At 69.5% G+C, this 56,011-nt stretch carries 56 protein-coding genes (2 of these 56 cut by a window edge); 21 read left to right on the top strand and 35 right to left on the bottom strand.

Translation table 11 applies throughout. The features are described from left to right. Nucleotides 1-1,220, top strand: partial view of a 3-hydroxyacyl-CoA dehydrogenase NAD-binding domain-containing protein gene (locus AC3B6C_RS05455; protein ID WP_488375286.1) — the 3' portion only. The gene continues 982 nt to the left of window position 1, outside the view; 1,220 of the gene's 2,202 nt are visible here — the last part of the coding sequence; the start codon falls outside the window, past its left edge; its stop codon occupies nt 1,218-1,220. 154 nt (nt 1,221-1,374) lie between these two features. On the opposite strand, the gene AC3B6C_RS05450 is transcribed toward AC3B6C_RS05455, so the two are convergent. Further along, entirely contained in the window at nt 1,375-2,049 is a 675-nt protein-coding gene (locus AC3B6C_RS05450) for a slipin family protein (protein ID WP_488375285.1), read from the bottom strand. A gap of 465 nt (nt 2,050-2,514) precedes the next feature. Here AC3B6C_RS05450 and AC3B6C_RS05445 point away from each other — a divergent pair, with 465 nt between their 5' ends. Continuing rightward, complete coding sequence (locus AC3B6C_RS05445) at nt 2,515-2,721, top strand: hypothetical protein (protein ID WP_488375284.1); 207 nt, start codon at nt 2,515-2,517, stop codon at nt 2,719-2,721. Nucleotides 2,722-2,795: 74 nt separating this feature from the next. Here the strand turns inward: AC3B6C_RS05445 and AC3B6C_RS05440 are convergent, their stop codons facing one another. From AC3B6C_RS05440 to AC3B6C_RS05355, 18 genes are all read right to left on the bottom strand, one after another. Next, nucleotides 2,796-4,121: an MFS transporter gene (locus AC3B6C_RS05440; RefSeq protein ID WP_488375283.1), complete on the bottom strand. Its 1,326-nt coding sequence runs from the start codon at nt 4,119-4,121 to the stop codon at nt 2,796-2,798. Nucleotides 4,122-4,172: 51 nt separating this feature from the next. Then, on the bottom strand, nt 4,173-4,577 hold the full coding sequence (locus tag AC3B6C_RS05435; RefSeq protein ID WP_010843277.1) for a RidA family protein: 405 nt from the start codon (nt 4,575-4,577) through the stop codon (nt 4,173-4,175). Beyond that, complete coding sequence (locus AC3B6C_RS05430) at nt 4,574-4,906, bottom strand: hypothetical protein (protein WP_010843278.1); 333 nt, start codon at nt 4,904-4,906, stop codon at nt 4,574-4,576. The genes AC3B6C_RS05435 and AC3B6C_RS05430 overlap by 4 nt, the downstream gene beginning before the upstream one ends. After that, complete coding sequence (locus tag AC3B6C_RS05425; RefSeq protein ID WP_488375282.1) at nt 4,903-6,012, bottom strand: Rieske 2Fe-2S domain-containing protein; 1,110 nt, start codon at nt 6,010-6,012, stop codon at nt 4,903-4,905. Before AC3B6C_RS05425 ends, AC3B6C_RS05430 begins: the two co-directional genes overlap by 4 nt. Before the next feature lies 1 nt (nt 6,013). After that, nucleotides 6,014-6,247 (bottom strand): recombinase-like helix-turn-helix domain-containing protein, encoded by a 234-nt coding sequence (locus AC3B6C_RS05420; RefSeq protein ID WP_488375280.1) that lies wholly within the window; start codon nt 6,245-6,247, stop codon nt 6,014-6,016. Continuing rightward, a complete protein-coding gene (locus AC3B6C_RS05415; RefSeq protein WP_488375279.1) occupies nt 6,244-6,702 on the bottom strand; it encodes an alpha/beta fold hydrolase in 459 nt (152 codons plus the stop codon). The genes AC3B6C_RS05420 and AC3B6C_RS05415 overlap by 4 nt, the downstream gene beginning before the upstream one ends. Further along, nucleotides 6,699-8,393 (bottom strand): thiamine pyrophosphate-binding protein, encoded by a 1,695-nt coding sequence (locus tag AC3B6C_RS05410; RefSeq protein WP_488375278.1) that lies wholly within the window; start codon nt 8,391-8,393, stop codon nt 6,699-6,701. Before AC3B6C_RS05410 ends, AC3B6C_RS05415 begins: the two co-directional genes overlap by 4 nt. Before the next feature lie 64 nt (nt 8,394-8,457). Then, complete coding sequence (locus tag AC3B6C_RS05405; protein ID WP_488375277.1) at nt 8,458-9,237, bottom strand: SDR family oxidoreductase; 780 nt, start codon at nt 9,235-9,237, stop codon at nt 8,458-8,460. A gap of 95 nt (nt 9,238-9,332) precedes the next feature. Then, nucleotides 9,333-10,076 carry an SDR family oxidoreductase gene (locus tag AC3B6C_RS05400; protein WP_488375276.1) on the bottom strand — a complete coding sequence of 248 codons (744 nt, stop codon included), beginning with the start codon at nt 10,074-10,076 and terminating at the stop codon, nt 9,333-9,335. After that, nucleotides 10,073-10,873, bottom strand: a complete 801-nt coding sequence (locus AC3B6C_RS05395; RefSeq protein WP_488375275.1) for an alpha/beta fold hydrolase — start codon at nt 10,871-10,873, stop codon at nt 10,073-10,075. Before AC3B6C_RS05395 ends, AC3B6C_RS05400 begins: the two co-directional genes overlap by 4 nt. Next, nucleotides 10,870-11,868, bottom strand: coding sequence for a VOC family protein (locus AC3B6C_RS05390; protein WP_010843286.1), 999 nt, complete (start codon nt 11,866-11,868; stop codon nt 10,870-10,872). The genes AC3B6C_RS05395 and AC3B6C_RS05390 overlap by 4 nt, the downstream gene beginning before the upstream one ends. Before the next feature lie 9 nt (nt 11,869-11,877). Further along, nucleotides 11,878-12,828, bottom strand: coding sequence for a PDR/VanB family oxidoreductase (locus AC3B6C_RS05385; protein WP_488375274.1), 951 nt, complete (start codon nt 12,826-12,828; stop codon nt 11,878-11,880). A 44-nt stretch (nt 12,829-12,872) separates the two neighbouring features. Beyond that, nucleotides 12,873-13,391 carry a cupin domain-containing protein gene (locus AC3B6C_RS05380; RefSeq protein ID WP_488375273.1) on the bottom strand — a complete coding sequence of 173 codons (519 nt, stop codon included), beginning with the start codon at nt 13,389-13,391 and terminating at the stop codon, nt 12,873-12,875. Nucleotides 13,392-13,436: 45 nt separating this feature from the next. Continuing rightward, nucleotides 13,437-13,835 carry a RidA family protein gene (locus tag AC3B6C_RS05375; RefSeq protein WP_488375272.1) on the bottom strand — a complete coding sequence of 133 codons (399 nt, stop codon included), beginning with the start codon at nt 13,833-13,835 and terminating at the stop codon, nt 13,437-13,439. Nucleotides 13,836-13,891: 56 nt separating this feature from the next. Beyond that, entirely contained in the window at nt 13,892-15,412 is a 1,521-nt protein-coding gene (locus AC3B6C_RS05370; protein ID WP_488375271.1) for an aldehyde dehydrogenase, read from the bottom strand. A 211-nt stretch (nt 15,413-15,623) separates the two neighbouring features. Continuing rightward, nucleotides 15,624-16,163 (bottom strand): MarR family winged helix-turn-helix transcriptional regulator, encoded by a 540-nt coding sequence (locus AC3B6C_RS05365; RefSeq protein WP_010843291.1) that lies wholly within the window; start codon nt 16,161-16,163, stop codon nt 15,624-15,626. Nucleotides 16,164-16,181: 18 nt separating this feature from the next. Further along, entirely contained in the window at nt 16,182-17,039 is an 858-nt protein-coding gene (locus tag AC3B6C_RS05360; RefSeq protein ID WP_014928770.1) for an alpha/beta fold hydrolase, read from the bottom strand. A gap of 22 nt (nt 17,040-17,061) precedes the next feature. Then, nucleotides 17,062-17,355 (bottom strand): helix-turn-helix domain-containing protein, encoded by a 294-nt coding sequence (locus AC3B6C_RS05355; RefSeq protein WP_044508236.1) that lies wholly within the window; start codon nt 17,353-17,355, stop codon nt 17,062-17,064. Between the two features lie 176 nt (nt 17,356-17,531). Between AC3B6C_RS05355 and AC3B6C_RS05350 the strand changes: the two genes are divergently transcribed. Genes AC3B6C_RS05350 through AC3B6C_RS05330 form a run of 5 tightly spaced genes read left to right on the top strand, consistent with a single transcriptional unit; the run spans nt 17,532 to nt 22,471 of the window. Next, nucleotides 17,532-19,157, top strand: a complete 1,626-nt coding sequence (locus tag AC3B6C_RS05350) for an ABC transporter substrate-binding protein (RefSeq protein ID WP_488376225.1) — start codon at nt 17,532-17,534, stop codon at nt 19,155-19,157. Then, on the top strand, nt 19,139-20,233 hold the full coding sequence (locus AC3B6C_RS05345) for an ABC transporter permease (protein ID WP_488375270.1): 1,095 nt from the start codon (nt 19,139-19,141) through the stop codon (nt 20,231-20,233). Before AC3B6C_RS05350 ends, AC3B6C_RS05345 begins: the two co-directional genes overlap by 19 nt. After that, nucleotides 20,230-21,099 (top strand): ABC transporter permease, encoded by an 870-nt coding sequence (locus AC3B6C_RS05340; protein WP_010843296.1) that lies wholly within the window; start codon nt 20,230-20,232, stop codon nt 21,097-21,099. Before AC3B6C_RS05345 ends, AC3B6C_RS05340 begins: the two co-directional genes overlap by 4 nt. Next, nucleotides 21,096-21,860: an ATP-binding cassette domain-containing protein gene (locus AC3B6C_RS05335; RefSeq protein WP_488375269.1), complete on the top strand. Its 765-nt coding sequence runs from the start codon at nt 21,096-21,098 to the stop codon at nt 21,858-21,860. The genes AC3B6C_RS05340 and AC3B6C_RS05335 overlap by 4 nt, the downstream gene beginning before the upstream one ends. Next, the gene (locus tag AC3B6C_RS05330; RefSeq protein ID WP_488375268.1) at nt 21,857-22,471 is read left to right on the top strand and encodes an ABC transporter ATP-binding protein; all 615 of its coding nucleotides are present in this window, start codon (nt 21,857-21,859) and stop codon (nt 22,469-22,471) included. The genes AC3B6C_RS05335 and AC3B6C_RS05330 overlap by 4 nt, the downstream gene beginning before the upstream one ends. 7 nt (nt 22,472-22,478) lie before the next feature. Here AC3B6C_RS05330 and AC3B6C_RS05325 read toward each other — a convergent pair whose 3' ends face one another. Continuing rightward, a complete protein-coding gene (locus AC3B6C_RS05325) occupies nt 22,479-23,435 on the bottom strand; it encodes a R2-like ligand-binding oxidase (RefSeq protein WP_010843299.1) in 957 nt (318 codons plus the stop codon). Between the two features lie 109 nt (nt 23,436-23,544). Here AC3B6C_RS05325 and AC3B6C_RS05320 point away from each other — a divergent pair, with 109 nt between their 5' ends. After that, nucleotides 23,545-23,775 (top strand): hypothetical protein, encoded by a 231-nt coding sequence (locus AC3B6C_RS05320; protein ID WP_488375267.1) that lies wholly within the window; start codon nt 23,545-23,547, stop codon nt 23,773-23,775. 106 nt (nt 23,776-23,881) lie between these two features. Then, nucleotides 23,882-25,009, top strand: a complete 1,128-nt coding sequence (locus tag AC3B6C_RS05315; RefSeq protein ID WP_010843300.1) for an NDMA-dependent alcohol dehydrogenase — start codon at nt 23,882-23,884, stop codon at nt 25,007-25,009. A gap of 52 nt (nt 25,010-25,061) precedes the next feature. Here the strand turns inward: AC3B6C_RS05315 and AC3B6C_RS05310 are convergent, their stop codons facing one another. Both AC3B6C_RS05310 and AC3B6C_RS05305 read right to left on the bottom strand, forming a co-directional pair. Then, on the bottom strand, nt 25,062-25,631 hold the full coding sequence (locus tag AC3B6C_RS05310) for a potassium channel family protein (protein WP_055475625.1): 570 nt from the start codon (nt 25,629-25,631) through the stop codon (nt 25,062-25,064). After that, nucleotides 25,628-27,625 (bottom strand): M13 family metallopeptidase, encoded by a 1,998-nt coding sequence (locus AC3B6C_RS05305; protein WP_044507357.1) that lies wholly within the window; start codon nt 27,623-27,625, stop codon nt 25,628-25,630. Before AC3B6C_RS05305 ends, AC3B6C_RS05310 begins: the two co-directional genes overlap by 4 nt. Nucleotides 27,626-27,735: 110 nt before the next feature. On the opposite strand from AC3B6C_RS05305, the gene AC3B6C_RS05300 reads away from it, so the two are divergent. After that, nucleotides 27,736-29,190 carry a dihydrolipoyl dehydrogenase family protein gene (locus AC3B6C_RS05300; protein WP_488375266.1) on the top strand — a complete coding sequence of 485 codons (1,455 nt, stop codon included), beginning with the start codon at nt 27,736-27,738 and terminating at the stop codon, nt 29,188-29,190. A 39-nt stretch (nt 29,191-29,229) separates the two neighbouring features. Here AC3B6C_RS05300 and AC3B6C_RS05295 read toward each other — a convergent pair whose 3' ends face one another. Beyond that, nucleotides 29,230-29,676 (bottom strand): pyridoxamine 5'-phosphate oxidase family protein, encoded by a 447-nt coding sequence (locus tag AC3B6C_RS05295; RefSeq protein ID WP_488375265.1) that lies wholly within the window; start codon nt 29,674-29,676, stop codon nt 29,230-29,232. Between the two features lie 92 nt (nt 29,677-29,768). Between AC3B6C_RS05295 and AC3B6C_RS05290 the strand changes: the two genes are divergently transcribed. The 3 genes from AC3B6C_RS05290 to AC3B6C_RS05280 all read left to right on the top strand — a co-directional run bounded on the left by AC3B6C_RS05290 (nt 29,769) and on the right by AC3B6C_RS05280 (nt 32,265). Further along, complete coding sequence (locus AC3B6C_RS05290; protein WP_055475629.1) at nt 29,769-30,512, top strand: FadR/GntR family transcriptional regulator; 744 nt, start codon at nt 29,769-29,771, stop codon at nt 30,510-30,512. Further along, nucleotides 30,512-31,276 (top strand): sterol desaturase family protein, encoded by a 765-nt coding sequence (locus AC3B6C_RS05285; RefSeq protein WP_488375264.1) that lies wholly within the window; start codon nt 30,512-30,514, stop codon nt 31,274-31,276. Before AC3B6C_RS05290 ends, AC3B6C_RS05285 begins: the two co-directional genes overlap by 1 nt. A gap of 77 nt (nt 31,277-31,353) precedes the next feature. Then, complete coding sequence (locus AC3B6C_RS05280) at nt 31,354-32,265, top strand: NAD-dependent epimerase/dehydratase family protein (RefSeq protein ID WP_488375262.1); 912 nt, start codon at nt 31,354-31,356, stop codon at nt 32,263-32,265. Here the strand turns inward: AC3B6C_RS05280 and atzF are convergent, their stop codons facing one another. The 7 genes from atzF to AC3B6C_RS05245 all read right to left on the bottom strand — a co-directional run bounded on the left by atzF (nt 32,266) and on the right by AC3B6C_RS05245 (nt 39,413). Beyond that, nucleotides 32,266-34,035 (bottom strand): allophanate hydrolase, encoded by a 1,770-nt coding sequence (gene atzF, locus AC3B6C_RS05275; RefSeq protein ID WP_488375260.1) that lies wholly within the window; start codon nt 34,033-34,035, stop codon nt 32,266-32,268. Between the two features lie 11 nt (nt 34,036-34,046). After that, nucleotides 34,047-34,706, bottom strand: coding sequence for an alpha/beta fold hydrolase (locus tag AC3B6C_RS05270; RefSeq protein ID WP_488375259.1), 660 nt, complete (start codon nt 34,704-34,706; stop codon nt 34,047-34,049). Beyond that, nucleotides 34,703-35,416, bottom strand: a complete 714-nt coding sequence (biuH, locus tag AC3B6C_RS05265) for a biuret amidohydrolase (protein ID WP_488375257.1) — start codon at nt 35,414-35,416, stop codon at nt 34,703-34,705. The genes AC3B6C_RS05270 and biuH overlap by 4 nt, the downstream gene beginning before the upstream one ends. Further along, nucleotides 35,413-36,486 carry a cyanuric acid amidohydrolase gene (gene atzD, locus AC3B6C_RS05260; RefSeq protein ID WP_488375256.1) on the bottom strand — a complete coding sequence of 358 codons (1,074 nt, stop codon included), beginning with the start codon at nt 36,484-36,486 and terminating at the stop codon, nt 35,413-35,415. Before atzD ends, biuH begins: the two co-directional genes overlap by 4 nt. Continuing rightward, nucleotides 36,483-37,829 carry a nucleobase:cation symporter-2 family protein gene (locus AC3B6C_RS05255; protein ID WP_010843312.1) on the bottom strand — a complete coding sequence of 449 codons (1,347 nt, stop codon included), beginning with the start codon at nt 37,827-37,829 and terminating at the stop codon, nt 36,483-36,485. Before AC3B6C_RS05255 ends, atzD begins: the two co-directional genes overlap by 4 nt. An 87-nt stretch (nt 37,830-37,916) precedes the next feature. Then, nucleotides 37,917-38,624 (bottom strand): GntR family transcriptional regulator, encoded by a 708-nt coding sequence (locus AC3B6C_RS05250; protein WP_014928398.1) that lies wholly within the window; start codon nt 38,622-38,624, stop codon nt 37,917-37,919. Between the two features lie 30 nt (nt 38,625-38,654). Further along, entirely contained in the window at nt 38,655-39,413 is a 759-nt protein-coding gene (locus tag AC3B6C_RS05245; protein ID WP_488375255.1) for a pirin family protein, read from the bottom strand. A gap of 202 nt (nt 39,414-39,615) precedes the next feature. Between AC3B6C_RS05245 and AC3B6C_RS05240 the strand changes: the two genes are divergently transcribed. Further along, on the top strand, nt 39,616-41,253 hold the full coding sequence (locus AC3B6C_RS05240) for an NTF2-like N-terminal transpeptidase domain-containing protein (protein ID WP_488375254.1): 1,638 nt from the start codon (nt 39,616-39,618) through the stop codon (nt 41,251-41,253). A 57-nt stretch (nt 41,254-41,310) separates the two neighbouring features. Here the strand turns inward: AC3B6C_RS05240 and AC3B6C_RS05235 are convergent, their stop codons facing one another. Then, complete coding sequence (locus AC3B6C_RS05235; protein WP_488375253.1) at nt 41,311-41,775, bottom strand: DUF3054 domain-containing protein; 465 nt, start codon at nt 41,773-41,775, stop codon at nt 41,311-41,313. Nucleotides 41,776-41,781: 6 nt separating this feature from the next. Beyond that, a complete protein-coding gene (locus tag AC3B6C_RS05230; protein ID WP_488375252.1) occupies nt 41,782-43,080 on the bottom strand; it encodes a flippase-like domain-containing protein in 1,299 nt (432 codons plus the stop codon). Between the two features lie 75 nt (nt 43,081-43,155). Here AC3B6C_RS05230 and AC3B6C_RS05225 point away from each other — a divergent pair, with 75 nt between their 5' ends. Genes AC3B6C_RS05225 through AC3B6C_RS05215 form a run of 3 tightly spaced genes read left to right on the top strand, consistent with a single transcriptional unit; the run spans nt 43,156 to nt 46,400 of the window. After that, nucleotides 43,156-44,478: an AI-2E family transporter gene (locus tag AC3B6C_RS05225; RefSeq protein ID WP_488375251.1), complete on the top strand. Its 1,323-nt coding sequence runs from the start codon at nt 43,156-43,158 to the stop codon at nt 44,476-44,478. After that, the gene (gene macS / locus AC3B6C_RS05220) at nt 44,475-45,701 is read left to right on the top strand and encodes a MacS family sensor histidine kinase (RefSeq protein WP_488375250.1); all 1,227 of its coding nucleotides are present in this window, start codon (nt 44,475-44,477) and stop codon (nt 45,699-45,701) included. The genes AC3B6C_RS05225 and macS overlap by 4 nt, the downstream gene beginning before the upstream one ends. A gap of 21 nt (nt 45,702-45,722) precedes the next feature. Continuing rightward, entirely contained in the window at nt 45,723-46,400 is a 678-nt protein-coding gene (locus AC3B6C_RS05215) for a response regulator (protein ID WP_488375248.1), read from the top strand. A gap of 21 nt (nt 46,401-46,421) precedes the next feature. On the opposite strand, the gene AC3B6C_RS05210 is transcribed toward AC3B6C_RS05215, so the two are convergent. The 3 genes from AC3B6C_RS05210 to trmB all read right to left on the bottom strand — a co-directional run bounded on the left by AC3B6C_RS05210 (nt 46,422) and on the right by trmB (nt 51,383). Further along, nucleotides 46,422-49,703, bottom strand: a complete 3,282-nt coding sequence (locus tag AC3B6C_RS05210) for an MMPL family transporter (RefSeq protein WP_488375247.1) — start codon at nt 49,701-49,703, stop codon at nt 46,422-46,424. A 224-nt stretch (nt 49,704-49,927) separates the two neighbouring features. Continuing rightward, nucleotides 49,928-50,599, bottom strand: a complete 672-nt coding sequence (locus AC3B6C_RS05205) for an NYN domain-containing protein (protein ID WP_010843322.1) — start codon at nt 50,597-50,599, stop codon at nt 49,928-49,930. Next, nucleotides 50,592-51,383: a tRNA (guanosine(46)-N7)-methyltransferase TrmB gene (trmB, locus tag AC3B6C_RS05200; RefSeq protein WP_010843323.1), complete on the bottom strand. Its 792-nt coding sequence runs from the start codon at nt 51,381-51,383 to the stop codon at nt 50,592-50,594. Before trmB ends, AC3B6C_RS05205 begins: the two co-directional genes overlap by 8 nt. Nucleotides 51,384-51,621: 238 nt before the next feature. On the opposite strand from trmB, the gene AC3B6C_RS05195 reads away from it, so the two are divergent. From AC3B6C_RS05195 to AC3B6C_RS05180, 4 genes are all read left to right on the top strand, one after another. Next, the gene (locus AC3B6C_RS05195; RefSeq protein WP_488375246.1) at nt 51,622-52,500 is read left to right on the top strand and encodes a hypothetical protein; all 879 of its coding nucleotides are present in this window, start codon (nt 51,622-51,624) and stop codon (nt 52,498-52,500) included. Beyond that, nucleotides 52,497-54,041, top strand: a complete 1,545-nt coding sequence (locus tag AC3B6C_RS05190) for a hypothetical protein (RefSeq protein WP_488375245.1) — start codon at nt 52,497-52,499, stop codon at nt 54,039-54,041. The genes AC3B6C_RS05195 and AC3B6C_RS05190 overlap by 4 nt, the downstream gene beginning before the upstream one ends. Nucleotides 54,042-54,046: 5 nt before the next feature. Further along, nucleotides 54,047-54,436 (top strand): DUF6802 family protein, encoded by a 390-nt coding sequence (locus AC3B6C_RS05185; RefSeq protein ID WP_488375244.1) that lies wholly within the window; start codon nt 54,047-54,049, stop codon nt 54,434-54,436. A 214-nt stretch (nt 54,437-54,650) separates the two neighbouring features. Continuing rightward, nucleotides 54,651-56,011: the 5' portion of a phosphoenolpyruvate carboxykinase (GTP) gene (locus tag AC3B6C_RS05180; protein WP_488375243.1), read on the top strand. Its footprint extends 466 nt past the window's final position; the window shows 1,361 of its 1,827 coding nt (coding positions 1-1,361); its start codon is at nt 54,651-54,653; its stop codon lies beyond the right edge, outside the window.

Raw genomic sequence — 56,011 nt, 5'->3', positions numbered from 1 at the left:
GCGTCATCGGCGCCGGGATGATGGGTGCGGCAATCGCTTACGTGTCGGCGAAGGCCGGCATCGAGGTCGTCCTCAAGGACATCGATCTCGACGCCGCCAAGCGCGGCAAGGGCTACTCGGAGAAGCTCGAGGAGAAGGCTCTCGCCAAGGGCAAGACCACCCAGGAGAAGAGCGACGCACTGCTCGCCCGCATCCACCCCACCGTCGACGCCGCCGACTTCAAGGGAGTCGACCTCGTCATCGAGGCCGCCTTCGAGTCGGTCGAGGTCAAGCACAAGGTGTTCCAGGAGATCGAGGACATCGTCGAACCCGACGCCGTCCTGGGCTCCAACACCTCGACCCTGCCGATCACCATCCTCGCCGAGGGCGTGAAGCGGTCCGAGGACTTCATCGGAATCCACTTCTTCTCGCCGGTCGACAAGATGCCGCTGGTGGAGATCATCAAGGGTGAGAAGACCTCGGATGCGGTGCTGGCCAAGGTCATCGACTACACGCTGCAGATCCGCAAGACGCCGATCGTGGTCAACGACAGCCGCGGCTTCTTCACCAGCCGCGTCATCGGCACCTTCATCAACGAGGCCGTCGCCGCCGTCGGTGAGGGCGTCGAGCCGGCGTTCATCGAGCATGCGGGCACCCAGGCCGGTTACCCGGCCGCGCCGCTGCAGCTCATGGACGAGCTGACCCTGACCCTGCCGCAGAAGATCCGCAAGGAGACCGAGGCAGCGCTCAAGGCCGAGGGCAAGGAAGTTCCGCAGCACGGCTCGAACGCCGTCGTCGACTGGATGGTCGAGAACGGCCGCACCGCCCGCAAGGACGGCAAGGGCTTCTACGAGTACGACGAGAACGGCAAGCGCACCCAGCTCTGGCCGGGTCTGCGCGACCACTTCAAGTCGGGCACCACGGAGATCCCGCTCGAGGACATGAAGGAGCGCATGCTCTTCGCCGAGGCCCTCGAGACCGTCAAGTGCTTCGACGAAGGTGTCCTCACCTCCGTGCCGGACGCCAACATCGGTTCGATCTTCGGTATCGGCTTCCCCGCGTGGACCGGTGGTGTCATCCAGTACATCAACGGTTACGAGGGTGGCGTGCCCGGCTTCGTCGCGCGTGCCAAGGACCTCGCCGGCAAGTACGGCAAGCACTTCGAGCCGCCCGCCTCGCTGGTCGAGAAGGCCGAGCAGGGTGTCACCAAGCTGACCGACGAGAACCTCGCTGCGAAGTAGGGTTTTCGCCGGGTGACCGGCAGACAACAAGGGCCCCGGCTGGATTCGTTCCGGCCGGGGCTCCTGTCTGCGCTCACCGATTCCGTTCTCGCGTCGCTGTTTCCGTCCCGCTTATCGAATCCGAAAAGCGGGACGGAAGTGCGCCCGCGGGAACTCAGTCGTCCGACGGGACCTCGGCACCGCCGACGCTGAGGACGACGCGCGCGCCATAGGGCACCGCCTCGACGAGGCGCAGCTGCGCCAGCGCCGGGTGGGCGTCGAGCAACCGGCCGGCGTTGGCCAGCGCGCGCAGGGCGGCGGTCTCCGCCCGAGCCGCCTCCAGCTTTGCCAGACCGCGGGTCTTGGCGGTGATCACATCGAGGGCCGCGCTGCGTACCTCGGCCGGGATGATGACGTCGCGGATGACGACCTCGAGCACTTCAAGGCCCACCGCGCCTGCGGCCTCGGCCGCAGAGGCGCGGATCGGTGCGACGTCGACGGTATCGCCGCGGCGGATGAGGTCGTCCGCGGCCACGCCGGCGCAGAACTCACGCAACGCGATCTGAGCGGTCAGGTACACCGTGCCGATCGGGTCGGAGGACCGCTCGACGAAGGCGACGGCATCGATCACGCGGGCGCGCAACGTCATCGAGATCCGGACCGCCATGGAGTCGGCGGTGAGCACCTCCTGCGGTGCGACCTGGACCAGGCGCTCGCGCATGTCGACGCTCAGCGTCGCGTCGGGCTTGCGCACACGATGACGACCGGTGGGGAGCGTCTGCACCTCGGCGCCCCGGTAGGCCAGCACGGTGTGGCCCGGTGGGACGGTCATTCGATTGTGGAACAGCATGGCGATCCTCCTTTCCGTTGCGTCGCAATGCATGTCGGGCCGGGTGAGTTCGGATGGCGACACCGCTCGCGGGCGGGCCGGTCGGTGGGGAACGTCGCGGAGCCGCGAACGACCCGGACGACGCCCGCAGAACCAACCGGGCCCGTGCTCCCGGGAGCGGTGGGAGTGTCAGGACTCGAACCTGCTCGGGTGGTATCCCTTGCCATCTGAAGGCGGACGAGGATTCCGACGCGCAGAAACACATCGCGGTACCCCGCTCCGGCCTGCTGGTCCTCGTGCCGATCGGGAACTATGCCAGCGTCGTGCGCTGCGGCGCAACGGATTATCGGTTGCGGGTGGGCGGACCCTTCGAGGCTCGTCGCGATCGCTCCTCGCACCTCAGGGGGCGGAGGGCGGCGCCATCGCTCCTCGCACCTCAGGGCGCGGAGGGCGGCGCCATCGCTCCTCGCACCTCAGGGGGCGGGAATGGAACCGAGGGGCGCCGACCTGCGTCCAAGTGCCGTGATCCCGATACCCACTGATCGTTCCGGCCTCATCCTGCGCGAGCACGCGGTGCGCGCCGGGCTCTCCGACGCCGACCTCGACGAGGCGGTGACCCGCGACCATCTGGTGTGTCGGGGTCCCGGCGTGTTCGCGCTCGCGGTCGGGTACCTGTTGTGGTCGCGGCGGTGACGGCCGGCGTCGAGACGACAAACGGCGCGCCGGGAGGGTTCCCGGCACGCCGTTCGGCTGAGGCTCGATGCGCGTCAGGCCGGTCCGCCGACCGCCTGCCCGCCGACCGACTGCCCCCGAAGGGGCGCAGATCCGGTCGACTCGCTACCGGCCGTGTCGTCGGGCACCGTCGGTTCCGCGCGACGGAGCAGCAGAATGAGTCCCAGTGCGACCGCGACCGGGGCGCAGGCGATGAGCACGATGGCACTCGTCGACAGTCCCAGTCCGATCAGGGCGCCGCCGACGATCGGGCCGACCACCGATCCGAGCCGACCCATCGAGGACGCCCAGCCGACTCCGGTCGCGGCGGTCGCCTGCGGGTAGATCGACACCGCCACCGCGGCCTGACCGATCATGCCGGCCTGCAGCCCGAGCCCGACCCCGCCGAACACCAGCAGCAGCAGCGCCTTGTCGGCACCGAGGAAGGCCGACAGGATCAGGAAGACGATGGCGGCCACCGTGGTCCCCGCGAGCACGGAGCTCATGCGGAAGCGGGTCGCGCCGATGATCAGGATGCCCGCGCCGACGATGCTCCCGATGCCCAGGGCAGCCGAGCCGAGCGGGGCGAGTCCGGTGCTGAACCCGTAACTCGTGAGCAGGGTGGGCAACCACGACGAGAAGATGTAGTAGACCGAGAACACCATGAAGGCGAAGCCCCAGAGCAGGAGGGTACGTCCGCGGACGGCTGGGTCGAAGAGCCGGGCGACCGCGGCATGGTGACGGGCGTCGGATCCGTCGACCACGCCGGTGACGGCGCGCTCATCGGGCAGCCACAGCCAGAGGAAGGGCAGGAGCAGCGCGGAGGCGATCGCGCCGACGACGAACACCGACGGCCAGCCGTACGAGGTCACCAGCCGTGACCCGAGGACACCGGCGATCAGCGCGCCGAGCGAGATGCCCATCGTGACGAACACCGCGATGGACTGCCGGTGCCGGGCCGGGTTGAGTGCGGTCGCTTGGGCCACCGCTGCCGGCATGACCGCACCGAGACCGAATCCGGTGATCAGGCGCAGCACGCTCAGTTCGACGATGTTGCCGGCCCAGGCCGTCAGCAGGCTGCCGATGGTGAAGACGACGACCGCGGCCAGGATGACCTTGCGGCAGCCGAAGCGCGCGGTGAGCCGTCCGACCGCGATGTAGCCGAGTGCCACTCCGAGACTCGTCAGCGAGAGCGCCGGGGTGAAGTGAGATGCCGGGACACCCCAGTCCTCCTTGAGCGCCGGCACCGAGAGGCCCAGGGCGATGGTGTCGTAGCCGTCGAGGACGACCGCGACGAAGGCGAGGATCAGCACCGGCCAGTTGGGTGTGGTGATGGCCGCTGCGGGATTGTTGGGGCTGTTGGAAAGAGTTGGTCCGCTCACGATGGCGTCCTCGGTGTGTAGTCGGCGTGGCTGACGCCGGTTCGAGTGATTCTAGTCGGCCGCGGGTGCGGCCTTCGGGAGGAATCCCTGTGCCTCGACCTCGACGCTGAGGCCCGGCTCGACCAGTGCCGACACCTCGACGAGGGTCGAACACGGGAAGTCTCCGGAGAACATCGCGCTCCGGGCGCGTCCGACGGCCGCCTTGTCGGCGATGTCGGTGACGTAGATGCGCAACGCGACGATGTCGTCGACCGTGGCGCCGCACGCCTCGGTCAGTGCGCGAACACGCCGAAAGGTCTCGACGGCCTGGGCATGGGTGTCGTCGCCCCCGACCGGGCCGTCTGGGCCGCCGGCGTGCATCCCCGACAGGAAGAACTGGTCGCCGACGACACGGGCGTTGCTGAACATGTCCCGACGCGGCGGTTCCGCGACGTCGGGATGTCCGACCCGGCTCATGGCGTCACCGCTCGTCGGGCGTCGGATTCGCGGGTCAGTCGTTCGCGCACCGGCACGAAGTCGTACGTCGGGTAGAAGTCGGTGGCGAACGCACCCCAAGCCCGGCGCTCGAGTTCGACGTTCACCGCGGGAAGGCGGTCGGCCGGGAGTCGGAGGGTGACGACCTGTCCGAGCCCCATGGCGACGACCCAGGAGACGATCTCGCAGCCGGCAGGCGGAAAGCCATGCCACCAGTCGTGGTCGTCGAGCCGCCCCTGCAGCTGCTCGAGGTCCTGACTCTGATCGTGGCGTAACACCACGGTCAGCAGCATCGTCTCGTCGGCGCTCATGCGTTCGCGCTCGCGAGTCGTTCGGCCTGGGCGACGGCGTCGGCGCGATAGATGCGGCGAATCCGGGAGACCCCGAGATCGTGCTGGTAGAGGTGCTCCTCCCGGTCGGCGTCACCGGCGAGCGCCTCCAGGACGAGCCGGTCCTGTTCGAGGACCTCCCAGTGCTTGGCCTCCAGCGTCGTGCGGTACAGGAACCGCCAGGTCTCGCGTTCCCATCCGCTCACGCGGCGCGTGCGCCAATGGAAGATCGCCGACGTCGACCGGTCGATCGGCGTGCTCATCCCGACGATCCCGAACACTCCGCCCGGGCCGGCGCCGGGACCGTACGGGATCTCGAGGTCGACGTAGTCCATCGATCCGCGGACGAACTCCACCCAGTCGAAGTTGACGCCGCGCTGGTCGGTCTTCTCGAAGAAGAAACCGCGGTCGGTCTCCCGGATGCGGAACCGCGCGGAGGTGTCGCCGCCGAACATCGAATGCGAATTGCGGTGCAAGAACGCGCCGTGCATGGGGTCGAGGACGTTGTCCATGTAGAACCGCCACGGGCCAGCCCACTCGGCGAAGTTGCCGAACCAGGACACCTCGGGATCGGACAGACGGTCCGGCAAGACGAACGGTGTCGGCACCGAATCCGCGGTCAGTGGCAGGAAGGCGAAGATCGTGTCGGCCGCCTCGACCACCTCCAGCGACACTGTCGCCCGCCGTCCCTCGAGTGCGCAGCCCGGCATCCCAGGAACCGACACGACGGTGCCCTCGCCGTCCACCTGGACGCCGTGGTAGGCGCAGGCGATGCGGTCGCCGAGATGCTGACCCACCGACAGCGGCGCGCTGCGGTGCGGGCAGCGGTCCTCGAGCATGCGGACCCGTCCCTGCGCGTCGCGGAACAGGACCCAATCGACCTCGAGCCGGCGGACCGGGACCATGGCCCCGGGTTCGAGCATCCGTGAGGGGAGGATCGGGTACCAGCGGTCCCGGAGGCCGGTCGCCGCGATCTCGTCGGCGTCGAGGTGACGGCGGGTGCCCACGGCGTAGGTAGGAGTACGGCGGGCGGAGGGCCGACTGCGGGCCGCGGACCGCTGGTCGGACGTGGGCTGTGTGGTGGTCATGTCATTTCCCCAATCTGCGCATCTCGGCGCGGAAGGTCTCGACGGTCCACGGGCCACCGTCGGGTCCGTGGAGGCCGAGGGCGTTCAGGCCGTCGGTGACCTCGTCGAGAGTCGTGGCCCCCGCGGTGAAGATCTCGGTGACCGAACCGGCGAGCTTGAGCTCGTACGGTGTCAGCGGCTCCGGATGGGTCTGGTGTGTCTCGAGGTAGGGCTCGCGGGCCGGGCGGGTCATCATCGGAGAACTCCTTCGTCGATGAGTGGTGTGGGCTGGGCGAGGAGACGGCCGTCGCGGGCGGCGAGGCCCTCGGCGATCGCGACGAACGAGACGGTCCACTCCTCGAAGGACTCCCGGCATTCGGTGTGCGCGGGGACGGGCGCGCCGTCGAGGACGACGAAGACGCCGTTGTCGATGTCACCCGCAAGCGTCTGTGCCGCACCGAGATCGGTGTCGGCGTCCGGAGCGGATGCGAGGACCAGGGTCGGAACCCGGACGGCGGGAAGCATCTTCGTCGTCTCCTCGGTGAGGGGTGCGGGCTCGGCCAGGATCAGGCTCAGCACCAGATCCGGGTTCTCGACGGCCAGCGCGACCGCATCGGCGACATCGGTCCCGGAGGCGAAGACGTGGGCCTGGTGACCGGAACGCACCCGCGTCGCGATGTCGTCGTCCCACCAGAGGGTCGGAGCGGTCATGACTGGGTCCCGGAGGGCTCGGGCCCAGACGGAACGTGCACGGGCGGGACGAACGGGCCGGGAGTGGGCTCGATGGCTTCGACATCCACCTCGATGAACGACGGTCCGCCTCGGTTCACCGCGTCCGCCAAGGCCTCGGCGACGACGCCCGGACCCCGCACGAGCCGGTAGGGGATGTCCATCGATGCGGCGAGCAGGTCGAACCGCGGAGTGTGCAGGTCGACACCGGAGCGCCGGAAGCCGTTCTTCTGCTGCATGTTCCGCAACACTCCGTACCCGCCGTCGTTGACGACGAGCACGATGACCGGGGCGCCGGACCCGGCCAGGGAGGCGAGTTCGCCCAGGTGGACGGCGAGTCCGCCGTCACCGGCCAGCACCAGTGTGGGGACGTCGGGTCGGGCATGGGCAGCACCGATCCCCATGGCGAGTCCCTGACCGATCCCCCCGCCGAGCGGGAAGATGTTGGTCCCGCGCTCGTAGATCGGGAGCAGACGGTTGCCCCACTGGCTCGATGGGATCGTCACGTCGCGGGCGATCACCGAGCGGCGCGGCAGCGCATCACGGATCGCGGCGCAGATCTCGGCGTAGCCACCGATATAGGTCGCGAGATCTGTCCGGACCTCCTCACGGACGGAGGTCACGCGCGCCGGCCACTGGTCCGTGGTCGCGACCGCGTCGAGCTGCTCGAGGATGGCCGTGATCGTCTGTGCGGCGTCGCCCACGAGTCCGACCGCGGCGGGGTAGACGCGTCCGATCGTCGTCGGTTCGACGTCGATCTGGATCAGATTCTCCGGCAACGACAGTGAATAGGACGCTGTCTCGTTCGACCGGAAATGCGTGCCCACGGCGAGCAGTACGTCGGCGTCGTCGAGCAGTGCCCGCACCGCTGGGGTGGTGGCGAAGTTGCCGATGACCAGAGGGACGTCCTCGGGGACGATCCCGCGTCCGGAGTTGCTGGTGAGGATGCCCGCACCGAGACTCCGCGCGAGCTCGGCCACCTGGTCACCCGCTCCGGCCGCGCCGCCACCCAGCCAGAGCAGTGGCCGTTCGGCGGTGCGCAGCAGATCGGCGGCGCGGGCGATGGCGTCGGGGTCGGCGGAAGGCGTCGACACCGTGACCGACGGCGCCGGCCGCTGGGCGTCCGGGGCGGCGAGATACTGCAGATCCGTGGGCCATTCGACGCTCGCCGGACCCGACGGTGCGGCGAGTATCCGCGCGATCGCGGTCTCGAGTTCGGCCTCGACGTCCTTGGCCTCGGTGATGGTGGTGGCGTACGCCGAGATCGCGTCGAGCATCTGCGGCTGGCCCGGGAACTCGTGGATGACACCGCGACTGGCGGCCGGCCGGTCGGGCGCGAGGAATTCGCTCTCGATCTGTCCGGTGATGTGCAGGACGCCGCTGCCCGCGGTGAGTGCCTCCACCATCGAGCCCGCGGCATTGCCTGCTCCGGTACCGGTACTGGTCAGTGCGACGCCGAGACCGCCGGACGCGCGGGCGAATCCGTCGGCGGCGTTCACCGCGGCCGCCTCGTGACGCATCTCGACGAAGTCGAGCTCGCGGTCGACGGCCTCCACCAGCGGGAGGTTGTGGATGCTGATCACCCCGAAGACGGTGGTGACGCCGTGCCGGCGTAGCACGTCGACGAGGACGTCGCCGCCGGTCGGGCGGCGGTTCCCGGTGTGTTCGGTCATCGGATGGGTCTCCTGTTGCTGGGCTGGTCCGGGGTGGACGGGACTGGGATCGGACACGACTGGGTCAGACATAGCGGTGGACCCCGCCGCCGACCTCGAGCGTTGCGCCGGTCGTGTAGCTGTTCCGCGGCGAGAGCAGGGTGGTGATGGGGAAGGCGAGTTCGTCGGCGGAACCGAAACGGCCCAGCGCGATTCCGCGGTCGTCGGCGATCTCCGCGCTCCAGGCCGCGAAGTCCTCGGCGCCGCTCGCGGCGAACCTGCGCTGCCACTGCCCGGTGTCGATGAGGCCGAGCAGTACCGAGTTGACCCGCGTCCCGTCGCTCGCGAGCTCCTCGGCGAGCGAGCTCGACAGGTTCAGCAGGCCCGCCCGGGCTGCCGAGGTGACCGCCAGGCGGGTTTCGGGCTGTCGGGACAGGATGGCGTTGACGATCACCACGGAGCCGCCGTCCGACGCCGCGAGTGCAGCACGCGTGGCACGGATGACGTGCAGCGCGCCGAAGATCTTGAGGTCGAACTCGTCGCGGATCTCCTCGTCGGTGGTCTCGTCGAGTGTGCGCATGAGCGACCGTCCGGCGTTGCAGACCACGCCGTCGAGACCACCGAGGCGGTCCACGGCGGTGGCGACGAAGGCGTCGACGGACGCGCGGCTGGTGACGTCGCACGAGGCGGTGACCACATCGGTGATGGCGGCGAGATCGGCTGTCGCGGCACGGAGACGGTCCTCGTCCCGGGCGCAGAGAGCCAGCCGCGCACCTTCCTCGGCGAGCAGCCGGGCGGTGGCGAGACCGATCCCGGAGCTCGCGCCGGTGATCAGCAGCCGGCGACCGGCGAGCTGCAGGTCCATGGGTACTCCTCGGACTGGGTTGGGGCTGGGGCGGATTGGGGGCCGGGGTTGATCGGGGCCGGGGCGAAGGGTGGCTGGGCGCGGGGGACCGCGTCTCAGCGGAAGATGAATCCGCCGTCGACGACGATGGTCTGACCGGTGACGAAGGCGGCGTCCTCGGACAGCAGGAAGCGGACCACCCCGGCGACGTCCTGCGGGGTCTGTTCGCGGTCGAGTGCGCGTCCGGCGACGTAGGTGCGGTAGCGGTCTTCGGGGACGCCTTCGGTCGCCTCGACCCGGATCAGGCCGGGCGCAACGGCATTGACGCGGACGCCGTGGGGTCCGGCGTCGCGGGCCATCGATCGCGTCATGCCGATGACCGCCGCCTTGGACGACACATAGTGCACCAGGCGAGGCGACCCGTACATCGCGACGTCGGAGGCGATGTTGACCACCGCGCCGCGCGAGCGGGACAGCAACGGCCACAGGTACTTCGTGACCGACCAGGTGCCCCGGACATTGACGTCGGTCAACCGGCCGAACTCGTCGTCGGCGAGCTCGAAGAACGTCGCGCCGCCCACGCCGTCGGCGATCGCCGCGTTGTTGACGAGGCCGGTCACGTGGTCGCCGTCGGTCTCGAGGCGATCGGCCAGCGCGCGGACGGCGTCGACGTCGGCGATGTCGGTGACGACCGCGCGGGCGTCATGACCGGCGTCGCGCAAGGCGGCCTCGGCCGCGAACGCGGTGCCCGGGTCGCGTTCGGCGATCACGAGCCGGTGCCCGTCGGCGCCGAGACGTTCGGCGATGGCACGGCCGAGTCCGCGTCCGCCGCCGGTCACCACCACGGTCCCGGCGCTCACGGCAGCGTCCCGACGAAGCTCAGGACGTGATCGGCGATGACGTCGGGTTGCTCCTGGATCGCGGCGTGGCCCGCATCGGGGACGATCCGCAGCTCGGCGCCGGGGATCTCGTCGGCGAGGAGGCGTGATTCGTCGACGCCGGTGACGATGTCGTGCGCACCGACGAGAACGAGGGCCGGGCGGGCGAGCCGGACGAGGTCGGGTCCGAGATCGGTCGCGGCCATGTACCGGGCCGCGGCGGCGAATCCGGGCTCGCGTATCCCCGCCATGGTGGCGCGGACCTCGGCGGTGACCGCCGGATCGCAGTCCGGTGCGGTGAGCGCGCCGGCGCGGTCGGCCGCCACGTCGGCGGCGCCGCGGTCGACGAGATCGGGTATGCGCGCGAGCATTCCGGCGGCCCGCTCGGCGGTCACCCCGGAACCGCGGGTGCTGTCCGCGATGACCAGCGCGGTGACGAGATCGGGTCGGCGCAGCGCCAGATCCATGGCGATCACGCCACCCCACGACGTGCCGAGGAGTACGACCGGCTGTCCGGGGACGAGCGCCTCGATGAGTTCGGCCATCTCCTCGACGGGGCCGATGCCCGGCCGCGGATCAGCCGAACGTCCGTATCCGGGTGCGTCGGGGCACCAGCAGTCGAGACCGGCGGCGGCCAGCCGCGCGGCAAGCGGGCCGCACGACGTGGCGCTGCCGCCGATCCCGTGGAGCAGCACCACGCTGTGCCTGCTCCGGATCTCGCGGCTCGACGGGTGCGCGAAGACATGCACGCGGTCGAGCACGGTGACGGTGGTGGTCATGCCACGCCCACCGTCTCGGGCAGATGGATGAAGTAGTCCGGATCGCGCGGGGTCACCAGGGAGCTCGCGCCGTGGTCGGGGATGCCGGCCATGGCCGAGCGGACCGCGGTCGTCGGCGGGCCCGCGGTGCCCCACTGATCGGAGAGTTCCGGTGTGCGGCGCCAGGTCCGGCACAGCCAGGCGTCCTCGTCGATCTGCGCGACCTCGGAGGTGTATTCGCAGACCAACCCTGCCGGGTCGGTGAAGTAGGAGAACGTGTTGTCGCCGGGACCGTGCCGACCCGGTCCCCACTGCGGGGCGATCCCGTGGGAGCGCAGGTTGCCGATGCCGCGCATGAAGTGGTCGATCGAGGTCATCTCGTAGGCGACGTGGTTGAGCGCCGGCCAGGCCGCCTGGTTCAGCGCGATGACGTGATGCTCTGAATTGCACCGGAGGAATGACATCTGGCGCTCCGACCAGTCCGACACCCGCATGCCGAGGACCTGGGTGTAGAACGCCGTGATCCGTTCGATGTCGGTGGTGTTCAGCACGACGTGGGCGATCTTGCGCGGGATGGCACGACGACCCGCCGGCTCCTGCGACGACACGGCATGGACGTCCGCCGACAGCTCGACGGTGCGTCCCTCCGGATCGACCAGTGCGAGACCGTAACCGCCGCCGGCGTCGTCGAGCGGACCGGGCTCGCGGAGCAGCGGTACACCGATCCGGTCGAGTGCGCGGGCGGCGTCGTCGACCTCACGGGGTGTCCCGAGTGCGAAGCTGAAGCCGCCCAGGGCGTTCGCGTCGCCCCGGCGGAGGTTCAGGACGTGGTGCTCGGTGCCGGTGGCGCGGAGCCAGAACCGGTCGCCGTCCTCCTCGACGGTGCTCAGTCCCCACACCTCGTGATAGAAATCCCGCGAGGCCAGGGGATCGGGGACGCTCAGGGTGACCGACCGCAGGCTGCGCAGACGGCACACCGGCCGGTCGGTGAGAACGGGAAGCTGGGAGTAGAGCATGGGATTCCCCTAGAGGTCGAGTACGAGTTCGGCTGAGCGGCAACGTGAGACGCAGGGAAGCATCATCTGACCGCTCGCGTGTTCGGTGTCGGTGAGCACGAAGTCGCGGTGGTCGAGGTCGCCCTTGACGACCGCGACCTCGCAGGTGCCGCAGATGCCTTCCGTGCAGGAGCTGGGGACATCGACGCCCGCGTCGGCGAGTGCGTCGAGGACGGATTTGTCGGCCGGTATCGGGATACGCTGCCCGGTCCGGTCGAGAACGACGTCGAACGCGGTGTCCCCGCCGGTGTCCACCTCGACGACGGGCGCGGCGAAACGTTCACTGCGCAGGGAGATGTCCGACGGCACGACGGCGGCGACCGCGTCGAGCAGTGCGCCGGGCCCGCAGCAGTACGCCACCGATCCGGGCGGGACGTCCTCGAACAGCGCTCGCAGATCCGGCAATCCGCCGCGCTCGTCGTCGGCATGAACGGCCGAAGTCGAGTGCGCGGCCACCTCGTCGACGAAGGCCATCGACCGTCGTGACCGGCCCGCGTACAGCATCTGCCAGGACCTGCCCTCGGACTCCAGTCGGCGCATCATCGCGACGATCGGGGTGATGCCGACCCCGCCGGCGATCAGGATGTGTTGTGCGGCATCGGGATCGATCGAGAAGGCGTTGCGCGGGCCGTCGACCTCGATCTCGGCGCCGACGGGCAGCCGGTCGTGCACGTAGGTGCTTCCGCCCCGGGAGTTCTCGGCCCGGAGGACGGCCACGGTCCATCGTGACGTGTCCTCCGGCGCCGAGCACAGCGAGTACTCCCGAACGAGTCCGTCCGACAGACGAAGTGCAACGTGGGCTCCGGGTTCCCACGCGGGGAGCGCGGCCCCGGACGGATCGACGAGCGTCACGCTCGTGACGCCGTCGGCCTCCCAGGTCTTCTGGTGCACCCGAAGAACTCTCGTGGTGTCTGTGGACATCGCGGATACCTCTCGTGGTCAGGTTCGGTGACGAACGCCGGCGTTCAGCGCGTGACGCCGAACATCTCCGAGCTCGGCGGGTAGGTGGGCAGCTGCGGCTTCTCGGCGCCGATGATCACGCAGAACAGCGCGTCGGTGTCGCCGACGTTGGCGAGGCTGCGGGGGACGCCGGCGGGGACGCGGATCAGGTCGCGGTATCCGAGGCGACGAACCGCCTTCTTGGTCCCGTCCTCCACGTCGTGGACGGCGACCTCGAGCTCGCCTTCGAGGACGAAGAACACCTCTTCGACGTCGTAGTGGGTGTGCTCGGGTCCGACGGCGCCGGCGGGCAGGCGCATGTTGGAGAAGGTGAAGTGGTCCGACGGCAGTGTCCGGCTGTCGTTCTCGTGGTTGCCGGTGGCACCTGAGCCGATGTAGCGGATCTGGGCGCGCTTGAAGCGGTCACCGCCGGCGGCGGCCTGGAATCCGAGGGTGTCCCAGTCCTCGTGGCGGGTCTCTCGGCTGGCGATGCAGGAGTCGATCTGCTGCTCGAGGTCGGCGACGGTCTTCTCTGGTGCGGTCATGGGATGGTTCCTCTCGGTTCTGGGGTGGGGTCGTGGGGGGTGTGGTCAGGACGCGTGGGCGATCGCTTCGATCTCGACGGTCGCGCCGTAGGGCAGCGCGGCCACCTCGACGAAGGACCGGGCCGGGCGCGGTGCGTCGAAGACGCTCTCGTAGTGGCGGTTCGCGGCATCGCGCAGGGAGACGTCGGTGACGAAATAGGTGGTCTTGACGACGTCGGACAGGGTCATGTCGATGGTGGCCAGGCGTTCGCCGAGACGGGCCATCGCCGCGTCGAGGGCGGCTTCGACACCCGGTACGGCAACGCCGTTCTCGTCCACCGACAGTGCGCCCGACACGAATCCGAAACCGGCGACGGCGAATGCGGGACTGTACGGGTGCGCGGTGGCCTGTTCGGTTGCGGCGGGGTCGATCGGGGCGGTGTCGATCGAGGCAGGGGCGGTCATGGGCGTGGGTCCTTTCATCGGGGTGGGCGGTTCGTCGGGGTGCACGGTCCGAGCGGTCACGGGTGGCGACCCCACGCGATCGGCTCGTCGCTGCGGTCGAGGTAGATGCTCTTCTGGTCGGAGTACTGCCGGATCGCCTCGCGCCCCTTCTCGGTGCCGAGCCCGCTGTCGCGGAGACCGGTGAACGGCGTCGAGATCGAGAACTGCTTGTAGGTGTTGACCCAGACGGTTCCGGCGTCGACGGCGTCGCCGAGCCGCAGGGCGCGCCGATAGTCCTCGGTCCACACGCCGCAGGCGAGTCCGTAGACGGTGTCGTTGGCCTGGGCCACGACGTCGGCCTCGTCGTCGAACGGGATGATCACCGCGACCGGCCCGAAGATCTCCTCCTGGCTGATCCGGTCGGTGTTCGACACCCCGGTCAGGATCGTGGGTGGGTAGTACCAGCCGTCCGCCAGCGGACCGTCGACGGGAACGACTCCACCGCAGCGTAATTCGGCGCCATCGGCCACGGCTTGGCTGACCTGCGCGGCGACCGAATCGCGGTGTGCAGCCGAGATCATCGGCGCGACGTCGGTGGCGGGGTCGGTACCCGGACCGATGCGCAGTAGCTGGGTGCGGCGCACCAGATCGTCGGTGAAGGCCTCGAAGATGCTGCGCTGGACGAAGACTCGCGAACCGGCGATACAACTCTGCCCGCTGGAGGAGAAGATGCCGTACATCACTCCCTGCGCGGCGCGTTCGACGTCGGCGTCGGCGAAGACGATGGTCGGGGACTTGCCGCCCAGCTCGAGGGTGATCGGCATGAGCTTGTCGGCCGCGATCCGGCCGAGGTGCCGCCCGGTGCTCGTCCCGCCGGTGAAACTGACCTTCGCGACGTCGGGGTGGCGGACCAGTGCCTCGCCGACGGTCCGGCCCGGTCCGGGTAGGACGGACAGGACACCGCGCGGCAGGCCGGCCTCCTCGCAGATGCGGGCCAGCAGCAGGGTCACCCAGGGCGCCCAGACCGGCGGCTTGCTGACCACCGCGTTGCCCGCGGCCAGCGCGGGTGCCAGCTTCTGGGCGTCGGAGGCGATCGGCGAGTTCCACGGCGTGATGGCGCCGACGACGCCCATGGGGCGGTGCGTCGACATCGTGAGCCACGGGCCGCGCGGGGTCGTGAGCACTCCGTCGGAGGTCTCCGCCGCGGCGGCCATGTACCGGAAGGTGTTGGCCGCACTCGCGGCAAGAGCTGTCGTCTCGGCAAGGGTCTTGCCGGTGTCGAGGGTCTGCAGGCGTGCAATGCGATCCCGGGCGGCGTCGATCCCGTCGCCGATCCGGTGCAGCACCGCCGCGCGTTCGTGGGGAAGTGCACTCGCCCAACCGCTTTCGTGGGCCGCGCGGAGGCCGGCGCGGACCGCGGTGTCGACGTCGGCTGGCGTGGCCCCGTGCAGCGTCGCGAAGACCCGGCCCGTCGCGGGGTCCACGGACTCGATCAGGTCGCCGGCGCCGACCTCCCAGTGCCCGCCGACGTGGATGCGGTCGTCGAGATCGCGGGCGTCGATCCCGGGATGGGTGGAGGTACTCGTCACGAGGGGCATGTGAATCCGTTCAGAGGAGGTGGCCGAAAGCCGAACCGAATATCTTTGCGCTAAGACAGTTGTAAAGCCTTAGCGCTAAGAGGTCAACCTCGAAGAAGCCCACTACAGGGGCTTGTTACACGGGATTTACGCGTCCGAAACGGAAGAGATGCAGGTCACACCGCATGTGTCGGCCATCACGGGCGGCCCGAAAAAGATTTGAGCGCGTCGCTCAGACGGCTGCGATCGGGTCCGCTTCGCCGGGATCGAGCCCGTCACCGAGAACCGCGAATCGTGCCGAGTGCTCGAGCGCGCCCAGGAGGCGGGCGAGGTCGGCGGCCTCGTCCTCGGAGAGTTCGGCGAGCATGGTGCGGAGCTTCGCGAAGTGCTCGTCGGCGATCCGGTCGACGAGAGCCGCGCCCTCGGGGGTCAGTTCGACGTAGACCACACGCGCGTCCGAACGGTCTCGAGTGCGCGTCACGAACCCCGCGTCCTCGAGTCGTTTGACGCGCAACGACAGGCCGCCCGTGGTGACGAGGGTCTGCTCGGCGAGTTCGCCCGCGGTCAGACGGTGGTCGGGAACGGCTCGGCGCAGGCACGCGAGGACGTCGAAGCCGGAGTCGGTGATGTTGTGCTCGTCGAAGGTGGAGGCGATGCGTGCCTTGTAGACGAGAAAGCTGCGGTGGAGCCGGCCGAACACCTTGAGCGCCGAGACATCGAGCTCGGGCCGGGCGACGGCCCAATGGGACACGATGACGTCGACACCATCCATGCAGGCGAGGTTAGTGGATCACCGTGCGAGGAAGGCCCCCACGGTCGCCTCGAAGGCGGCCTTGGCCTCGATCATCACCCAGTGCCCGCACTTCGGGAAGATGTGCAGCTCGGCGTCGGGGATGAGTCGCATCGGGATCATCGCCATGTCCGGCGGGCTGACGCGGTCGTCGCGGCCCCAGGTCAGCAGTGTGGGACAGGCGACCTTGTGCATCGATGCCCAGTACGGCGGTGTGTCGGAGGCGGCCATGAACTGCTGCTGCATCTCGAATGCCGCTGAGCCGTACATCATCTGCGCCGTCTTCTGCGCGTCGGGATTGATGGCGGCCTCCCAGCGCTCGGCGATGAGTTCCTCGGTGACCAGCGAGCGATCGAAGACCATCGACGTGAGCCAGCGGACGAGCTTGTCCCGGTCCGGGGCGTCGGTGAACTCCTGCAGCAGGCGCAGGCCTTCACTGGGGCTGGGGCTGAACACATTCGGGCCGACGCCGCCGATGGTGACGAGCTTCTCGACACGCTCGGGCTTCTTGATCGCCAGGTTGACGCCGACGACGCCGCCCATGGAGTTCCCGATCATCGCGGCCTTGTCGATGTCGAGTGCGTCCATGAACCGGATGACCGAACTGCCGGCGGTCAGCACCGGGTGACCCTCGACGGCATCGCTGACCCCGAACCCGGGGAACTCGATCACGAAACAGCGGTGTGTCTGTGCGAACTGCCCGAGATTTCCGCGGTAGTTGCGCCAGCCGGTCACACCGGGCCCGGACCCGTGCAACAGGATCAATGGCGGCGCGTCGGCGTCGCCGGCCTCGTGATAGCGCAGCGTGCCCTGATCGGTCGTCAGTTCCCGTTTGGTCGCTTCGAAGGTGACATCCACGTCGACCAGACTAGAACGTGTTCTAATCCGTTGTCACCGGGTGGGCGTGATCCGACCGGTCTGCGGCGGTGAGGTGCCCGACCCCGATGATGTCGTGCAGGATGCGATGCACGATCGCGTCGCCGACGACCTCGTAGTGGACCATCCGTCCGGCTTTCTCCGAGCGGACCCATCCCTGGTCGCGCAGTTTGCGGATCGACTGGGACGCGGCGTTCTCCGTGATGCCGATACGGGTGGCCAGTTCGGCGACCGTCGAACCGGGCCGAGCGTGCATCTCCGCGACGAGTCGTAGGCGGTTCGGATCGCTGAGCAGCATGAACCGCGCAGCCCAGGAGTCGGCGTCGAATGAGTCCGGGTCGAATGAGTCTGCGTCGAATGAGTCTGGGTCGAAGTCGGTCACCGGCTCCTCCTCGTCGCTCGCGTCAGTGGTGTGCCCATCGTTCACCACCGCCTCAGGTGGCGGCAAATGCGTGTCTGGGAGAACATGTGTCTGTGTACACAGGTGTTGGTGGATCGTCATCCACCGTCCGTCGCCTCGCCGCGGCGGGAGTGGCGGTGCTGATCGCGACGGTCGCACTGGCGGGATGCTCGACCCCGGGCCGCACGCCCGTGACCGACCAGATCGTGCTCGCAGAGGGCCAGGGACTCGGCGACTTCAACCCGATGCTGGGTTACGCGCAACTCGGCGTCTCGCCCGTCTTCGACGGTCTGCTCATTCCGGCCGCGGACGATGACGACCGCGTTCCCGACCTCGTCCCGGCCCTTGCCCGGTCGCGGCCCGAGCGCGTCGCCCCGCGTACCTGGCGGGTGCCGCTCAAGACCGGTGTCACCTTCTCCGACGGCACCGCTTTCGACGCCGCCGACGTCGTCGCGACCTACCGGGCGGTCGTCGATCCACGGGTCGCGTCCGAGATCGCGACCGACTTCGCGCCGATCGTCGCGGTCGAGGCCGATGGGCCCGGGGCGGTCACGGTGCGGATGAACACCGACGCCGATCCGTCGCCGTACCTGCTCATGGGCGTCGTGCCCTCGGAGCGGGTGGAGGGCGCGCCGGCCGCGGAGTGGGCGCTGAACACCGAGCCGGTGGGCACCGGGGCGTACCGGCTCGAGTCGCTCGACCCCGATCAGGCCGTTCTCGTTGCCCGCGAGGACTACTGGGGCAAGCGGCCGACAGTCCAACGCATCGTCTACACCCACGTTCCCGACGACAACACGCGCGCACAACGGATCTCGGCCGGCGAGATCGACGGTGCCAACCTGCCGCCGAGGCTCGCCGCGAGCCTCGAGGGACGTGACGGGATCGACGTGGTCACGGTGAAATCCGCTGACTGGCGCGGTATCTCGCTGCCGAGCACGAACCCGTTCACCGCCGACCCGGCCGCCCGCCTCGCCATGAACCTGGGCGTCGACCGGCAGGCCGTCGTCGACGACGTGCTCACCGGCGACGGCGAACCCGCCAGCACGCCGATCGCCTCGGTGTACGGGCCGGACGTCTACGACGAGGAAGCGCAGTTCGACTTCGACCCCGAGGGTGCGGAGGACGCACTCGACGCGGCCGGGTGGCGACCGGGTGCCGACGGGATCCGGGTCCGCGGTGCCGACCGGGCATCGTTCCCCCTCCTGTACAACGCCCAGGACACCCTGCGCCGCGACCTCGCGGTGGCCTTCGCCGCGTCGATGAAACGGATCGGCGTCGAGGTACTGACCCGCGGCACGAGCTGGGACGACATCGACTCCGAATTGAGCACGGCCGCAGTTCTTCTGGGCGGGGGAGCGACGCCCTATGCCATCGACTCCCAGGTCCACGACACCCTGCACACGCGAGTCGCGAACTCGTCGCGGTACGCGAACCCCGGCGACCTCACCGCTCCGGGACTCGACGCGCTGCTCGACGAGGCGCGTGCGAGCGCACCCGGACCGGAGAACGACCAGCGGTACCAACGCATCCAGCAGGTCTACGCGGCCGCGCCGTCCTACGTCTTCCTGGCCTTCCTGCACCACACCTACGCCTCCCGCGGCGACGGCTGGCGGCACGACGCACCCATCCTGGAGCCGCACTCACACGGCGTCACCTGGGGCCCCTGGTGGAACGTGCCGTCATGGCAACCGGTCTCATGACCTCACTCGCCCCGGAAGTCCGGTCGGCACCCGGCGTCGACCCAGCGAACCGGTCACGCCAGCAGCGGCCGCGACGCGAACGGTCGCGGCGGGGGAACTCGCGCGCACGGCGAGCCGGACGGCTTCTGCTCCGCCGCATCCTCGTGATGATCCCCACGACGATCCTGGTGTCGCTGGGGATCTTCGCCGTCGCCGCGGCGTCGCCGTTCGATCCGCTCACCGCCCATCTCGGCGACAACTACCAGTCGGCGACCCCCGCGCAGCGGGAGGCGATCGCGGCCGCCTACGACCTGGACCAGCACTGGCTGAGCGCGTGGTGGAACTGGTGGAGTGCACTGCTGCACGGTGACCTGGGCTGGTCCGCGACCCAGGGCCGGGCGGTGGGAGACGTGCTCGTGCAACGGCTTCCGTTCACCGTCGGGATCTCGACGGCCGCACTGGTCTCCGCGGCCCTGATCGCCGTGGTCGGCGGCGCCGTCATCGGCATGCGGCGCGGCGGGCTGATCGACCGGGCGTGTACCGCGCTGGCGGCCATGCTCGCCGCGACCCCGCCGTTCGTGGTGTCCCTGGTGCTGGTCAGCACCTTCGCGGTCACGCTCGGGTGGTTTCCGACCTCCGGTGCCCGACGCCCCGGCGACGACTACTCGGTCGAGGGACTGCTCACCCACGCCGTGTTGCCGTACCTGGCGCTGACCGTGTCGATGATTCCGTGGTTGCTGCTGACCATGCGGGCCGCCGTCGTCGATGCCACCGCCTCGGACGCGGTCCGGGCCGCACGCGCTCGGGGAGTCGACGGTTGGGCGCTGCTCAGGGGGCACGTGGTACCGGTGTCGGTGTTGCCCACGCTCGCGCTCCTGGGCACCCGCCTGCCCGAGCTGATCGCCGGCGCCGCGATCGTCGAGACCGTCTTCGGTTGGCCGGGTCTCGCCGAGGCGCTCGTGGATTCCGCGGTGGCGCTGGACTTCTCGTTGCTGGCCGCGCTCGCCGTCGGATCGGCCATACTCGTCCTCCTCGGGTCGGCGCTGTCCGATGCGGCGGCGGTGTGGATCGATCCGCGGATCGGGCTGACCGCATGACGGCCCTCGGTGGGGCGACGGGTGTGCCGGTCGAGCGCCGTCGGGCCGCGATCGGTCACCGCGCCGCCGTGGTCGCACCGTGGGTGGTGCTGGCGGTCCTGGCCGTCACCGCGGTCGGGTGGCCGGTGGTCGCAGGCGAACAGACCGCCGACTTCGCTCGTTCGTTGCTGCCGCCGGGGGCGCAGGCCGCGCTGGGGACCGATCACTCGGGATACGACCTCGGTGTCAGAACCGCCGAGGGTGTGCGGATCTCGCTGCTGATCGCCGCCGCGTGCGCGGTCCTGGCGACGGCCCTCGGCGTCATCGTCGGGCTCGGTGCGGTGACGGTCGGCGGGTGGTTCGACGCGGTGGTCATGCGCGTCGTCGACGGCGTCAACGCTTTGCCACACCTGGTCGTCGGAGTCGTCATCGCCGCGATGTGGCGCGGTGAACCGGTCGCGATCATCGCGTCGATCGCGCTGACCCACTGGCCGTCCGTGGCGCGCGTGGTGCGAGCCGAGCTGCTCGAGGCGAGGTCGTCGGGGTGGGTCGAATCGGCTCGGCTCGCCGGCGCCTCCCGCACCTTCATCGCCGTGCGTCATCTGTTGCCCGCGGTGAGCGGCCAGGTGCTGGTGGCGATGACCGTGTTGCTGCCGCATGCGGTCTGGCACGAGACGACGCTGTCGTTCCTGGGCGTCGGACTCTCCCCGGACGCCGCGAGTCTCGGAACGCTGCTCGGGCAGGCGCGGGGTGACATCCTCACCGGTGCGTGGTGGACGTTGGTGGTGCCCGGCGTCGCCCTGATGCTCACCGCGCTCGCGTGTGCGGCCGCGGCGTCGTCGCTGCGACGCGCCACGTCGCCACCTGTCGGTGAGGTGTGGCGATGAGCGCCGCGCTCGACGGGGTGACGGTCGACATCGTGGCGCGGAATCGGTGGAACCGGTCGGTGGTCCGCGTCCTCGACGACGTCACGCTGCGGTTGCCCGCCGGATCGATGACCGCGCTCGTGGGCGAGTCCGGCTGCGGCAAGTCGATGGTCGCGGCCGTACTGTCCGGTCTGCTCCCGCCGGGTTCGGTGCCGACCGGACGGCTTCGGGTCGGCGACGAGGTCTTCACCGATCGCGAACTCGCCGGCGCCGACCACCGCTGGCGAGGCCTTCGCGGGCATCGCGTCGGCCACGTTCCCCAGTCGGCGTCGACCTCGTTCACGCCCGTGCGCAGCGTCGGCGCCCAGCTCGACGAGGTGATCGGCATCCTCGGCGGGTCGCAGGATGCCGTCGAGCTGTGCCGGCGCGTGCACCTCGACCCCGATGCACTCCGGCTGTATCCGCACGAGCTGTCCGGCGGCATGGCGCAGCGCGCCGCGATCGCCGCGGCACTGGCCGGCGACCCGGACACGATCGTCGCCGACGAGCCCACCTCGGCGCTCGACGCCGAGCTCGCCGCCGAGATCTGGGACCTCCTCACCGACACGGCGCGGGCCGGCGCGGCGGTCCTCGTCATCACCCATGACGTGGAGACCTTGCGGCGCGGGTGCGATTCGGTGGCCGTCATGCGTGCGGGACGGATCGTCGACCATCGCCGGCTCGATCAGATCGCGGCCTCCGACGACGCGTACGTGGCGGGCTTCTTCGAGAGGGTGCCGTGACCGCCGGCGACCTCGTCGTCGGCGCGGGCCTGACGGCCCGCTTCGGAGACACGGTCGTCTTCGAGAGCCTCGACGTCGGCGTCGGGCCCGGCTCGGTGACCGGGGTGGTCGGGCGATCGGGGAGTGGCAAGACGACGCTGCTGCGCATCCTCGCGGGGCTCGCGGACCCGGCGGCGGGGACGGTCGAGTGGCGGGACGGCCGGCGCCCCGGTGACCTCGGTCTGATCGCCCAGCATCCACGGCTGGTCACCAACCCGCGATGGACGTTGCGCCGGATCGTTGCCGAACCCGCGGCGATCGCGAGACGCGACTGTGACGTCGAACGTGCCGCGACCCGCGTCGGGCTCGACCCCGCTCTGCTCGACCGCTACCCGTCACAGGTGAGCGACGGTCAACTCCAGCGGGCGTGTCTCGGCAGGCTCGTGGTGCAGCAGCCGCGGGTCGTGCTGTGCGACGAACCGACCGCGATGCTGGACCCGGTCGCCGCTCGCGCCGTGGCCTCGCTGCTCGACGACCTCGTCGCCGACGGCGCGGGACTGCTCCTGGTGAGCCACGACCGGCGGTTCGTGGGTTCGCGAAGCCGGGACGTCATCGACCTCGACGCGCGGTGAGGGACCGTCACATCTGCAGGCGGACGGCGTCGTCCTCGCCGAACTCGTCTTCGAGCACCTCGGGGGAGTAGTCGAGGTCGATCTCGGCGACCGGTCGTCCCCGGGCGGACTCGATCGCCGAGAGCCGGCGCTGGGCGCGGTCGGCGGCGTAGGCCAGGAACTCGTCGTTGTCGAGCCCGAAGGGCTGGACCTCGAACTGCTGGTTGACCCACTCGATCATGCCCAGTGCGAGTGGCAGCAGTTCGTTCATGCGTTCGCCGACGGCATCCCACAGTGTGTCGTCGGCCGCGACGTGCCGGCGACACGTGAACGTTCCCCACGCCATGTGCCGGCGCTCGTCGTCGCCGATGAACCGGATGAGCTTCTGCATCCCGGGGAAGATCCCGTACCTCGTGCACACCTTCTGCCAGGCGTGGTAACCGGTGAGCGCCAGGCTGCCCTCGATCACGTGGTTGTAGGTGACGCTGGCGCGGATCTGGTTGCGCGGCGACGGGTCGTGGTCGAGGACGCGCAGCGACGCCGGCAACTCCTCGTAGAACAGCTGGTGATAGTAGGGATTCGCGCTGACGAAGCCCTGGAGGTCGCCGGTGAGGCCGACGGCGTCCATCCATCGCCGGAACACCTGGGTGTGTTTGGCCTCCTCGAAGCAGAACTGCGACAGGTACATCTCGTCGCCGAAGCGGCCCTCGGTCGCCATCGCCTTCATGAACGGCTGGATGTCCTGGGTGACCGCTTCCTCGCCCGCGATGAACTGACTCACCAGGTAGGTGGCGCTCCGGCGCTGTTCGTCTGTGAGCTCGACCCAGTCCTGTGCGTCCTGGGAGAAGTCGATGGCGGCCGGGTCCCAGAACCGGGCGTTGCCTTTCACGAAGAGCCGCAACGGAAACGAGTCCCAGTTGAGACCGCCCTGTCGCAACGAGGAGAAGTCCTGCCGGCCCTCCGCCTTGTGTTCGATGAGAGTCATGAGATCACCAGCCAGACACTTCGGAATCGGAATACCCCGACGCTAACCCCTTCCTCGATCCGGAGACGCGAAATCGGTCAACTCTGTTGCCCCGGAAAGGGTTTCCGGTGTGCGCGGGTCGACCGTCGGCGCCGCCGCCGCCGAACCCCGCGTCGTCGACCGTGCGGCCTTTCTCGTCGACTGGGCGGCTTTTCTCGTCGACTGTGCGGCCCACATCGTCGACTGTGCGCCTTTTGTCGTCGACCGTGCGGCCGTACCCGAGGTCGCCGGTGACCTCTGGCGCCCCGCCGGATCGAGAGGCTGGAACGTCACCCCCAATCCTGTGCCATGGATCGAGTGAAACGCCTGCGAGAGTGTCGGCAGTGGACCACCATGTGATCTACGTCGCATAAGCAGACGGCGATATCTGACGCCCCGAATCGGGGTAGCACGAGCAAGGAGCACGAATGAAGACCAAAGGTGCAGTTCTGCGCAATCCGGGCGAAGAGTGGAAGATCGAGGAGTTCGAGCTCGGCGATCCGGTCGCGGGTGAAGTCCAGGTCAAACTCGTCAGCTCGGGTCTGTGCCACTCGGATCACCATCTGCGCACCGGCGACAGCCCGGCGCCCATGCCGGTACTCGGAGGTCACGAGGGTGCCGGTGTCGTGACCAAGGTGGGGCCGGGCGTCACCCGCCTCAAAGAAGGCGATCACGTCGTCACCGCGTTCATCCCCGCCTGCGGCACGTGTGAGCCGTGCTCGCGCGGCCAGCAGAACATCTGCGACGAGGGTGCGCGCCTGCTGACCGGTTTGTCCATCGCCGACGACACCAACCGCGCGTACACGCACGACGGGGTGCCCCTGGTGCAGATGTGCATGCTCGGTACGTTCGCGCCCTACATCACCGTCAACCAGGCGTCCCTGGTCAAGATCGAAGACGACATCCCCCTCCAGGCAGCGGCGCTGCTCGGCTGTGGTGTCGCCACCGGATGGGGGTCGGCTGTCGAGATCGGCGGAACCCACGCCGGCGACACCGTCGTCATCGTGGGCATCGGTGGCGTGGGCATCAACTCGGTGCAGGGAGCGGCCGCGGCCGGCGCGCGTAACGTCATCGCCGTCGACCCTGTGCCGTTCAAGCTGCAGATGGCCGAGAAGCTCGGTGCCACACACACCTTCTCGTCGATGGAGGAGGCGCTCGAGGCGATCGGCGACATCACCTGGGGCAAGATGGCCAACACCACCATCCTGACGGTCGGTGAGATCGACGGCTCGATGATCGCCCCGGCCCTCGCACTGACAGGCAAGGCGGGACAGGTCGTCGTGGTGGGCATGGGCAACTTCGCCTCTATGGACGCCCAGATGAACCTCTTCGATCTCACTCTCATGCAGAAGCGCGTGCAGGGCGCGATCTTCGGTGGCGCGAGTCCCCGGACGCAGGTCCCGGCGCTGCTCAACGAGTACCGGGCGGGCAAGCTCAACCTCGACGACCTGGTGACCCAGACCTACCGTCTCGATCAGATCAACGAGGCCTACGACGACATGCTGGCGGGCAACAACATCCGCGGCATGATCGTCTACAGCGACGACGACTACTGAGCCGACCGGCCAGGGTCCACGGGATCGCCGCGGGCGAGCAAGCGACGCCAGATCACCGCACGGTGATCTGGCGTCGCTCGTTGACCAGCAGGTTGAGGAACCGCAGTCCCAGTCCGAGCAGCACCAGCGTGCTGGCCATCTGGATCGACACCGCGACCCGGGCGCCCTGCGAGTCCGGCGCGATGTCGCCGAACCCCGTCGTGGTGAAGACCGTCAGACAGAAGTACAGCGCATCGACACGAGTCAGGGACTCGTTGAAACTCCCGTTGTCGTACTCGGAGAACAGGAAATAGGTCGTGGCGAACACGACGATGTAGAAGCTCGCCAGTGCCACGAGCATCTCCATCGCGGTCGCGACCGGCCGGTCCGAGTGGCTGAACCGGCGGACCTCCCAGACGCAGAACCAGATCAACGCCACGGCACCGATGATCAGACCCAGGTAGTTGACGTCACTGGCCTTGTTGATGGGCAGCAGGAAATAACCCGTCAGCAGGAGGACCGCCGCGCCGATCGGCCGCAGCAGCGCGATCGTGAGATCGCGCCCCCGCACCAGACCCAGTGATGCGGCCGTGCCCGGCGCAGGCGTGTCTCGCGGACCCGTGCCGCCGGGAACGTCGTTCACCAGATCCGCACGCGCTCGGCCGGGTCGAGATACAGCGCGTCCCCCGGCTCGACGTCGAAGGCGTCGTAGAACGCATCCATGTTGCGGACGACGCCGTTGCAGCGGAACTCCGGCGGTGAGTGCGGGTCGATCGAGAGGCGCCGGATGGCTTCGGCGTCACGGGTCTTGGTCCGCCAGATCTGCGCCCAGCTGTAGAACACGCGCTGCGTCCCGGTCAGGCCGTCGATGACCGGTGGCTCGGAGCCGGCGCCCTCGGTCGCGATCTGATACGCGACGAGAGCGATCGACAACCCGCCGAGGTCGCCGATGTTCTCGCCGATGGTGAAGTCGCCGTTGACCTTGTGCTCGGGATCGAGCCCGGTCGGCGTGAACTCCCCGTACTGGTCGATGAGTTTGCGTGTCCGCGAGGAGAACTCGGTGCGGTCGGTGTCGGTCCACCAGTCGACGAGGTTGCCGTCGCCGTCGTACTTGGCGCCCTGGTCGTCGAAGCCGTGCCCGATCTCGTGCCCGATGACCGCGCCGATGCCGCCGTAGTTGACCGCGTCGTCGGCGTCGGGGTCGAAGAAGGGCGGCTGCAGGATCGCGGCCGGGAACACGATCTCGTTCATGCCGGGGTTGTAGTAGGCGTTGACCGTCTGCGGGGTCATGAACCACTCGTCACGGTCGACGGGCGCACCGATCTTGGCGAACTCGCGATCCTGCTCGAACGACGAGGCGCGTGCCACGTTCCCGATGAGGTCGCCACGGTCGACGGTCAACGAACTGTAGTCTCGCCACTTGGCCGGATAGCCGATCTTCGGGTTGAACTTGCCGAGTTTGACGAGGGCCCGCTCCCGGGTTTCCGGTGTCATCCACGGCAGGTCGGAGATGTTGCGGCGGTAGGCCTCCACCAAGTTGGCGATCAGCTCGTCCATCCGCGCCTTGGCCTCGGGTGGGAAGTGCTTGGCCACATAGAGTTTGCCGACCGCGAAGCCCATCGCGCCCTCGACGAACCCGACGCCCCGCTTCCACCGGTCACGGTTCGTCTCCGCGCCGGTCAGGGTGCGGCCGTAGAAGTCGAAGTTCTCGTCGACGAACGGCGAGGACAGATACGGTGCCGCGGAGCGCAGCAGGCGCCAGGTCAGCCAGGTCTTCCATTCGTCCAGCGGGCGCTCGGCGACGAGTTCGCCGACGCCCGACACGAAGGACGGCTGCGCGACGACGACCTCGGCGAAGGTGGCGTCGCCGCTGGTGCCCAGGCCGCCGAACCACTCCGCGAACGGGAATCCCGCTGCCGTGGCGGTCAACTCGTCCAACGACATGAGGTTGTAGGTGAGCTCGGCATCGCGTCGCCGAACCACGTCCCAGTGCCGGCCGGCGATCGCTGTCTCGAGGTCGAGGATCGCCGCTGCCCGAGCGGCGGCGTCGTCGAACCCGGCCAGCGCGAACATGCGCTCGACGTGTGCGACGTATGCCGTCCTGGTGTCGGCGTGCTTGTCCTCCCGGTAGTAGGACTCGTCGGGCAGTCCGAGGCCAGACTGCGTCAGGTGCACGAGGTAACGGTCGGACTGCTTGGCATCGGTGTCGACGTAGTAGCCGAACAGGCCACCCGTGCCGTGCCGCTGGAGCCGGCCGATCCGCCGGGCGAGCGCCTCGACCGAGTCGATGGCCGCGATCTTCTCCAGTTCGCCGGTGATCGGGCCGATCCCGAGGGCCTCGATGTGGTCGGTGTCCATGAACGAGGCGTACAGGTCGCCGATCTTCTGCTCGTCGGAGCCGCTCTCCGGGTTCGACGCCGCGCACTCGGTGATGATGTCGCGCACGTTCTCTTCGGAATTGTCGCGGAGCACGTGGAACGCGCCGTCGACCGAGCGGTCTTCCGGGATGGCATGCGACTCGAGCCACTTACCGTTCACGTGGGCGAACAGATCGTCCTGGATGCGGACAGAATCGTCGACCCACTCGAGGTCGAGTCCGGAGTTGAGGTCAGTATTCGATGCGGTCACGCGCTCCATCCTGTCACCGGATCAGATATTCGTCAGCCGCATCTGCCGTGGGCGAAACTCGAGACGTGGTGTCCGCATACTCGCCGACCGCGGGCACGCATCCCACCTACCCTGAACCGATGGAGTCAACCTTCGATGTCGTCGTGATCGGCGGCGGTCCGGTGGGCGAGAACGTCGCCGATTACGCGATCCGGGGCAGTGATCGAACCGCTGTCGTCATCGAGCACGAGCTCATGGGCGGTGAATGCTCGTACTGGGCGTGTATGCCGAGCAAGGCGTTGCTGGGTCCCGGGTCCGCGCTGGCGGAAGCACGTGCGCTGGCGGGCGCGCGTGAACGCGTGAGCGGGGACCTGCCCGACGCCGCCGGAATCCTCGGATGGCGTGACACCGTGACCGGGCGCCGCGACGGGCCCGGTGCCACCCATGACGATGCGGGGCAGGTCAGGTGGGCCGAGGGTGCGGGGATCGAGGTGATCCGCGGACACGGCCGCATCACGGGTGAGCGGCAGGTGACCGTGGGCGACGCGGTGCTGACGGCGCGCGAGGCGGTGGTCGTCGCGACCGGGAGCACGGCGTCGATCCCGCCGACACCGGGTCTGGCCGACGCACTCCCGTGGACCTCCCGCGACGCGACCAACCTCGTCGAGGTACCGGATCGTGTCCTCGTCCTGGGCGGCGGAGTGGTGGCCTGCGAGGCCGTGACCTGGTTGCTCGACCTGGGGGTGCGTCAGGTCGTGATGGCCATCCGGGGTGACCGGTTGCTGCCCAAGATGGAGCCGTTCGTCGCGCGTCGGGCCGCGGACTCGTTCACCGATCGCGGCGTCGACATCCGGTTCGGTACGACGATCGAGTCCGTCGACCGGCCCGGCGTCGCCGACACCGGCTACGGACGCGTCCACGGCGGACCCGCGACCGTCGAGCTCGCCGGGGACGGCGCCGGTCGACTCGTCGTCGACGAGATCCTGGTCGCCGCGGGGCGATCACCCGCGACGCGGGATCTCGGTCTGGAATCGGTGGGCCTCGAGGCGGGCGGCCCGCTGCGAGTCGACGACCACCTGACGGTGCCAGGTCGTCCGTGGCTGTACGCGGTGGGCGACGTCAACGGCCGGAATGCGTTGACACACATGGGTAAGTACCAGGCGCGCGTGGCCGGGGACGTGATCGCCGCGCGCGCACAGGGCCGCGACCTCGACGGCCCGCGATACGTCGCCACGTCGGATCACGGTGCCGTACCGCAGGTGGTGTTCACCCGGCCGGAGGTCGCATCGGTCGGGCTGACCGAGAAGCAGGCGAAAGACGCCGGCATCGACGTGTGGATCGCCGACGGGGACATCTCGGTGGCGGGGTCGTATCTGACCGATCCCGAGTACTCGGGCCACGCCTGTCTCGTCGTCGACGCGAGCCGCGACGTCCTCGTCGGCGCGACGTTCGTGGGGTCGCAGACCGCGGAACTCGTGCATTCGGCGACGGTCGCGATCGTCGGTGAGGTCCCGCTGTCGCGGCTGTGGCACGCGGTTCCGTCGTATCCGACCATCAGCGAGGTGTGGCTGCGGCTGCTCGATCAGCTGCGTTGAGCCGCGGCCCGTCGGCCTGGGAGTCGGGCCCGACCGCCGTCAGAAGCTGAGTCGCCGGATCTTCGCCGGCCGGATGACGATCCGCACCCAGTCGTCGGCGAGGATCTCGGCGAGATCCTGTGCGCGGGTGGGGTCGTCGAGGTCCCAGTAGCGGTCGGCGAGTCGGGCCGCGAGTTCACGTGCGGCCGTACCGTCGGTCTCGACGCGGGCGGGACCGGACAGGGAGATCCAGCGCTCGCGTTCCTCGACCGGGGACGCGACCACGATCGACGCGCGCGGGTCGTCGGCGAGGCGGCGGACCTTGATCGAATCGGGGCCGGTGAAGATCTGGATCTCACCATCCGGGGTCGCTTCGAACCAGACCGGCCGCGGTTGCGGGGGCGTCGGGCCGCTCGCGGTCGAGAAGAAGCCGAGGAGGGGGCGGGCCAGGAATTCGAGGTCGTCGGCGGTCAGCGTGTCGGCAGAGGTTGCGGTGGCGTCGCTCATGCTGGGTACAACGACGAATGTCGCGGTTGATTCCGCCGGGAATATTGGTAAGACCACTTGACCACCAGGCCGCTCGCATCTACGGTTCGACCATGCCTTTCGAACCGGTGACGCAGCAGAGCGCACCCGAGATCGTCTTCGGTCAGATCGTCGAAGGCGTGTTGTCCGGTGATCTGCCGGCCGGGGAGGCCCTGCCCAGCGAACGTGAGCTCGCGCGCATCCTCGGCGTCTCGCGACCCACCGTGCGGGAGGCACTCAAACGGGTGGCGGCGGCGGGACTGGTCTCGATCCGCCAGGGCGACGGTGCACGGGTCCAGGACATAGCCCGGACGGGGGGCCTCGATCTGCTGCCGCGATTGCTGATCCGGGGCGGTGCACTGGTGCCGAGCGTCGCGCGCTCGATCGTCGAGGCGCGCGCCGCGATCGGCCCGGACGTCGCGGGCCTCGCGGCGAGGCGGGCGACCGACGATCACATCGCACGACTGACGGCGGTCCTCGCCGATCTGGCCGCCGAGCCGGACCCGGTCGGGCAGCAGGTCGCGGCTCTCGAGTTCTGGAGCACGGTCGTCGACGCGGCCGACTCCATCGCCTTCCGGCTCATGTACAACTCGCTCCGCGCCGCCTATGAACCGGCGGTTCCCGCACTTGCGTCGATGTTGGAGCCCGAGGTCGGGAACATCGACGGTTATCGCGCGGTCGTCGACGCGGTCGCGACCCATGATCCCGAACGCGCCGAGGCCGCGGCCCGTGAACTCCTCACGCCCGCGACCGCGGCTCTGCTCGACCTCTGTCGAGCCCTCGAGGACGCCGAATCCGACGCCGGTCAGGAGAGCTGATGTCTGCCCACGAGATGCGCAACGATGACCCACACCACGGCGACCCACCCGGCGATGACATTGACGCCAGGGCACGCAAGCAGGTGGCGGCCGAGGAACGGCGGATGCGGTCACGGCGGACGACGAGTCTGCGCGACGCATTCGTCGAGTTCCTCCGGCATCCGTCGCCATGGATGATCGCCGCCTTCCTCGCGACCTCGGTCACGGCGCGAACATTTTTGGGCGGATGGGGGATTGCCGATCTGCTGGTTCCGGTGGTGATGATCGCGAGCTTCCCGCTGACGGAATGGCTGATCCACGTCTTCGTCCTGCATTGGCGACCGAAGCGGGTTGGTCCGATCACCATCGACCCGCTGGTGGCGCGCAAGCATCGGGAACACCATTCGGATCCCCGGAACATCCCGCTGGTGTTCATCCCGTGGCAGGTACTGGTCGCGGTCGTCCCGGCAGCTGTCGCGGTGGGTCTCGTCGTATTCGCCACTGCCGAACGCGGTCTCACGTTCATGGCGACGCTCGCCGCGATCGGCCTGGTCTACGAGTGGACGCACTATCTGATCCACTCCGACTACCGGCCGCGCCACGCATACTATCGCCGGTTGTGGCGGAATCACCGCTTCCACCACTACCGCAACGAGCACTACTGGTTCGCGGTCACGACGGCCGGGACCGCCGACCGGTTGTTGCACACCTACCCCGACCCCGAGACGGTCGAGAAGTCACCCACGGCAAAGGATCTGCACGCGCTCTCGCGCATAGCGCACTGACCGGAGAACTCCATCGCGTTGCGTTTTGTCCCGGTAACCGGGACAAAGCGCAACCTGATCCGGGATACTCTCGACGCATGCGGGTATTCGTGACCGGCGGCACGGGGGCCATCGGGGGATACGCGGTGCCCGCGTTGGTCGCCGCGGGACACGACGTGCGCGCCCTGGCGCGCTCGGATGTCGCCGCCGCAGCGCTGCGCGCCCACGGTGCCACACCGGCCCGCGTCTCGTTGTTCGACCGGGACGGCCTCGCCGAGAACTTCGACGGCTGCGCCGCGGTCGTCAATCTCGCGTCGGCCTTGCCGGGAACGACGTCGTTCATCCGGAAGTCGGCGTGGGCGGAGTGTCACCGGATCCGGCGGGACGGCTCCGCGGCGGTGGTCGATGCGGCCATCGCCGCCGGCGTACCGCGGGTACTGCAGGAGTCGGTCGCCATGATCTACGCCGATGCCGGTGATCGGTGGATCGACGAGGAGTCCCCGGTCGACAACTACCCGATCGCGGTGGGCAATCACGCCGCGGAGGCGTCGGCCCGTCGGTTCACCGGTTCCGGCGGTGTCGGTGTGGTGCTGCGGTTCGGGCTGTTCTACGGCATCGGCGCCGCCCACAGCGAGCAACTCGTGGCGCTCGCGCGGCGTCGGATCGGGTTCCGGGCGGGCCGGCCCGACGCCTACGTCTCCTCGATCCATCTCGCCGACGCCGCCGACGCCGTAGTGTCCGCACTCCGGACCGATTCCGGCACATACAACATCGTCGACGATCTGCCGGTCACCAAGCGGGATCACACCGCGGCCCTGGCCGGTGCGGTCGGCAGGCATCCGGTCGTGACCGGCCCGGGTCGTGCCGCGCTCCTGCTCGGCGAACGCACCACGTCGCTGACGCGCTCGCTCCGGGTGTCCAACAAGCGGTTTCGGTCGGCCGCCGGCTGGCGGCCGCACTACGCCTCGGTGTGGGAGGGCTACGCGCACATGGTGCGTCGGCCCGCCTGATCACCCGGTGATGGCGGCGGCAGGCCTGTTGGGTTCGACGGCGCCGGTACGGGCCGGTGTGTCGCGTCCGAGGTAGCGTAACCAGCCACGGTACTCCGTGATGTCCGTCGCGGACTCGAGAGCGGATGCAGCGCAACCGAACCCGGTCATCGTGCGGCCGTCGGACAACGCGACCGGTCCCAGCGCCATCGGCGACGGGAGGCTACGAGCGAATGACGCGAACCCCGCGGCCGGGACGCGCCAGATGCCGCCGGCGATCTCGACGCCGCCGGCATGCGCATGGACGAGACCCGGTTTGGGCGGGGTGGTGTCCAGCGCGTACAGCCGATACGACGGGGCGGTACGGGCCGGACCCAGATATCGCGCACCGCGCGAGTACATCTCGTGTTCGAGGGGCTGGCCGGGAAGATGCGCCCCGACTACGAAGAGATCGACGAAGGACGCGCCGGCCGCCTCGATCCAGGGACCGGCGGGATTCAGCGGGCCGGCAGCTCCCGGTACGGCAACGGCGTCGGGTGCGATGAACACGCGCCGGGCCAGGTCGAGCGCCACGGCATCACCGAATGCCCGGCACAGCACCGTGACCCCGAACTGGGCGTCGCCCGCCATCCCGGCAGGTGTCGCGACGCCGCACAGGTCGAAGAGATTGGCGAAGTTCGTGTAGGTGCCGAGCCACGAGTTGACGCCGATCGGATCGGATCGAACGGCCTCGATCGTCGGATGGCCGGGGGCCGTGGGGACCAGCAGTGCGTCGAACCCCTCGAGCGACGCCAGGGCGTGCGCGCGCAAGGTGTCGAGCCGGGCGAGGTCCCGGACCATCCGCGACCCGGAGACGCGGCCGGCCGCGGAGATGATGTCGCCGACGGTCGGGTCGATGCGCGCCGGGCCGGACGAGGCGTCGCGATGCGCATCGACGAACTCGCCGACCGCGGCATGTCGCTCGGCGACGAGACCGCCGTCGTACAGCAATCGGGCGGCGTCGAGGAACGGGGTGAACGGAATGGTCTCGACCGCAACGCCATCGGCGCGGAGCCGGTCGATGACGGCGGAGAACGCCGCAGTCCACGACGCGGACATCCCGGGCAGCTCCGCGGGTACCGCGACCCGTGGTGCCGGGGGCGCGGCGAGCGGCGCGTCATGCGGCACCGGACGTGCATTCGCTCCGCCGGCCATCTGGGCCATGGCGCTGTTCGCGGTGTCGAGATCACGAGCCATGATCGTCACGGCGTCCCACGAGCGGCACGCCGGCACCAGCCCGCGGGTGGACACCAGGCCGAGCGTGGGCTTGATCCCCACGATGCCCTGGAACGCCGCGGGCACACGGCCGGAACCTGCCGTGTCGGTGCCGATCGCGATGTCGGCGAGGCCGAGGGCGACGGCGACCGCCGAGCCCGAGCTCGACCCACCCGAGATGTGGTCCGGGCGGCGCGCGTCGCGCACGCCGCCGTATGGGCTGCGCTGCCCCACGAGGCCGGTCGCGAACTGGTCGAGATTGGTCGAGCCGACCACGGTCGCCCCAGCCGCTCGTAGACGCGCGACCGCCTCGGCATCGGCGTCGGCAGGCCCACCCGCGAACCCCGGGCAGGCGGCGGTGGTCGGCAGGCCCGCGACGTCGACGTTGTTCTTGACGGCCAGCATCAGGCCTGCCAGCGGGCCGTCGGCCGCCGACGCCTCCCGCGTCACGCTCGTGCGGTCGCGGATGTCGATCCACACCTCGGGGCGTCCGACGGCGTCGACACCGTCGAAGAATGCGGTGACTCGTGGGGTCATGGTGGTCGTCCTCATCCCTGTGCCGGGTGGTGCTGGTCAGATCTGTGCCGCAGGTCGCTGATCAGCGAACCGAACGCGTTGTCGAGGTGGGCCGCGTGTGCGGTCCCGGGCAGGACGCGCCGATCGAAGCCGCAGAGCGCGGCGACGGCGTCGACCGACGCGTACCGGGCAGCCGGGGATCGCTCGCCCACGGTCAGTGTCACCGGCGACACCTCGGCGACCGGCGGTCGCGGTTCGAACGACCGGAACATCGCCAGTTCGCGTGCGACAGAGGCCTCGTCGGCCGTCGTCATCGCCGCGCGCCAGGCCGGTCCGTAGAGTGTCTGGCCGAAACCCTGCACACCTCGTTCCCGGAAGGCCTCCGCCACGGGGTCGAGCAACCCCGGGGCCATGGACCCCGCGGCCGGTTCGTGCAGGAACGCCGCGGCCATCTCGACGCCGCGCGCGGCGAGTTCCACGCCGAGGGTGGCGCCGCCGCTCACCCCGAACACCACCGCGCCGTCGCACAGCGGCGCGAGGAACTCGACTTCGGTGTCCAGGCAGCCGGATCGGGGACGCATCGGCACGGTGACGTCATAGCCGATCGCGGTGAGCGCGTCGGCCGTCGAGGCCCACACCGGAGGATCGACGGCGACGCCGCACACCAGGACCGCGCGGTGGCGGGAGGTCACGATCCGCCGGCCGAGGCGGTCGAGGTGACCGAACCGAGCGTCGTCAACAATTGCTCTGATGTCGCCGTGGCCCCGAAGACGCCGCCCTGCATGGCGATCATGCTCAGCGCGGCGAGGTGGTGACCGTGGTCGGTCGCGCCGGTGCAGTCCGACAGCACCAGACATTCGAAACCGCGGTCGTTGGCCTCGCGCATCGTGGTGTGGACGCAGACGTCGGTGGTGATCCCGGTGAGGATCAGGTGGGTGATGCCCGCGGACCGCAGGACGAGATCGAGATCGGTGGCGTAGAACGCGCCCTTGCCGGGCTTGTCGATGATCGGTTCCCCGGGCCGGGGCGCGACTTCGGGCACGATCTCCCACCCCGGTTCCCCGCGGACGAGGATCCGGCCGCACGGGCCCGACGAGCCGATCTCGGCGCCCGCCCGCGCCGACCGCCACCGTTTGTTCGCGGGCAGGTCGCTGAGGTCGGGCCGATGGCCTTCTCGGGTGTGGATCACCAGCATCCCTGCCGCACGGCAGGATTCGAGGACCGACGCCGTGGGAGCCAGGCCGGCCCGGGTCAGGGACAGGTCGTATCCCATCGAGTCGACGTAGCCTCCGGGACCACAGAAGTCGACCTGCCAGTCGATCAGCAGCAGGGCTGTCCGCGAGACATCGAGCGTGCCGTCGTAAGGCCACGGATACGGAGTCGCGTCGACGGTCGACGTCACAGGTCTGCCCCTCGGTTCGACGGGGCGGTGGGTACGGGATCGACCTCGTAGACGACGGTGACGCTGCCCCCGCCCGGCCGGCCTTGGTGCTCGGCGCCGCCGGACACGTACACCGCTCCGTCGCCCTTGACCGCGGCGGTCAGTGCGCCGACCGCGGCGCGGGCGTGACGAGTGGCGTTGATGTCGGAGTCGGTCAGCATCGTGTGTCGCAGCCCGCGGATGGTGCCGGAGGGGTCGGACTCGGCCTTCACGAACAGCTGGCGGATTCGGCCCCCGTCCTGCGCGACGACGTCCGCGGCCTTCTGCAAGGCTGCGAGGTCGTAGGCGTCGGCCATCTCGGTGTGCAGGGCCCGCAACGGGTTCGACGCCTCGGTGCTCACCCCGAGCACCAGCACGTGGCAGGTGTTCAGCTCGGCTCCGGAGCTCGCCGACGCGCGGTTGGACCACGCGGTCCGCTGCCCCGCGAGTGCGGCCCGGGCGGTGTCCTCGTCGATCTCCCCGAGGGACAGGGCGATGCCCAACGAGCTGGCCGCACGGGAGCGAGCCATCGACTCGTAGGTGTCGCCGCTGGCCGGTTCGATTCCGCGGTCACGCAATCCGGTGATGTCGGTCGACGTGAGGAGCGGGCACTTGACCAGCACCAGATGCACATCGTCCGCGCTGATTCCGAGGTCCACGACGAGTTTGGCGACGGTGTCGCGCACCGCCTCCATCTGCCCCACTCGTCCCAGGTCCTCCGGTGGGATGACAGGTGTCTCACCGACCGCGGCCACCAGCCCGCGATCGTGCCGAGGGTCGTGCGTGTCGTCGGCAATCAGGAGATTGACGTGGGGCGCGAGAACACCTTCGGTGCCGCCGGAGAAGACGGTGACCGCATCGGGCCCGATCCGCGGTTCCCAGGCGGCGGCGGCCAGTGTGCGGCTGAAGTCGTTGACGCAGCCGTTGCCCTCGGTCTTGCCGACCACGGCCAGCACGTCGTCGGCCGAGTATCCGTTGCCGGAGAGTGTGTCCAGTGCGTCGGTGTCGTCGGGTCCGGTGGTCGGGACGGTGAGCAGTCGTACGCCGGTCATGCCACGGCCTCCTTGTCTGCGATGGGGTCGGTGGTGGGTGGGTCGGTGCGGCGCCGGCGGGGGAGGTGATGAAAGAAGAGGTTCAGCACGAAGGCGGTGATCACCGCGCTGCTGATCGCATTGCCGAAGATGATCTGCACTTCCGCCGGGAAGTTGCTGTAGATGTCCTTCGACACGATCGGGATCATTCCGGCGCCCAGGGCGAGGGACACGATCAGGAGGTTGTCGTTGTTGCGGTAGTCGACCTTCGACAGCGTGCTGATGCCGGTTCCGGCGACGGTCGCGAACATCACCAGGCTCACCGAGCCGATCACTGCGCCGGGGAGACTCGCGATGGTCTCACCGAGCTTCGGGATCACGGCGAGCACGATGAGGATGGCACCGGCGACCACGACCACGGTCCGGCTGGTCACCCTGGTGAGCCGGACGAGGCTCACGTTCTGCGCGAAGATGGTGTCCGGGAACGATGTCCACGCGCCGGCCAGGACCGCCGAGACACCGTCCGCGGCGAGCCCGCGGGCGATGCGCGGCGGGTCGGCGTCGATGCCGGTGGTCTCCGAGATCGCCATCATGTATGCGGTCGACTCGATGAAGATCACGATCATCACGATGCTCATCGAGATGATGCCGGCGAGGGGGAACGTGGGAGCGCCGAAGAAGAACGGCTCGGGGATGCCGAACCAGGCGGCGTCGCCGACTCCGGTGAAATCGGTCAGCGACATGAACGCGGCCGCGACGGTGCCCAGGACCAGAGCGATGAGAACTGCTGCCTGGCGCAGGAATCCGTTGCCGTAGCGCATCAGCGCCACCACCACGACGACGATGCCGAGGGCGAGCGAGAGGCGGGCGCCGTCCGCCGGCTCGTCGTCGAAGATCATGGACACGGCCTTGCCGATGAGCGAGAGGCCGATCATCGTGACGGCGGCGCCGCGTACCGCGGGCGGGAAGAACCGCAACAGTTTCGAGAACGGCACCGCCATCAGGATGGCGAAGACGCCCGCCCCGATCATCGAACCGTAGACGGCATTGAGGCCGTACTCCTGCCCGATGAGGATCATCGGGGTGACGGCGGTGAACGAGGCGCCGGCCACCACCGGCATCCGTGCGCCGAGGAACTTGCCGACGCCCGCGGCCTGGATGATGGTGACGATGCCGGCGATCAGGAGATCGGCGTTGACGAGCAGTCCGATGGTCTGTTTGTCGAGGCCGAGGGCGGCGCCGAAGACCAGGGGGACGGTCACGCAGCCCGTGTACATGACGATGACGTGCTGGGCGCCGAACACACCCGTACGCCACCATCCCGCGAGGCCGGACCCGGCCGGTGATGTGAGGAGTTTGTGCATACGAAGATTCGTATACGTTCCTCATGTCTTGTACGTTAGCCAGTGTTACCAGGCGGTAAAATGGACCAATTTCGTATACGAAACTGGTCAGTGGAGCAGTGTTCGGACCAAGTCTTCGTCTTTCCGGACATGCTCGTCCATCAGGTATCCGGCCTGGACCGGCGAGCCGTCGAGGATGGCCCCGGCGATCGCGGTGTGGTCGCGCCAGCACCCGTCGGCACGAGTGGCGACCTCGCGATCGAAGACCCACGCGATGCGGCGCAGGGTCCGGTCCAGTGTTCTGGCCAGCTCGCGATTGCCCGATGCCTCGGCGACGAGCGCGTGGAACTGCATCACCAGCGGCGGCACCGCGTCGTGCTGCTGCATCTGTTTCGCGGCGGTGCCCGACTCGGTGACCATCCGCAGCTGCTCGGCGAACTCGCCTCCCCGGCGTTCGGCCGCGAGTTGGGCGCCGAAGACCTCGAGGCCACGACGGACCTGCATCACCTCGAGTGCGTCGGTCCGTGACGCCCCGGACACCGTCGCGCCCTTGTACCGCTCGAGGTGGACGAACCCCTCACTCTGCAACTGCGACAACGCCTCACGCACGGGCACGCGCGACACCCCGAACCGTTCCGCGAGCATCGGCTCGGGAAGACGATCTCCCGGCGAGAGCCGGCCGTCGAGCACGTCGTCGCGGATGGCGGTGGCGATCGCATCCCTCGTCGCCGGTCGCGCCGGACCACCGTCGGCGATCGTCGGCTCGTCGATCGTCAGGACGGGGGTGGGGTCGGTCGTGTCTGCTTCGGGCCTCACGCGACTCAGGATAGGCCGAGATGGTGGGGCTCACCCGGCCTGACCGCCGCCCAGCCCGGCGGCCATGGACCACACCAGCACCTCGGCGTCGCCGTCGGTGCTCGCGCGGATCGACAACGGCGCCGAATCGACCGCGCGCACGGCATCGCCCGGACCGAGAACACCGATCTCGCCGACACCGATCTGTCCGTCGACGACGAAAAGGTGAGTGAACCGGGAGCCGGGCACCTCGACGCCCTCGCCGGGCCGCAGGCGCGCCGCGTACAGGGTCGCGGCCGAGTTGGCGACGGAGATCGCGGCGTCGCCGTCCGCGTCACCCGACGCGATCGGGACGAGTCCCCCGGCTGCGAGACGCTCGCGGACGTCGGCCTGCGCGTAGGACGGCGCGAGGCCATGGCGGTCGGGCATCAGCCACATCTGGATGTACCGGACGGGCTCGGTGCCGGAGCCGGCGAGACCGGGCCAGTCGTCGTTGCGCTCGGAGTGTTCCACCCCGGTGCCCGCGCTCATCCGCTGAACCAGGCCGGGGTAGAGGACACCGGAGTGCCCGGCCGAATCACGGTGGACCAGCGTTCCCGAGACCACCCACGTCACGATCTCGCTCTCCTGATGGGTGTGCAGATCGAAGCCCGCGCCCGGCGCGACGACTTCGTCGTTGACGGCCAGCAGCGCGCCGAAGTGGGTGTTCGACGGGTCGTAGTTGTCGCCGAAGGAGAAGCAGTGCCGAGAGGTCAGCCAGTCGGTGGTGGTGACCGCGCGATCGTCACTCCGGAAGACGGTGAAAACCATGTATTCATTCTCGCAGTCCGGCAAGCTGAGGGCGGTCGGGGATGGGCGGGTCCGGCGGCGTGGATGTGGTTGCCGGACGGCGATCTCGTATGTCGCGGTGTGTCATAGGTCCCTATGGCGAGATGAGTTCGTGACCGGCTTGATCCCCGAATGGAAGCTCACGACGTCGAATTCGGGTGTTACACGAGTGAAAATTGATGTCATGAAGATCTGGGTCAAGCGCGCGACGACAGCCGCTTGCGCCGCGGTCACGTGCGCGGTCATGGTGAGCTCCTGCGGGTTCGCCGGTTCGTCGGACACGGGTGCCGCAGCCGCCATCGACGCATTCGCCGCCGCACTGAGCCGCCAGGACGCCGGCGGGGCCGCGGCGTTCACCACCGCGCCGGGACAGGCCGGTGACAGTCTCAGCACCACTCTGAAACAGATGTCCGCGCAACGTGTCGATGTCGACGTCGAGAACCCCGTCGAATACAGCGACGGGACGGCGACGTTCTCGGTCACCACCACCTGGAACTGGGACAAGGGTCGCGAGTACGAGTCGACGAGCGGCGGCACTGCCCGCAAGCTGTCGTCGGGCTGGAAGGTGACCTGGGACCCCGCGATCCTGCACGCCGGCCTCACCGCCGGTGGCACTCTCCGCGAGATCCGCACCGACGCGAAGCCGGCACCGACCGTCCGCAGCCGCACCGGCCGGGTCTTCATGTACGCCCAGCCGGTCAACGAGATCGTGCTCGACCCCACCCGCACCGCCGACCTGAACGCCTCCGTGCGGGCCCTGGCCGGCGTGATCGCGCCCATCGCACCCATGATCACCGGGCAGGTGATTCGCGAGAAGCTCGACGCGACCCCGGGCAAGGCCGTCACCGCGGTCGGTCTGCGTGACTCCGACATGGAAGTCCTCGCGGGCGACCCGCGGCGGGTACCCGGTGTCACGGTCAACCGGTCCGACCAGCTCGTGATGGCCGACCGGCGGCTCTCCTCACCCCTCGAGGACGGACTCACCAACTACTGGCAGGCCATCCGCGACGCCACCGCCGGCTGGCAGGTCGAGATGCTCGGGCCGGGCGCGGCGCCCCGCAAACTGGCGGGCGAACAGGGTCCTCCCGGACCGGACGTGCCGACGACCGTCGACCAGGGTGTCCAGCTGACCTTGGGTGACGCGGCTGTCGAGGTGGGTCAACCCGCGACCATCATGACCCTGGATGCGCAGACCGGGGCGATTCTCGGGATGGCCCAGAATTCGTACGCGGTCGAGAGCGGCGTCGACATCGACCGGCCCTACCCGGTCGGCACGACGCTCAACCCCGTCTTCGACGCGATCGGACGAGCTGCCGGGCCGCAGCACGAGCGCGGTGACGAACTCCTCGACCGGTTCGGGCTCGGCGTCCAGTTCACGGTGCCGGGCGCGAGTGTCGCCGCCCCGGATCGTCCCGGTATCGCGACCATCGATTTCCGTCCCGGTCAGAGCATGATGTCGATGACGAACATGGCTGCCTTCGGTGTCGCGATGGCCCGCAGCGCGTCCGGCCAGACGTCGTCGGTGCCGCCGTTCGTGATCAAGAACGTGCCCACGAAGATCTCGGGCGGAGACCTCGGCGGTCTCGACCCTGCTGTCGTCCGGCCGGTTCTGCAGGCGATGACCGCGACTGCGGCCACCGGCGACGCCAGCGACCTCACCCGGGCGCCGGGACTGCGGGCCCTCGTGGGCACCAACGGTCCCGAGGGACCGGGGTGGTTCGTGGGCCTGCAGGGCGGTCAGGTCATCGTGGTCTACACCGAGGGACCGAAGTCGGGAACCGCTGCCCTCCAGGTCGCGCAGAAGTACTTCACGATCAAGTAGGTCCACGTAGGTCCACGCACAGATCGCGGTAGCGGGGGGCGGTCAGGCGGGGGTCTTTCAGGCGGAGGCGCGACGGCCGAGCACGGCGAAGACGGCTCGCCAGCCCAGCATGAAGGCGGCGAGCACGAGGGCCGCGACGATCACGAAACTCACCGCCACTCCCTGGCTGAGGATGAACCGCAGGATCATCGCGACGGTCACCGTGCAGAACCAGACGACGAGGCCGACCGGGACGACCCGGTCCGGACGATAGTCGTGGCCGAAGAAGTCGCTCGACCGCACGTGGGCGTAGACGTAGGTGATCGACCAACCGGCGGCGCAGCCGGCCAGGAAGGGCCACAGCGTGTGCAGCACCGACGCCAGCGCATATCCCTCTTCGTGGCTGGCCCGGCCGATGAGCACGAAGACCGTGATCGCCACGGCGTCGAACAGGGCTGCGACGGGAGCAGTCGCGGTCCCGCGCGCCGGCGAGGTCCCCGTCTCCGCCGCGTCGGAGCCCCGGTCCGTCTTCGAGCTCAGCATGGTGGACTACCGTACCGGGTCCGAGGGCGGATCGGTGTCGGACGTTCGGCCGGAGTCCGAGCGGAAACCGTCTCCGGGCGGCCCGTCCGGAGACGGTCCGTCGACCGACGGACCGGTGGGCCGGCCGTTCGGTGGGCTCCGGTCGCCGGACGTCACATCGCCGCCCGCGGGGTCGGCGGGCCCGGAGTCGGCCGTCGCCGAGGTCTCGTCGGCCGCGCGTTCGAGGACCTCGGCGTCTCGCTCCACCTCGTCGATGAATGTGTCGTCGCGCTTGATCCGGTTGCGGAACATGAGGCCGATGACCACCCAGCCGATGGCCGAGACGATCACGTAACTGATCAGGCGGTAGATCAGGACCGCGGTGATCGCGTCGGCCGCGGGCATCCCGGCGCTGGTGAGCGCCGGCACCAACACCGCGTCGACGACGCCGATACCGCCCGGCAGCAAGGGGATGGCCGAACCGACGGCCTTGCCCGCTGCGTAGGCCACCATCAGGCCGGAGATGCTCGGATGCGCGTCGACCGCCCAGCAGGCGAACATCAGGCATCCCACGTCGGCGACCCAGTTGAACAGGCTCCAGCCGAATGCGACCGAGGTGTCGCGCTTGCCGAGCTGGACCGCCCGGAGTTGTTCGAGCGTCTCGAAGAGCCGTTCGGTGCCCTGGTCCTCCGGTTTGTTGCGGAGTTGGTTCCACCAGCCGAGGACACGAATCCCGGTGCTCTTCAAGGATTCCGGGTGACTGGCCAGGTACTGCAGCACCACCGCGACCGCGAGGAACCCGGCGACCGAGAAGACCACCGAGAACGGACTGGTCTTCGCGCCGGCCAGGAGGGCGCCGCCGAATCCCAGTACGGCGAGACCGATGCCGGCGAGTAGACCCGACATCACCACCTGCCAGGACGCGATGACCGGCGTCGCGCCCCACTTCCGGGTCTCCCGGTAGGTGAACGCCGGGGCGAGGACCTGCCCACCCGGCATCGTCTGGCTCAGGGAGTTGGCCGCCAGGATGACCGACAGGGATTTCCACTGCGTGACTCGCAGGCCCGCTGAACGCAACAGTGCGCGCTGGACCTGGGCGAAGCTGTCCATCGACAGCATCGCGGCGACCAGACAGGCCGCGACCCAGTGCCACTCGATCTCACCGATACGGAGCCAGGCACCCTTGAGCTCGGGCCAGATGAGGACGACTTCGACGGCGAGGATGATCAGGACGACGGTGAGCAGGACCCAGCGCACCCACCAGAACCGAGGACGGATCGCCGGGGATGCCGCGCCCCCCGGCGAGCCAACATCCTCCGACGACATACGTGCCACCATAAGGTAGGGGCCCGGTGTCGGTGACGACCCCCGTAGGCCACCCGCACCACTAGTGTTGCTTGCGTGACCGAAGCCGAACGCGCCCAGCGGCCGCGCGATGCCCGCGACCTCGCGTCCATCGATCGGGCCAAGGTACACCCGCAGGTGCGGGCTGCGGCGGAATGGGCGTGGCGGCTGCTGCTCCTCGTCGCCGCCGGCTACGTCGCCACCCAGTTGTTCCGGGAGTTCGAGGAAGTCCTCGTGCCGATCGCCCTCGCCATTCTGATCTCGGCGATGCTGGTCCCCGGCGTCGACGCCCTCGACCGGCGCGGACTACCGCGGTCGGTGGCGGTCATCGTCAACCTCGTCGTCGCGATCGGACTGCTCTCGGCCGTCATGACGTTCGTCGTCCGCGAGTTCATCGACGGCGTCCCCGAACTCGCCGAACAGGTCCGGGTGACCGTCGAGAAGACCAGGGAGTGGCTCATCAACGGGCCCCTGGGCCTCGATCGTGATCAGGTGCGGAACTTCGGCACCGACACCCTCGACTTCATCCAGCACAACCAGGACCGGGTCACCAGCGGCGCACTGGCCACGGCCACCACGGCCACGGAGATCATCACCGGCGCTCTGCTGACTCTCTTCCTGCTGATCTTCTTTCTCTACGGCGGGGGCCAGATCTGGCGGTTCTCGGTCAACGTGATCCCGCAAGCCAACCGGAATCGGGTGTGGGAGGCGGGTATCGCCGGTTTCGGCACGCTCGTCGGGTACGTCCGGGCGACCGTCGCGGTGGCCTTCGTCGACGCGTGTGGGATCGGCATCGGTCTCGCCATCCTGCAAGTGCCCCTGGCTCTTCCGCTGGCGTCGCTGGTCTTCCTGGGCGCGTTCATCCCGATCGTCGGCGCCCTGGTCACCGGCACGCTGGCGGTGCTCGTCGCCCTGGTGACCCAGGGCTGGATCGCGGCGGTCGTCGCGCTCGCCATCGTCGTCGGCGTCATGCAGCTCGAAAGCCATGTGCTGCAGCCGTTCCTGCTCGGCCGGTCGGTTCGTCTGCACCCGGTCGCGGTGGTCCTCGGGATCGCTGCCGGCCTGGTGTCGGCCGGCATCATCGGCGGTCTGCTCGCCGTGCCTCTGATCGCGTTCTTCAACACCGCGGTTCGGCGCCTGAAAGGGAGCGTGGCCGACGGTCACGACGCCGCTGACGACGGCCGGCGCCCGGGGGTCGTCGCCGAGCCGGACCCGCCGGTCTGGGACACCGACGATCCCGACGCCGCGGCCGAGACGCTCTCGCGACAGGCGCCGGGCACGGACTCTCGCGCGGGGGACGTGGCACCGGAGGGACAGGGCCAGGAGATCTCGGACCAGAACCCGGCCGGAAGCGATCAGGACGGGCGCGGCACGACATGACGCGCCAGCGGCCGCCGGTCGTCGGCAACCCGCCGGATCGGGAGCCCGCCCCGGACCGTCTGGCCCGGGTCGTCGACAACGACCCGGTCGGTCCGCTGTGGCGGGGTGCGCAGATCTTCCGGCTGCTGTCATACCTCTACGCGCTCGGCTTCCAGATCGCCGTGAACCCCGACCTCGACCGTGGCGGCGTCGCCTGGGTGCTGTTCGGGCTGCTCTCGGCATGGACCCTGGTGAGCGGGATCGGCTACTTCGTCGGATTCGCACGCAACCTCGTCTGGGTCGGCGTCGAGGTGGTCGTCGTCTGCGCGCTGATGCTGTCGACGTCGTATGTCGCCGACGCGCAGTGGGCGTGGAACAACCAGACCTGGCCCACCACGCTGTGGGCCACCAACGCGGTCATCTCGGTCGCGATCCTCACCGGGCCGGTCGGCGGGATCGTGGCGGGCCTGATCGTCGGCGGCACCAGTACTTTCGTCAAAGGCGAACTCAACCTCGACTTCGGCCGGAACGCGACGATCATCGTGATCGTGGCGACCGGCATGGCGGTCGGCCTCGCGGCCGCGAACGCGAGGCGTGTGCAGGAGCAACTGTCCCGGGCGGCGCGTATCGCCGCGGCCGCCGAGGAACGCGAGCGGCTCTCCCGGGAGGTCCACGACGGGGTGCTGCAGGTCTTGGCGCTGATCGCTCGACGCGGACGCGAGATCGGCGGCCCGACAGACGAACTCGCCACCCTTGCTGCAGCGCAGGAGCGCACTCTGCGCCGACTGATCTCCGACACCGACGAACCGGTCCCCGCTTCCCCCGATGCGCTCTCCCCCGATCCGCAACGCAGCGTCGACCTCGCCGCGGTCCTCCGCGCCTTCGCCGCCGATCGGATCTCGGTCAGTGCGCCCGCCGATGCGGTCATGGTCCCGGCGCACACCGGTTCCGAGATCCGCGCGGCGGTCGGCAACGCGCTCGACAACGTGGCGAACCACGCCGGTCCCGGTGCGCGCGCGTACATCCTGGTGGAGGATCTGGGGCGGGACGTGGTGGTGAGTGTGCGCGACGACGGGATCGGCATCCCCGACGGCAGGCTGGCCGAGGCGGTCACGCAGGGGCGCGTCGGGGTGTCGAAGTCGATCGTCGGGCGGATCGAATCCCTCGGCGGGACCGCGCAACTCGACACCGAACCGGGTGCGGGCACGGAGTGGGAGTTCACCGTTCCGCGGGACGACAGCTGACAGTCGAGGGGAGTAACGGGTATGGGTGCAGGCCGGAGTGACGAGGAACGGGCGCCACTGCGGATCATGGTCGTCGACGACCATCCGATCTGGCGTGAGGCGGTGGCCCGTGATCTCGCCGACGAGGGATTCGACGTGGTCGCCACCGCGGACGGCGTGGGCAGCGCGGGCCGGCGCGCGGCCGCCGTCACGCCGGACGTCGTCCTGATGGACATGCAGTTGCCCGACGGTACCGGCACCGAGGCGACGGCCGCGGTCCTCGAGGTCTCCCCGCGAACACGCATCCTCGTGCTGTCGGCGTCGGGCGAGCGCGACGACGTGCTGGAAGCGGTGAAGGCCGGGGCCAGTGGCTATCTCGTGAAGTCGTCGTCGCGCGAAGAGCTGGTCGAGGCGGTGCGGGCGACCGCCGACGGGCAGGCGGTCTTCACGCCGGGACTCGCCGGCCTGGTGCTGGGCGAGTACCGGCGCATGTCCCAGCAACCCGACGCCGCGCCTGCTGCACCCGTACTCACCGAACGTGAGACCGAGGTGTTGCGCCTGGTGGCAAAAGGACTGAGCGCCAAGCAGATCGCGCGGCGCCTCGACCTGAGTCACCGGACCGTCGAGAACCATGTCCAGGCCACTCTCCGCAAGCTCCAGCTCGGCAACCGGGTGGAGCTGACCCGTTACGTCATCGAACACGGCCTCGAGGAGGAGTGAGCGGGTCGCGGTGCCGGCCGGCTACTTCTGCGAGCGACTCCGCTTCAGTAACTCCTGGACGCTGATCTGGCCGTCGTCACCGGTGTCGTCGGACCGGGCGTGCCGGTCCGTGCGCGGGCGACGGCGACGAGTCGAGTCATCCGCCGGGCGATCCTGCTCGCCCGAGGCGGGCCCGCCGTCGGGTCGTGAGGCGGCCGCCGGTGTGGCGTCGGCGCTCAGGCCGCGCTCCATCGGTGAGGGACCGGCGCTGCGACGTCCACGAGACGACGGGGTCGACGCCTCCGGGCTGACCGAGGCCGCGAGGGGGCGGCGGCCGGTCTCGTCGAGGGCGGGCCGTCGACCGAGCGGTGAACGCTGGCCGGTCGGCTCCGGGTTCGGCCGAACCGGGCCCGGAGTCGGATTCGGGCGCCCACCGGACTCCGGCACGCGAGGCGGGCCGGACGGGGGAGTGACCGTCGGACGGTCGCCCTTCGCCGACCGAGGTGCGGCGTCGCCGAGTCGGATGCCGCCTTCGCCGAGGCTCCAGCCACCGGTGTCGGGACGATCACTCTTCGACAGTGCGGAGCGACGGTACGGCGCCACCGGGCGGCGTTCGGCCGGCTCGGGGTTCGGAGCTCCGGGTGCGGGTGACGGTCCGACGCGCGCCGGCGGCGTGCGCGGCGGGGTCGGCCCGGTGTTCGGACGTCCCGTGGTCGTCGGCGGACCTGCCGGCGGACCCGTCGGAGCCGGTGTCGGTCCGGCACCGGTGCGCTGGTCGGGTGTCTGGCCGGACGGTGCGCCCGTGCGGGCGGTGCCGTGTAGGCGGTCCGGAGCGGGCCGGCCCGGTGCGGCGGACCGCGCGGTGCCGACCGGTACCCGACCCCGGCCGGGGACTGCGCCCGCCGGGACCGGTTGCCTGCGTGCCGCGGCCATCACCGACGTCGGGGCCTCGGCCACCACGGTGCCCGCGCTCACCGGACGGGCGCCGGCACCGGCATCGCGCTGCTCGTCGGGCTCGTCGTCGAGCACGGTCTCGCCGAGCCCGATCTTGCGCTGGACCACTCGCATCCACCGCGGCGCCCACCAGCAGTCGTCGCCGAGCAGCTTCATCACCGACGGGACGAGAAGCATGCGGATGACCGTGGCGTCGAGGATCAGCGCGGCGATCATGCCGAACGCGATGTACTTCATCATCACGATCTCGGACAGACTGAACGCGCCGGTGACCACGACGAGGATGGCGGCGGCCGCGGTGATGATGCCGCCGGTGTGCGCGGTGCCGCTGCGGATCGCCTCGGTCGTGCTCGCGCCCTTCTGTCTGGCCTCGACCATGCGGGAGAGCAGGAACACCTCGTAGTCGGTCGAGAGGCCGAACACGATCGCGATGATGAGCACCAGCACGGCCGCGAACAGCGGGCCCGGGGTGAAGTTGGCCAGCTCGGCGCCGTGGCCGTCGACGAAGATCCAGGTGAGTATGCCGAGCGTGGCACCGAGACCGAGGGCCGTCATGAGCGCGGCCTTGATGGGCAGGACGAGCGAGCCGAACTGCAGGAACATCAGCAGGCCGGTGATGAGCACGAGCATGACCGCCATCAGCGGGAGTCGCTGCATCAGCGCGTCGATCGAATCCTGCGTCAGTGCCGGGGTGCCGGCCACGTACATCGTGAGGCCCTCGGTGTCGATCGCGCGCAACTGCTCGATCGCCTGGGCGGCGGTGTTCCGGTCCTGGAGGCCCGCCGACACCTGATAGACGCCCACGTTCGGGTACCGCTCGGCGTCGAAGGAGCCGAAGTCGGACTTGTCGGGGTCGCTGAACTTGTTCGTGAAGCCGGGGACCTCGTCGGCGCGCTTGGCGATCGCGTCGAGCTTGTTCTGGTCGGTCTGACTGGACTCGTCGTAGATGATGACGAGCTTGATGGCCTCGGTCCGCTCGCTCGGGAAGTACTCGTCGAACTTCTCCTGCGCGACACGGTTGGGATTGTCCGGGGGCAGGAACTTCTCGCTGATACCGCCGAACTGGATGCTGCCGAACGGGATGATCAGCGCGAGCAGCAGGAGCACGGTCGGGACCGCGGTCCGGACCGGATGCTTCATCACCCAGGTCGCGAGGCGGCCCCAGAAGCCGTTCTCGACCTCTTGGCTGGTCTTCATGCGACCGCTGAACCGGTTCTCGATCGCCACGGCTCGTTCCTCGCCGGAGAAGCGGCGGGCCAGCGGCACCGCGGTGTACTTCATGATCGTGCTGATCGACAGCATGTTCACGCGGGGGCCGAGGATGCCCAGGATCGCCGGCAGGACCGTGATCGACAGGATCGCGGCGAGGGACACCGATGCGATCGCGCCGTAGGCGACCGACTTGAGGAATCCCTGCGGCATGATCAGCAGACACGCCAGCGCGGCGACGATGATCGTCGCGGAGAAGACCACCGTCTGGCCGGCGGTCATCACGGTTCTTCGGACCGCCGCCTTCGTCGAATAACCCTCACCGAGTTCCTCGCGGAACCGCGACACGATGAACAGGCCGTAGTCGATCGCGATGCCGAGACCGATCAGCGTGACCACCGACTGCGCGAAGATGTTCAGCTCGGTGGTGAGCGCCAGGATCTTCATGATGCCCAGCGACCCGGCGATGGTCAGACCGCCGATCAGGACGGGCAGACAGGCGGCGACGACGCCGCCGAACACGAAGAACAGCATGATCGCCACGAGCGGCAGCGCGAGCACCTCGGCCCGGTGGATGTCCTTGTCCATGCCCTCGGCCATGGAACCGGCCACCGGCTGCAGACCTGCCAGTTCGAAGGTCGTACCGGGTAGATCGAACCGTTCGGGGATGTCGTCGAAGAACGGTTCGATGGTCTTGTAGTTGGCGAGGACCGTCGTGTCGTCGTCTCCGGCGACACCGATGCTGATGAAGGCGTGTCTGCCGTCCTCGGTGAACAACCGGTCCTGCAGCGTGCTCTGTGCGGGCTGGACGAGGAACGGGTCGTACAGGCCGGGATCGGCACGTCCGACGATGTCGGGATGGGTCGCGATCAGATCCTCGACGAACGTCTCCACCTTGGCCCCGAAGGCCTTGTCGTCGACGCGGGTGCCCTCGGGCGGGGTGATCATCAGGATGACGTCGGAGGTGTGGTCGCGCCCCAGCGCCTGGTCGGCGTACCGCGCACCGGTGTCGGACTCCGATGTCGGATCGAACCAGCCGCTCTGGCTGAGGTGCTTGCCGAGATCGAGACCGTACAGTCCGAGTCCGGCCATCATCGCGATCAGCACCGCGATGACGAGGAAGCGCATTCGGTAGACGAATGTGCCGATGAACCGGAACACGCTGATGTCCTTTCGTGTACGACGACGAGACGGGCACTCCGGTCGCCCGCCTTCGCGGAGCGCCGGGGGCGATTCTGTCAGTTTCCCGAAAGATCCTGACAGTGTTGCCTGAGTGATCCCTGAGGCGTCGGCCTCGGATCACCCGCGAGCACACCTGGGCCGACGCCCGACGGCGGGTCGCCGACAACCGGCCGACTACCCTGGGACGACCACGACGCCGCAGGTCAGCGTAGCAATGCGCTGAGCGGACGGAAGGGCGTGAGCCACGCACCCTCGTCGGGCAGGGAGTCCAGCCCGATGCGCGGAAGCGGCTCGCGGAACACGCCGGCGATGTCCTCGAGATCGATGAACTCGATTTCTTCGGTGCTCAGTGCCCAGCTGGCGTGTTCCCGGAATCCGATGACGGTGACGGGCACGCCGTCCCCGACCACCTCGAGCAGCGGTTCGCGGAATGCCTGGCCGTCGGCGGATGCCACGATCACGCCCGCTAGTCCAACAGTGTGCCTGCGAAGCTCGATGTGGTCGAGCATGTCGGAGTCGACGTCGCTGTCGTCGGACAGTTTCGGCTTGGCGAACACGGCGAAACCGACGTTTCGGAGGGCGTCGACCCACGGCCGGACGACGTCGGCGCTACCAGGGGCGATGTTGGTGAAGACGGTGGCCTCCGGCTCGACCGCGCCGCCCCCGTCGGTGAGAGCGGACACATCTGCGGTCCGCTGCAGCAACCAGCGGCCGAGAGCGTCGAATCGGGGGCGGTGCGCCGCGGTCGGTCGCCCGCCGAGCAGAGCACCGAGACCCATGTCCATGTTGGGCGCGTCCCACACCAGCAGCATGCGGCGCGTACCCGTCTGACCGGCGATGGTGTCGGCGAAGCCGGTGGGGCTGTGATCAGTCATGGCGGGCTCCCGTCGGGGTGTCGCCGGTCGCGGTGACCGGCGGGATGGGCCGCGTGTACACGAACTCGCTGACGTAGCGGCCGTCGCGCTCGGCTCGTCCCTCGAACTTCGTCGTCGGCCGCTCCAGCAGGATCGGTGACTCGCGGGTCAGCTGGACGACATGCGGGCGATCGGCGTCCTGGGTGGCGAGCGCCTCCGCGATCCATTCGGCGTACCCCGCGTGATCGGTCGCGATGTGGAGCACTCCCCCGGGGATCAGACGGTCGGCGATCAGCTCCAGTGTGCCGGTCTGCACGAAGCGCCGCTTGTGGTGCCGCGATTTGGGCCACGGATCGGGAAAGAACAGTCGGATCCCGGTGAGGCTCGACGACGGGATGAGCTCGGTGAGGACGATGGCCGCGTCGCCGCGGATCAGACGCACATTGGTGAGCCCGTTGCGGTCGATGAGACCGAGGAGCTGGGCCAGGCCCGGCTTGTAGACCTCGACGGCGACGACGTCGACGTCCGGCTCGGCCTCGGCCATCGCCGCGGTCGAGATGCCGGTCCCGCTGCCGATCTCGAGGACCTTCGGGGCGTCGCGCCCGAACAGCTCGGTGAGGTCGAGTTGCGGCTCGGGCACCCGCTCCGGGCCGATCTCGAGGTCGCGGCCGAGAACCGGCCACAGCGTCTCCCAGTTGCGCTGCTGGCCGGTCGTCAAGGTGCCGCGGCGGAAGCGGAAGCTCGTCACGCGGGGGTACAACCGGGACCTGTCGGGGCTGTTGTTCACGCGTCCATCGTTGCGCATCGAGCCGTCTCGACGAAGTCGCGGGCGAGTCGGCTGCCGCAGTCGTGGGTGGTCGCGGCGGCCCGGATGTGCGCCGAACCGGCCTCCGGGCGGCATGTGGAGGTAGCTCCGCCGTTCGCGCCGATCCCGATTAGTCTCGGCCCTGCCGCGGTTCACGTGCGCTGATGTCCGGGGGGTCGTCGGCGTGCCGGGGCCGGGTCGCGAGATGCGCGGGGGGTCGGATGACGAGGAGGCTGCGGTGGGGGCACCGGTGAACGGCGGCCGGCGCGGTGGGCCCGCCGGGAGCGAGTTGTCGGTCGCTGCCGAGCAGGGCCGTCTCGCCGATCTCGTCGACCCGGGGTCGCCGCTGGTGCCCGTCCTGACAGCCGCGGGCCGGCGGTTTCTCCGTCCGTTGCACGTCCAGGTCGTCGGCCGGCCCGGGACCGGCCGGGACACGATGGCCCGCGCTCTCCGAGAACGTCTGTCGCTCACCGTGATCGGACCCGGCGAGGGCGAGCAGGGTGCTGCCGACGCCGATCTGTGGCTCCTCGTCCTGGCCGGGTTGCCCCGACGCGCGGACCGCGAACTCCTCGCGTCCCTGCCGTCCGATCGTGTCCTCGTGGTGCTCGGCAAGGCCGACACCCACGGCGACTGGGACTCCGCGGTCGCGGTCGCGTCGACGTGTGCCACCCGTCTGGGCACACCGGTGTATCCGGTGTCGCAGTTGCTGGCGTGCGCCGACCTCGACGCCGCCGAGTTCGCGGCACTGACGACGATGGCGGCCGCGGGTGTCGGGATGCCGTCCATGGCGGGCCGGTTCCTCGTCGGACGCCCGGGTTCCGACGAACGTCTCCTGCGCCAGGGGCTGCTGCGCCGGATCGACGCCTATGGCATCGACACCGCGCTCGCCCTCATCGAGTCCCGGTCACCCGTCGCCGCCACCGCACAGGAGCTGAGCAGGGCACTCCGGGACGCCTCCGGGGTGCCCGATCTCGCGGAACCCCTCGGGGCTCGCGTCGGCCACATCCGGCACTGGCGGGAGGTCGAGTTGCGCAGCCGGCTGGAGGAGGCGGCCGCGGCCGGCCTCGACCGTCCCGGGGCCGAACGACTGCTGGCCGGGGCGGGGGTTGCCGGATGACCGACACGGCACTCGACGACGCACGGGAGCTGACCGGGTTCGACGCCGATCGCGTCGGCACCGGCAGCGGCGTGCTGGTCGTCGGCACCGACGGGGTGGGCGTACGCACCCTGGTCGAGGCCTGCCGTGCGCTCGCCCCGGATCTCGACATCGCCGCCCGCACCCGGGGAGACGGAGCACCGGCTGCTGCGGCGCTCGTGGTCGTGGATCCGTCGTCGTCGGTCGGGGACGAGGAACGAGCCCTCGTCGAGCAGATGCGCGCGCAGGTCGGGACCGTGGCGATCGTGTGCACCAAGATCGATGCGTTCTGGGAGTGGCCGCGGACCGTGCGTGCGCACCGATCCGGCCTCGACCCGTTCGGGTCGCTGCCCCTGTTCGGGGTGTCCGCGGTCGCGGCCCTGGGGGGTGCCGTGGACGAGTCGGGGGTCGAGGCCCTCGCGGAATGGCTTCGCGAGGCGACCGGCGCGCCGGCTGCACTCCGCGACGAGCGCGCCCGCCTGGGGGCGGGCATCGGCGCGGTCGAGCATCTACTCGCCTCCGCGGGGACCGGCGCCGACGACGAGGTGTCCGCGCGTGCCGACGCCGATGAGCTCCTGACCGCTCGCCGCCGTCTGCTCGCCACCCGCGAACGTGGGCGCACGGACCGTCTGGCGGCCGTCCGCGCCGGGCTGTCCCGTGTCCGGTCCCAGTCGTCGGCGGAAGTGCACGCCGGGGTGCGCGATCTGGCGGCGGCCGCCGCCGACCGTGCCCCGGTCGCCGACAAGGAGTACGGCGCCTGGGTCCGGACCGGGTGGTCCGAACTCGCCGACCGCATTCGTCACCGTGTCGACGAGCGCGTCGACGCCGTGCGGGCGACCGCCCTGGTCGGCCTGGACGCCGAGCCGACGACGGACGAGCCCTGGCCCGCGGTGGATCTCCACACCGAACGACCGAGCAGCCGGGCGCGGCGCGCGGGCGCCGAAGACGCGCTGCTCGTGGTCATCGGCGCCTCGACCGGTCTGGGTGTCGGACGGCTGGTCGTCGCGCCGATGGCCTCGGTCCAGACGCTCCAGTGGATCAGCATGCCGCTCGCCCTGCTCCTGGGCGTGGCGGTCGCGGCGTGGGTGATCCGCGTCCGGCGGAGTGCGGTGGATCGTTCCGAGCGGGTGGCGCGTACGGCCGAGCTGCTCACCGAGGCGCGGACCGCACTCGATCATCAGCTCGCGCTGCGCGTCACGGCTGCCGAGACCCGGATCGCCGGGCAGATCGCCCGCGCTCACGAACGCCGCAACCGGGAGGTGTCGACGGAGATCGCGCGGCTCGACGAGGAGATCCGACGCGTGCGCAGCGGGATCGATGTCCGTGACGCCCGGGTCCGGCGCGAGCGGGCCGAGGCCGTCCGCCGCGATCTCACCGCGCGGTCGGAACGGCTGTGGGCGCATCCCGCCCGAGGCGACGATCCGGGACGAGAATCCGACGACCCCGCCGGGCATCGAGACGATCGACGGCATGACGAACCGGCCGCGGGCACCCGCGCCGGCCACGACGACGGGAAGCAGTGATTCCGATGGACCCGATGTTCTCCGACGACACCCCGGACCCGGACGAGTCCTCGTTGTTCGGTGAGGTGGGACGCTCCGACGACCCGCGGTCGTTCGAGTCGGTGGCCGCGCTGCACGAGACGCCGGCGTCCGACGAGCTCGACGATCACCTGTGGATGCACGAGGACGGGCGGATCTGGGATCTGGGACCCGCCGAGGTCGACACCGACAACGACGGGATCAACGACTCCCTCACCCGGAACGGCCCCGACGGGTTTACCGTGTACACGGACAGCGATCGGGACGGACAGGTCGACAAGATCACCGAGATCGGCGCGGACGGCGAGTTCCGTTCGGCGGTGCTCGACCCGGACACCGGCGAGTGGATCTCCGGCGGTTCGGGACGCATCGGCTGACATGTGACCGGACGTCCGAACCGGTACGCTTCGCGCCGAGACCAGGCCGCGCGCGACTACCAGGGACTTTGGTCATCTGTCCGCTGGGTGTGGGATAGACCGCACCTGGTGAACCCCGTGACCTAGCGCCCGTTCGGTGTACGTATCCTGGACGACGAGACGACCTGACAGGTGGCCATTCCAAGCGGCCACCACCTCGGAGGAGGCCCCAACGATGACCGCAGCCACCATTCCCGGACTGGACCCGAGCAGCGCTCCGACAAAGCACGCGGGACTGCTGGCCTGGGTGGCCGAGGTCGCCGAGCTGACCCAACCCGACCGGGTGGTGTGGTCGGACGGCAGCGACGAGGAGTGGGAGCGCCTCACCGCCGACCTCGTGAAGGCCGGCACCTTGGTCAAGCTGAACGAGGAGAAGAAGCCGAACTCCTTCCTCGCGAACTCCGATCCGGCCGACGTGGCCCGCGTGGAGTCGCGGACCTACATCTGCTCGGAGTCCGAGGACGACGCCGGCCCGACCAACAACTGGGTCGACCCCGCCGAGATGCGTTCGACGATGACCGCGCTCTACCGCGGCAGCATGCGCGGTCGCACCATGTTCGTCATCCCGTTCTGCATGGGCCCCCTGGACTCCGACGATCCCAAGCTCGGTGTCGAGCTGACCGACTCCGAGTACGTCGTGCTGTCCATGAAGATCATGACCCGCGTCGGTCCCCGCGTTCTGGAGATCCTGGGCGAGGACGGCTTCTTCGTGAAGGCGCTGCACTCCGTCGGCGCGCCGCTCGAGCCCGGCCAGGCCGACGTGCCGTGGCCGTGCAACACCGAGAAGTACATCACCCACTTCCCGGAGACCCGCGAGATCTGGTCGTTCGGCTCGGGTTACGGCGGCAACGCCCTGCTCGGCAAGAAGTGCTACGCCCTACGCATCGCCTCGGTCATCGCCCGTGACGAGGGCTGGATGGCCGAGCACATGCTGATCCTGAAACTGACCAGCCCGGCGAACAAGGTCTACTACATCGCCGCGGCCTTCCCGAGTGCCTGCGGCAAGACCAATCTCGCGATGCTCCAGCCGACCATCCCCGGGTGGAAGGCCGAGACCGTGGGCGACGACATCGCCTGGATGCGTTTCGGCGCGGACGGTCGTCTCTACGCGATCAACCCGGAGTTCGGTTTCTTCGGTGTCGCCCCCGGCACCAGCTACGACTCGAACCCGAACGCGATGAAGACCATCGAGGCCGGAAACACCCTCTACACCAACGTCGCTCGCACCGACGACGGCGACATCTGGTGGGAGGACATCGACGGCCCGGCGCCCGCGCACCTCACCGACTGGCTCGGCAACGACTGGACTCCGGAGTCCGATCACAAGGCCGCACATCCGAATTCGCGCTACTGCACCCCCATCTCGCAGTGCCCGTCGCTGGCCGACGAGTGGGATGATCCGCAGGGCGTGCCGATCTCGGCGATCCTCTTCGGTGGCCGTCGCAAGACCACGGTTCCGCTGGTGACCGAGGCCCGCGACTGGCAGACCGGTGTCTTCATGGGCGCCACCGTCGGCTCCGAGCAGACGGCCGCCGC

The organism is Gordonia sp. 11cp (assembly GCF_057767225.1).
This window is presented reverse-complemented; position numbering and strand designations above follow the sequence as displayed.

Bases quoted from the DNA above. Each gene is read 5' to 3' on its own strand.
- AC3B6C_RS05415 (WP_488375279.1), bottom strand. From the start codon at position 6,702: ATGACCGCTCCGACCCTCTGGTGGGACGACGACATCGCGACGCGGGTG.
- AC3B6C_RS05240 (WP_488375254.1), top strand. From the start codon at position 39,616: ATGAAGATCTGGGTCAAGCGCGCGACGACAGCCGCTTGCGCCGCGGTC.
- AC3B6C_RS05315 (WP_010843300.1), top strand. From the start codon at position 23,882: ATGAAGACCAAAGGTGCAGTTCTGCGCAATCCGGGCGAAGAGTGGAAG.
- AC3B6C_RS05255 (WP_010843312.1), bottom strand. From the start codon at position 37,829: ATGCACAAACTCCTCACATCACCGGCCGGGTCCGGCCTCGCGGGATGG.
- AC3B6C_RS05235 (WP_488375253.1), bottom strand. From the start codon at position 41,775: ATGCTGAGCTCGAAGACGGACCGGGGCTCCGACGCGGCGGAGACGGGG.
- AC3B6C_RS05390 (WP_010843286.1), bottom strand. From the start codon at position 11,868: ATGCTCTACTCCCAGCTTCCCGTTCTCACCGACCGGCCGGTGTGCCGT.
- AC3B6C_RS05375 (WP_488375272.1), bottom strand. From the start codon at position 13,835: ATGACCGCCCCTGCCTCGATCGACACCGCCCCGATCGACCCCGCCGCA.
- AC3B6C_RS05370 (WP_488375271.1), bottom strand. From the start codon at position 15,412: ATGCCCCTCGTGACGAGTACCTCCACCCATCCCGGGATCGACGCCCGC.
- AC3B6C_RS05430 (WP_010843278.1), bottom strand. From the start codon at position 4,906: ATGAGCGCCGACGAGACGATGCTGCTGACCGTGGTGTTACGCCACGAT.
- AC3B6C_RS05300 (WP_488375266.1), top strand. From the start codon at position 27,736: ATGGAGTCAACCTTCGATGTCGTCGTGATCGGCGGCGGTCCGGTGGGC.
- AC3B6C_RS05385 (WP_488375274.1), bottom strand. From the start codon at position 12,828: ATGTCCACAGACACCACGAGAGTTCTTCGGGTGCACCAGAAGACCTGG.
- AC3B6C_RS05410 (WP_488375278.1), bottom strand. From the start codon at position 8,393: ATGACCGAACACACCGGGAACCGCCGCCCGACCGGCGGCGACGTCCTC.
- atzD (WP_488375256.1), bottom strand. From the start codon at position 36,486: ATGACCGGCGTACGACTGCTCACCGTCCCGACCACCGGACCCGACGAC.
- AC3B6C_RS05215 (WP_488375248.1), top strand. From the start codon at position 45,723: ATGGGTGCAGGCCGGAGTGACGAGGAACGGGCGCCACTGCGGATCATG.
- AC3B6C_RS05280 (WP_488375262.1), top strand. From the start codon at position 31,354: ATGCGGGTATTCGTGACCGGCGGCACGGGGGCCATCGGGGGATACGCG.
- AC3B6C_RS05420 (WP_488375280.1), bottom strand. From the start codon at position 6,247: ATGATGACCCGCCCGGCCCGCGAGCCCTACCTCGAGACACACCAGACC.
- AC3B6C_RS05230 (WP_488375252.1), bottom strand. From the start codon at position 43,080: ATGTCGTCGGAGGATGTTGGCTCGCCGGGGGGCGCGGCATCCCCGGCG.
- atzF (WP_488375260.1), bottom strand. From the start codon at position 34,035: ATGACCCCACGAGTCACCGCATTCTTCGACGGTGTCGACGCCGTCGGA.
- AC3B6C_RS05185 (WP_488375244.1), top strand. From the start codon at position 54,047: ATGGACCCGATGTTCTCCGACGACACCCCGGACCCGGACGAGTCCTCG.
- AC3B6C_RS05405 (WP_488375277.1), bottom strand. From the start codon at position 9,237: ATGGACCTGCAGCTCGCCGGTCGCCGGCTGCTGATCACCGGCGCGAGC.
- trmB (WP_010843323.1), bottom strand. From the start codon at position 51,383: ATGCGCAACGATGGACGCGTGAACAACAGCCCCGACAGGTCCCGGTTG.
- AC3B6C_RS05450 (WP_488375285.1), bottom strand. From the start codon at position 2,049: ATGCTGTTCCACAATCGAATGACCGTCCCACCGGGCCACACCGTGCTG.
- AC3B6C_RS05345 (WP_488375270.1), top strand. From the start codon at position 19,139: ATGGCAACCGGTCTCATGACCTCACTCGCCCCGGAAGTCCGGTCGGCA.
- AC3B6C_RS05395 (WP_488375275.1), bottom strand. From the start codon at position 10,873: ATGACCACCACCGTCACCGTGCTCGACCGCGTGCATGTCTTCGCGCAC.
- macS (WP_488375250.1), top strand. From the start codon at position 44,475: ATGACGCGCCAGCGGCCGCCGGTCGTCGGCAACCCGCCGGATCGGGAG.
- AC3B6C_RS05340 (WP_010843296.1), top strand. From the start codon at position 20,230: ATGACGGCCCTCGGTGGGGCGACGGGTGTGCCGGTCGAGCGCCGTCGG.
- AC3B6C_RS05190 (WP_488375245.1), top strand. From the start codon at position 52,497: ATGACCGACACGGCACTCGACGACGCACGGGAGCTGACCGGGTTCGAC.
- AC3B6C_RS05435 (WP_010843277.1), bottom strand. From the start codon at position 4,577: ATGAGCCGGGTCGGACATCCCGACGTCGCGGAACCGCCGCGTCGGGAC.
- AC3B6C_RS05425 (WP_488375282.1), bottom strand. From the start codon at position 6,012: ATGACCACCACACAGCCCACGTCCGACCAGCGGTCCGCGGCCCGCAGT.
- AC3B6C_RS05245 (WP_488375255.1), bottom strand. From the start codon at position 39,413: ATGGTTTTCACCGTCTTCCGGAGTGACGATCGCGCGGTCACCACCACC.
- AC3B6C_RS05445 (WP_488375284.1), top strand. From the start codon at position 2,515: ATGGAACCGAGGGGCGCCGACCTGCGTCCAAGTGCCGTGATCCCGATA.
- AC3B6C_RS05295 (WP_488375265.1), bottom strand. From the start codon at position 29,676: ATGAGCGACGCCACCGCAACCTCTGCCGACACGCTGACCGCCGACGAC.
- AC3B6C_RS05205 (WP_010843322.1), bottom strand. From the start codon at position 50,599: ATGACTGATCACAGCCCCACCGGCTTCGCCGACACCATCGCCGGTCAG.
- AC3B6C_RS05335 (WP_488375269.1), top strand. From the start codon at position 21,096: ATGAGCGCCGCGCTCGACGGGGTGACGGTCGACATCGTGGCGCGGAAT.
- AC3B6C_RS05325 (WP_010843299.1), bottom strand. From the start codon at position 23,435: ATGACTCTCATCGAACACAAGGCGGAGGGCCGGCAGGACTTCTCCTCG.
- AC3B6C_RS05305 (WP_044507357.1), bottom strand. From the start codon at position 27,625: ATGGAGCGCGTGACCGCATCGAATACTGACCTCAACTCCGGACTCGAC.
- AC3B6C_RS05285 (WP_488375264.1), top strand. From the start codon at position 30,512: ATGTCTGCCCACGAGATGCGCAACGATGACCCACACCACGGCGACCCA.
- AC3B6C_RS05365 (WP_010843291.1), bottom strand. From the start codon at position 16,163: ATGGATGGTGTCGACGTCATCGTGTCCCATTGGGCCGTCGCCCGGCCC.
- AC3B6C_RS05380 (WP_488375273.1), bottom strand. From the start codon at position 13,391: ATGACCGCACCAGAGAAGACCGTCGCCGACCTCGAGCAGCAGATCGAC.
- AC3B6C_RS05355 (WP_044508236.1), bottom strand. From the start codon at position 17,355: ATGCTGCTCAGCGATCCGAACCGCCTACGACTCGTCGCGGAGATGCAC.
- AC3B6C_RS05290 (WP_055475629.1), top strand. From the start codon at position 29,769: ATGCCTTTCGAACCGGTGACGCAGCAGAGCGCACCCGAGATCGTCTTC.